Raw genomic sequence first — 53,504 nt, 5'->3', positions numbered from 1 at the left:
GGGTCCCGCCACATCGCCATCAACCTAAGAAAAGCAAATACCCCAAAACGAGAAAATTGACATCTCCAGATGAAAATGTACAATTTTTTTGTTTTGGGGATGCTTCAAAATATTAGCTTGATAGCAATGTGTCTCTACCCATATAGGTTCGTGGGTTCCGGTGCAAGAAATTCAAGATACATGCAAGTAATCTCCTAACCTTGGACATACTGATAGTATTACTCTAGAAAAAGGTGTGTGATCGATATGGAAAAGGAAAATTTGTTCAAATGGAAGCATTATCAGCCGGAACTAATCTTATTAACAGTAAGATGGTACCTACGGTACAATTTGAGCTTCCGTAACCTGGTGGAAATGATGGAGGAACGAGGCTTATCCATGGCTCACACAACGATTATGCGATGGGTTCATCAATATGGACCTCAATTAGAAGAGAAAGTACGACATCATCTTAAAACAACAAATGATTCATGGAGAGTCGATGAAACTTATATTAAAGTGAAAGGGCAATGGATGTATGTATATCGTGCCGTTGATTCAGAAGGGAATACCATTGATTTTTATCTAAGTAAATCAAGAGATAAACAAGCAGCCAAGCGCTTTTTCAAGAAAGCCTTGGCTGCTTCTCATATTTGTAAACCTCGTGTTATAACAGTAGACAAGAACCCTGCCTATCCCGTAGCGATTCAAGAGTTAAAAGAAGAGAAACATATGCCTGAAGGCATACAAATAAGGCAAGTTAAATATCTCAATAATATAGTGGAACAGGATCACCGTTTCATTAAGAAACGTGTACGTTCTATGTTAGGATTCAAATCGTATGAAACAGCCACTTCTATATTGAGCGGCGTTGAAGCCATGCATATGATGAAAAAAGGACAACTTAACCTACAGGTGAAGTCTGCTCAAAATGAAGTTGGGTTCATACATAAGTTATTTGGAATTGCATCATAATCTGTCATTGAATAGGCCATGTAGGTTCTATATCTCTATCAAATGTTTTTTGCACCAGAACCCCAGTCAATATGTCTTATGCTGCTGGTTATGCCTGTGGATACTATTTAATTAAATACTATTTAGAAAAAACAGGTAAAAATATTTTTGAAGCCACAATAACTCCTGCCAATCTAATATTAGATGAAATAAAAGGATTCTGGGATGAAGAAACAATTATTAACGGTTAAAGATATTGTCCAAATTACAGGTATAACAAAAAGAACCTTACAATATTATGATAAAATAAATTTATTAAAGCCAATTTACTTAACAGAAAATGGTTATCGACTTTATGATAGGAACAGTTTAGCAAAACTTCAAACGATTCTATTTTTTAAGGAAATGAACTTTTCTCTAAAGGAAATTGCGGATGTTTTGAAACTTACGAGAGAAGAACAGCAACAATTATTAAAGAAGCATAACCAAACTTTATTGTTAAAAAAACAACGTTTAGAAACAGTTATTACTGCGGTGGATGAGTATGTATCAGGAAAGGATATCTACAATTTAAATATTTTTAATAATTCATCCATTTTACCATTACAAGAACAATATGCTCATGAAGCGAAATTCATCTATGGAGAAACAGAAAAATACAAAGAATTTGAGGGGAAACTGAAAAAACTTTCTCCTAGTGAAAAAGCGAACTTATTTTATGAATTCGAACAAAAAATGGAAAGAGTATTTAGAAAAATTGCTTCCTATATTAATCAATCACCTACTTCCGATGAAGTACAACAATTAATTGTAGAGTGGAAAAGTTATCTCGAACAATCTATTGTATGTGACTCTGAAATGTTGACATGTATTGCAAATACGTATAAATTTGATAATCGATTCAAAAATTATATAAATCAATTTAGTAATGAAGACTTAGCTGAATTTTTATATAACGCTATTATACATTATACCAATAAACAGAATCGCTAATTTCATATTTTTATTGTCACTGCACACCTTCATGGAGTTGCCTAAAGTTATTCTATTTTCGACTCCATCTTAACTTTTTTCAAAGCGTGTCGACTTTATTTCAAATCCACAATATCAAATTTATAAAAAAGTAGGGAAGCTTGTAAAAACATACAAGCTTCCCTACTTTTTTACGCATTATTTAAGTTATTTTTTAAATAATTTAGCGAACCATGATTTTTCTTGTTGAGTAGATGCAACTAATTTCTTAGTTTCTTGTATTTCACGAATTACTTCTAATAGCTGTTGATCTCTGTTATTTATTTTCCCATCAATATTCTTTTGTTGTTCATCAACCTTATTCAGTAACGTTTGATTAGTTTGTTCTAAATGGTCTATACGCTTTAAAAGTTCCATATTCATAGCTTTTTGCTCTTGAAAATATATAGAAACCTCTTTCATACTTTCATACATCGTCTGAATAATTGGCTTCGTTATTTCGTCGTCTTCATCACTCTCTTCTACTACAATATAATCTACATTTTGTTTTAACATCTGTTCTATTATTTCCGGTGGCTCTTGTGCATCTTTCATATTAGCAATTAATTTAAAAAGCTCTAATGCTTCTTGTTCATATCTCAGTGTTCGTCCCTTCGTCCCAGCGACAGTTGGTAAATATGGTTTGAATTGATCCCGCCAGGCTTGAAGAGTTGTCCGTGGCCTTCCAAGCATCCTTGCCATATCTGCAAGGGAATATGTTTTCTTGTAAGGTTCTTCCCTATCCATTTCATCGTCCTCCCCTCATCGTCATTTGTTATTATCGATGTCCGACATGTTGTCATTGCATTGTTATTGATTATCATCCATGTCGGTCATGTTGTCATTACGTTGTTATTGATCATCATTTATGTCGGTCATGTTGTTGTTTTACTGTTATTCATCATCATTTATGTCGGTCATGTTGTTGTTTTACTGTTATTCATCATCATTTATGTCGGTCATGTTGTTGTTTTACTGTTATTCATCATCATTTATGTCGGTCATGTTGTTGTTTTACTGTTATTCATCATCATTTATGTCCGACATGTCGGCGTCTAACTGTTATGTGTCTAATTCGTTTGAAAGAAGGTATTTCCTTGTTTATTTTGAATTTTTTAAGTGTATAGGTTAATTAAATAATAAGTACGATTTAAGTCTTACTTATTATAAAAAGTGTTCTTATTTTTGGTTAAATGTGCTAAAATATAATCAAAAGTATCACTTAAGTCGTACTTAATGTATGAAGGAGGAATTGCAAATGAAAATTGGAAGAAAAGTAGCGGATTTCGGAAATAGTTTTAATAATTTCATGGTGGATGGTTATTATATTGAACTTGCAACGAATGTAGTTAAAATTCCAAAGAAAAAAGCTGAGGATTTACTTGTTGATCGTATTTCTAGACCGGAAGATTTACTAGATAGATTATTAATTTCTACTGAAATTGATGGTGAAGAATCTTTCTATTTAGTTGGACAATTAGCTGAAGATAATCAATTAGCAAACTCTCATGTAAATAAGATGCACGATAAAATTAATAGTCCTATCCCTTACATAAGCTTTTTAGGAGCAATTGCATATTATCATGCCCTTAACGCCGAGCAAGAAGATAATGAAGTTGAAATTGAAAACATGAGTATGATGCTTCCAATCTGGCTTTTAAAACGCGAAGAGAAATTTAGCATTGCTCATAAAAAAATGGAAGAAAGATTTATCGGTGAACATAAAGTTAAAGTGTTAACACCAGGAATGGAAAGAGAACTAACTATTACAGTTAATTCAGCAAAATGTAGAAATGAATCAGAAGTTGCTAGACATTCTTTAAAATATAAAATGGTTTCAAGAGATCAGAATACAAATGTAATTAGTATTGAAAAGCGATATGAATCCGAGAGATTCGATGACTATGAAGTGGTTTTAACTGATATTGGTGGCGGTTCTACAGATGCTGTGCAATTAGGTAAAGGACTCACTACACCTAAGCACAGAGATTCTTTCCAAGTTATCGATATTGAACCATTCTTAGGATACCTAGAACGCTTTAGAAAAGAAAAATTGATTCAATACTTTAAAGATCTAAGAACATTAGAGAAATTTATTGTTAATAATTATAAAGCACAAAAGTATGTACTATCGAATGAAAATACTGGTGAAGAATATGATTTCACATCTGAAATTGTAGAAGCACTAAAAGAGTATGCAAGAATTGTAGTTGCTAAAATTCTTGATGTATTCATTCCCTCTAGTACGAATACAGTATTGAAATTTATCTATATCGGAGGCGAAGCACCAGTTTTAGAACCATATATCCGTCTTGCTTTATTGAATCATATGTCTGAAACGGCTGCTAAAAACAATCACTTCTTCTTGAATGATATTATTCAAAATAGCGAGAAAGAGGTATTTGCTCCAACTTCACGTACAATTAACCTAGCTGCATTAGAATTAAAAGCAATTGATGAAATGAAGGGGCAGTTAGCTTAGAATAAAGGGACGTGCAGATAATGGCTAAAAATAGAAAAATGGCATTACGTGCTGATAATATGCCTGAAGATGTATATAAGATTCTTAATGAAAAAGCTAATAGTAGGCAATTAACAGCATTTGTTGTTGAATTAGTACAAAATGAAAAACGTTATGAGCAACTGCTACAGAAATTAGATAATGTAGAACAGAGATTAAATCTTTTGGATACAGTTGAAAATAAATTGAATCTTCTTCTTACTAATGGACTTGTTCCCGTACCGAAACAGGAAGATCTAAAAACGGAAGAGCCCGTACTTCAAGAAGGTAAAATTATTGACGCTAGGGAAGTACTTGGTGGGATTTCTGAAGAAGATAATGAGGAAATGGATTTTTGATTAATACGAGTATGGAGTGACAATAATGTGATTCATTCTATACCTTGTAACCTGCATTACTACGTTATAAAATTGAATTATAACAAGAATAAAGCCGTTTAAAAGTAACGAAGCAAAAACAACTAGACGCATAATAACATGATGGAGTGCTTACTAATTAGAGAAAGCACTCCATTTTTGCATTTTACATATGAACAAATGTTTGAAAAGTCTTGCAATTATAAACTAAAAAAATTATTGTTGGTATTACTTTTTCAAAACAGTTAATCTTTTTTCAAAACGGTTAAACTTTCTTTTGAACTACTCACAGGATAGGTTAATCCTTTTCCTGTTTCTTTATAGGTATCATTCCAAAGAGCAAGAAAATGGTTAAATACAAAGCGGGTGCACCCCATGGTTTTAGCAATTAATATTTCTTGTTCTTTATTTGGATAGATACGAAATTTATATGCTTTATTTACTAACATGGGTTGCACCTCACTTTCTTGTATGATGCCTACAGTATACTAAAAAACGTCGGCTTACGCCTACCGACATTCATCTCCCACCTAAAATTGGTGTTTCACACCTTCACATTTTTGAGGAAGGAGTCTTCTGTCGGAAAACGATAAATAATCTCTTTTGAAATCAATGATTTAGGCATTATCTGTTAATTCTATGACTCTATTGTATGCACCACATTTTACTGCTGTAATCTTTTTACAATATAAAAAATATCCCTATTTCTATAAATAGATATCTCCCTATATCCCTATTTTCGATAGCGAAAATAGGGATATAGGGGATTTTTTGAATAATAACTGGAGTAGTATAAATGGCAGATTCTATTGCATGTAATAACTATCACTACTAGAATCCTTCTTTATAATATAGAAATAGGGATATAGGGATTTTTTTAGAAAATAACTAGAGTGATATATGTAAAATGACAATAAAGCTATTTAATTTTAAAAGCTCAAATAAGCATAACCCCATCCTAAATCTAGAACGGGGTTAAAAATAAAGTTGTTTAATTTTTGATGTAAGATACTTCACTACACTAAAAAATATAACAATAAAGTCGTTTAAAAATCTAAGTTTTCTTCAACAATAGCGCCCTTTAATTGAATAAGGATTTTTTGTTTATTTGTATATTGCTAGGAAATTATCATTTCATTTGTGAATAAGACTATGTGCTGATTTATGCTAAAAACCAGAATTCGATCCTATAACGACAGTAGCGTCTAGTTCCTCGTCTCTAGCCACTTTCGTGGTAAGCCCAGCACCAGCAAAGATTTCAAAGGTCTGAGTTGCCTGCATTTCGCTCGTCTCTATTAAAAGATGTCCTCCCGGTGCTAGCCAGAGAAATGCTTCTTTTGCTACTCTTCGCTGAATGTCAAGTCCATCCTCTCCTCCGTCAAGCGCCACCTTCGGTTCATGTAGGCGAGCCTCCTGTGGGAGCAGCTTTATTGCCTCGGTAGGAACATAAGGTACGTTCGCAACTAGGGTGTTCACATGGCCTTTAAGTGAGTGAGGCAGAGCTTTATACAAGTCACCTTCAAAAACATGGCCACCGAAATCTGTTACGTTGCGGCTTGCACATCGTACTGCGACAGGGTCAATGTCAACAGAATACAGTTCAACTCGTCCTAAAGCTGCCGCCAGTGCTACACCCACAGCACCTGACCCGCAACATAGATCAACGACGATATCACCAAAACATGACAGAGCTTTTGCCTGGTGAACAAGAAACTCAGTACGTTGACGAGGCACGAAAACGCCTCGGTCCACTTCTATCCGCAACCCACAGAATTCTGCGTATCCAACAACATATTCAAGTGGTAAACCATCGGCTCGCATTTCCACCATTTTCTTGAGGTCCTCTGGAGTTCGTGCCTCTGAAATAAGTAACCGGGTCTCATCTTCTGCGAAAACACAACCCGCGCTCTGAAGCCTGTTAATTATACATTTTTCCGTTTTATTGTCCAAAAAGAAATTAAATTCTTTTCCTATTTATCTCACCACTTTTGCTTATTTATAACCCTGTATTCGTTAAAAATTGGAGATATCCTTTTTCAACAAAATGGTCCAATTCAAAAAAATACGCCCTTATCCAATTAAATGGCCCTTTAACGGAATAACTTATTGCCACTCAACAGTTCCTTAATCTATCTTGCAATTCAGATGTTATTTTCCTTTTCACTATAAAAACATCCCTTTAGATAACCATCTAAAGGGATGTTTTTATAAACCTCGCGACTTTCTTTTAAATTCACAGTAGAAAATCAATTAACTCCCGAACAGAAAAGTAAATTTAAATTATTAAAAGAGATTTAGAAATATCCCTACATAGAAATAGGGATATTTCTATATTTCTGTGATTTAAAAAAATATCGTCACCAGAACTTCCTCCACGACTTCTTCTTTTCTCTCGCCGCTGCAACCTCCTCATGATATTCCTTCATCAATCGTTTTATCTCTAAAGCTAACTGTTTAATATTTTCCTTGTACTTCGTTAGCTACAATAACACTGGACCACTAATCAGTATTAACCCCTCCATTGTTTATAAGCCAGTAGCGCCATTCTTTTTATCTCTTCAAAATCTGGAATATCCTTTATTTTCATTGTAGTTAATCGCCTTTGACATCAATGGTTTAGGCATTATTCGTTAATTCTATTATATGTACCACATATCATCGCCGTTCTCTTTTCCTGCAATATAGAAATATCCCTATTTCCATAAGTAGACATTTCTATATATCCCTACTTTTTGTTATCAAAAATAGCGAAGATACTGTTGGTTTGTAATAAAGTTTGATCAAAATGCTTAGGTTGTTTGTTGCTAGTGAATAATTTTTTATAAAAAAGTTTAATCATTTTCTATCTGTGTTTGCTCCACAATCGCGCCCGATTGTGGAAGATCTTATTGAAGATAAGCATCCCCTTAGCTTAATAATGAAAAGGTTACTGCGAGAACAATTTCTTTAATATTGATGTCTTCTCCTACAATTAAAAATCTATTATGTTTATTTTTTTGAAATTACAGTAAACATCCCCGTCATGTTTGGTGAGTAATCTTTAAAATCATATTTTTCATAGAACGATTCTTTACCTTGTGATGCAAACAAACCGACAAACGCCTTATCAGGGGCATTCCGATTTAAGTATTCAACCAAAATATTCATTATTTCTTTCCCAATACCATTTTTCTGATAATCTGGATGAACCACTATATCTTGAATATAGAAATAGATAGCCCCATCACCAACAATTCTCCCCATGCCCACAATTTGTTCATTATCATTGACTGTGATGCAGTGAATAGAATTCTTCAGTGATGTTTCCACCACTTCAAAATTCATATAATTAGTCCATCCCACAGACTCGCACAAATATTTGTATTCTTCCAATGTTGGAATGTTATTTTTAAACTCATATTTCTTCAAAATGTATCCTCCAAGTCCTCAATTTCAACAAGTATATAAATTCGACATCTTTTTATCTATTCCTCTTACTCAACTAAACTCCCTTTAGCTAAAGTACAAACCTTCATATTCTCTAAGATGTTCTTCAACAATCTGGCCCGATTATTGAATAGAATGACCCGCATTTTTTTAAACACCTTTATTATTTGTTAAGCGACTTTTTTGTCGCTTAACAGCATAAATGGCAGATTCTATTGCATGTACCACATATCACTGCTATAATTTTATTTACAATATAGAAATATCCCTATTTCTATAAATGGATATTTCCCTATACCTTGATTTCGGTACCAAAAATACAGAAATAGGGATATAGGGAATTTTTTAAATAGATAACTGGAGTGGTATAAATGGCTATTACAATTACTGTTGGGAACTACAAAGGGGGCGTTGGTAAAACCACTAATGCTGTATTAAACTCTTATGAATTCGCAAAAAAGGGGAAACGAACTTTACTCGTTGACCTTGATCCACAGAGTAATGCAACAAAATCTCTAATGTTAACAAAATCTACCCTTAATCCTGACGAAAATGTAACTGTAAAAAAAACATTAATGAAAGGAATTCAAGAGGGGAATTTAGATGGATTAGAAGTTAAAATAATGGAAAATTTATATTTAATTCCTTCTTACGTTGATTTTCAAGATTTCGCAAAATTTCTATATAAATCGTGTTCTTCTGAAGTAGAAGAAGATTACTACTTTAAGGGATTACTTGAGAAAATAAAACATAAATACGATTACATATTTATCGATGTTCCACCTATGTCAATTGAAGTCACAAAAAATGCAGTTGTAGCTTCTGATTATGTTCTTATAGCTCTACAAACACAAGAACGTTCTCTTACTGGTGCGGAAAACTACATTAACCAACTAATAAAATTAAAAGAGCAATATGATCTTGATATTGAGGTTGTAGGTATTCTTCCAGTGCTATTAAAAAATAATGGTAAAGTGGATGAATACATTATGGAAAATGCTCGTGAAATTTTTGGTGAAGAAAACCTATTTAAAAATATCGTTCCACAGATGGAACGTATTAAAAGGTTTGATGTTAACGGTATTACTGAAAATGATAGACATGATTTAAATGTAATAGAACTATACGAAAAAATTAGTGATGAATTATTATCTCGTATCAATATTTTTGAAAGTCTGAAGGTTGGTGTATAACATGGCAAGAACTCCTGGATTATTAGGCAGAAAAAAGAGCAATTTTGACCCAACAGATCCTTATATCCCAAACGAGGATTCAGTTGTAACACAAAGTAGCGAAGATACTCCTGCTTCTCCACCTATAAATGAACAAAAACAAGTGAATCAGCAGGCGAAAAAGAAGGAGCAAACACCGGAGAAAAAGCAATTTAAAAACCAACAGGGAAGTATTAAAATTTCTAGTCAATCTAAGGAAGAACTCGAAGCACTAATGAAACTCACTAATACAAAATATGCTCATGAAATAATTGATTTACTTATAAATCGTTATGTAGAAAATGAATTAACTCCTGAACAGAAAATGAAATTTAAAATATTAACAGAGATTTAGAAATTTAGAAATATCCCTATTTCTAAATAGGGATATTTCTAAATTTTCGTAGTTTAAAAAAATACCGTCACCAGAGCTTCCTCCACGACTTTTTCTTCTCGTTTGCCGCTGCAACTTCCTCATGATATTCCTTATGTAAAGTGATAATAAGGTTATTTAATTTCGATATAAAAATATAAGAGCCTTGCTACATTTTTTTGTAGTAAAGTTGTTTAATTCTTATGGAACTAAAGCACTCGTTACTCTATTTAGTTAGATAAGTTATTTATTAGGAAAATTGTCAATCACTTGGATAGCTAGTTTCAACGCTTTTATTCTCCTTTCTAAAAGCGTTCTTTGGGGACTACCAGCCTTTGACTTATCATAAATGTTCTCAATTGATGGAAGCAAACCAGTAAGAACATTGCGAGCTTCTGCTAAATCTTCCTGGGTGTAATGATAGGGCCTTTGATTCCAAACGTTTTCTAGCATTGCTAAGCCGATGCAAACAGCTTTGAGTCGTTTCTTTACTAAGGTAGTATTTGCGCCTTTCTGAGTCATCTGTGACAAGGCATTTTCGAGTTTACTGATTGTCGATTGTAAAGATTTTATTGATTCCAATTTATCTACATTTGATACGTTTTCCATGTTAGTACTGTCCCTTCTTCGTTTCTGAATTATTTTGCTTGATATTTGATAAAATCGTTAAGAACCTGATTTCACTCGCAATATTTTAACATAAATAACTAACTCTCTTTGAGAAGGATTCTCAAAAATCCGGCCCAATTGTTGAACACAAGTTAACTAACACTCTTCAACTAACCTGCCTGTTAGTCCAATAAGAATTAAACAACTTTTTTGTCACTTAACACCTTAATCAATCGTTTTGTCTCTAAAGCTAACTGTTTAATATTTTCCTTGTACTTAGCTACAATAACACTACGCCACTAATCAGTAGTAACATCCCATTATTTTTGTGCTAGTAGCGCTATTCTTTTTATCTCTTCAAGATCAGGAGTATCCTTTTAGTTTCATTTTCATTGTAGTCAATCTCTTTTGACATCGATGGTTTAGGCATTATCCGTTAATTCTATAATTCTATTACATGTACCACATATCATCGCTGTGTTCTTCTCCCGCAGCATAGGAATATCCCTATTTCTATATATCCCTACTTTTGTTATCAAAAATAGCGAAGATACTCCTGTTTCTTCACCTAAAAATGAGTAAGAGAAAAAGGAATTTAAAAACCAACAGAGCAGTATTAAAATCTCTAGCCAATCTCATGAAGAGCTTGGAGCACTAATGAAGCTCACTAATAAGAAATATGATCATGAAATAATAGATTTACTTATACATCATTATGTAGAAAATCAATTAACTCCCGAACAGAAAAGTAAATTTAAATTATTAAAAGAAATATAGAAATATCCCTACATAGAAATAGGGATATTTCTATATTTTTGTGATTTAAAAAAATATCGTCACCAGAACTTCCTCCACGGCTTTTTCTTTTCTCTCGCCGCTGCAACTTCCTCATGATATTCCTTCATCAATCGTTTTATCTCTAAAGCTAACTGTTTAATATTTTCCTTGTACTTCGTTAGCTACAATAACACTGGGCCACTAATCAGTATTAACCCCTCCATTGTTTATAAGCCAGTAGCGCCATTCTTTTTATCTCTTCAAAATCTGGAATATCCTTTATTTTCATTGTAGTTAATCGCCTTTGACATCAATGGTTTAGGCATTATTCGTTAATTCTATTATATGTACCACATATCATCGCCTTGCTCTCTTCCTGTAATATGGAAATATCCCTATTTCCATAAGTCGATATTTCTATATATCCCTACTTTTTGTTATCAAAAAATAGCGAAGATACTGTTGGTTTGTAATAAAGTTTGATCAAAAGCATGCTACAAAAATTGATTTTTCAACAGAAAAAACCCAAACATTTTGAAAAAAGTTTGATCAAAATGCTTAGGTTGTTTGTTGCTAGTGAATAATTTTTTATAAAAAAGTTTAATCATTTTCCATTATTCCACAATCGCGCCCTATAATGGAATAACGAAAATAGAAACACGAATGCAAATTAGCTTATTTTTTTCAACTAACGCCATCCGCCCGTGGAACAAGAGGGCAACAGTAAAGTTAACTCTTTTTCCCATAAGGAATAATGACTTCGTTTAGTAATTAGTATCATTTCGCTAGTGTAATGAAATTACTTTATTAATTTTCAACGGAAACCCTCTTCATTAATCGCTTTAATTTATTTTCTGTATCTGTTTCCTCTACTGGTGTATAGATACTGCACCGTAAATCCATATCACCTTGAACCTGAAGAGAAGTTAAATTAAACAACATTTTGCCTGCTTTAGCATGTCTGAATTCAATTATCATTTCTGGAGCCTTACTTACTTGACTTTCTTGCCATAAATCCTGGAATTCTGAATGTGAATGACTCATTTCTTTAATAAATTGGTTGTACCATTCATCGCCTAAATAGTGTCCATAATAGGTACGGAAAATAGCAAGAAAACCTTTAGCAAAATGTTCCCAATTGACGGCCAATGTTTTAAATTCTTTTCTTGTGAACACTAAACGAATCAAATTTCTTTGATCATTCGGTATTTGTTCAAAATCTAAAAAAACATGAGCAGCTGCAGGATTCCAGCCCACAATATGGCAATGTCGATTCGTAATGATAGTCGGACAATATTTTAATTCAGCAAGTATTCGTTTTAAAGAAGGATTCAGCTCTGATTGATCATTTTTTGGATTTGTAATTTCCGGCTTTGCCTCTAATGCCAGGTTATATAAGTAGTCTCTTTCATCATTATTTAATTGTAAAGCTGTAGAAATACAATCAAGTACGATCGAAGAAACTTTTATATCCCTTCCTTGCTCTAGCCATGTATACCAAGTGGTACTTACACCTGCTAATTGTGCAACCTCTTCTCTTCGTAATCCAGGTGTCCTTCTCCGGGTTCCGGCAGGTAAACCAATAGACTCAGGCTTAATTTGGGCACGCTTAGCTTTTAAGAATGTCGACAAAGCTTCAATCCTAGTTTTATCATTCACTTTTAAAACTCCTTATCATATCAATTTAACCTAGTAGTAATTATACCAGGATAAACTATCCCTTGTAATAGGATAAAAAAGATGTAAAATACTAGTAAATTATTGATTTGGAGGGATGAAAAGTGGAACGAGTTGTGATTACTGGTATGGGGGTAGTTTCCCCTATAGGAAACAATATCCAAACATTTTGGAACAATTTGATTAACGGGGAATCTGGTATATCCACTATTGATACATTTGATGTTACTAATCATAAGACAAAAATTGCAGGTATCGTCCAAGATTTTGATGCAGATGAAGTTTTAGGAAAGAAAGAAGCAAGACGTTTAGATCGTTTTTCTCAATTTGCTTTGGCTGCAGCTGAACAAGCTTGGGCAGATTCTAAGTTAGACCTCGATCGTATAGATGTAGAAAGGTTAGGCGTATACGTAGGTTCAGGTATAGGAGGAATTGAAACCTTGATTAAAAATATTGATGCGCTTAGGCAGAAGGGGCCAAGAAAAGTCAGCCCAACTCTAGTACCTGCCATGATTTCTAATGCTGCTGCAGCACAAATTAGTATCAAGTGGAACGCGATGGGACCTTCTATGTCGCCTGTTTCTGCTTGTGCAATTGGAAATACTGCTATCGGAGAAGCCTTTAGACTAATTCGCTCTGGAGAAGTTGACGTTGTGTTTGCGGGTGGAACAGAGGCAGCTATAACAGACTTATCAATAGCAAGCTTTGGTAATGCTACAGCATTATCAACAAGAAACGATGATCCCACTAAAGCTAGTCGTCCATTTGATGAAAGTCGAGATGGATTTGTCATGTCAGAAGGAGCTGGAATTCTAATCTTAGAATCTTTATCTCATGCTTTGCGTAGAGAGGCAAAGATTTATGCAGAAGTCATTGGATATGGTGCAAGTTCAGACGCACACCATATCGTAGCTACACATCCGAAAGGTAAAGGTGCCTATCTTGCAATGAGTTCAGCTTTAAAAAATGCCAATATATCGCCTGAAGAAATTGATGTTATTAGTGCCCATGCAACAAGTACAAAAGTGGGAGACATATCTGAAACGATGGCTATTAAGCAGCTGTTTGGAAAACAAGCTTATCAGATTCCAGTAACAGCTAATAAATCTATGCTTGGTCATATGTTAGGGGCAGCTGGTGGAGTTGAAGCAATTGCTTTAGCAATGAGCATAAAGGAAGAGATAGTTCCTCCAACAATTAACTTAGAAGATCCTGATCCATTATGTGATCTAGATTATGTACCGTCTGTTGCTCGCCAAGTGAAAATAAATACGGGTCTATCTAACTCATTTGGCTTCGGAGGTCATAATGCAGCTATTATTTTAAAGAAATACGAGTGAATAAACTTTCTCTCGTCAATCTAACCGTTTCTTCTAGAAATGGTTAGATTTATTCAATTAAATGGCCCGATTATTGAATAGAATGAAAAGTAAATAATCTCTTTTGACATCAATTGTTTAGGCATTATCCGTTAATTCTATAACTCTATTACATGTACCACATATCATCGCTGTGCTCTTCTCTACAATATAGAAATATCCCTTTTTCTATAAGTAGATATTTCTATATATCCCTTCTTTTGTTACCAAAAATAGCGAAGATACTCCTATTTCTCCACCCAAAAATGTGTAGCTTTGAAATTAGGTTTGATTAAAGACCATTAGTCCTCTTCCATCCTTAAAAAATAACAAAAAATTATTTTATTTCATCTAACTTGTCCATTTTTCTAAGTAACCTAGTTTTTGTTTTATCTCTAGAAATAAAAAAGGCCTAATCCTTGTCGATTATAGAAATATCCCTATTTCTATAATTAGATATTTCCCTATATCCCTTCTTATGCTATCAGAAATGGAGGTATAGGGGGAGCCTTTGAAAAATTACTGGAGTAATATAAATTGCTGATTCTATTGTATGTACCACATTTCACTAATATAAGCTTCTTTATAATATAGAAATATCCCTATTTCCAAAAAGGGATATTTCTATATTTCCGTAGTGTATTTCAAAATCGGCAAATTCAATAACTACATTAAAAAGAGTCCTATTTCTAGGACTCTTTTTAATACTAATTTTTAGCTTTAATTTACATTTTATCGATGATCATTTGTCTTTTATACCATCGGTTTAATTTGTCTCTCGCAGTTCCAGAGAGACGCTTTGTTTTTTTATTATAGAATCTTGAAAGAGTGGGTTGTGATATGCCTATCTCTGCTGAGAGCTCTCGCATAGTTATGTTCTTTCTCCGATGCATAAATTCTATTCTATCCCGAATTAACTGTTCATTTCTATTCATATCTAAGGGCTTTTCTTCAGTTTTTACTGACTGATTCTCCCTATGAATTACATCAATAGTCTGCCTCGCTAAGCTTTCCGTTGAATGAATTACATCAGTAGCCTTCTTCTTTGCTAAGTTTTCCATTGAATGAATTAATTCTTTAGGTGGTAATATTACTATTCCTAACTGCGAATAATATTTTTTAAACCAATTCTTCTTCGTCAATTGATCCTCATCTAATCCCTTATCATATCCCCAATGAGAAATTACACCTTCTTTTTCTAAATCACTTAAAACATTTTCTAATTGCTCACGAATACGGTTAGGCTTTTGCTTTTGGTTTATACCCATTACTGCTAATAACCCTTTATCTCCCCCTATAGAATAGGGCCTTTTTAAGTTAGAAAACATTTGACGAATTCTCCACTGCCATGTCAAATAACGAATTAACCTTTTATGATATTTGTGTCTATAGCTATTATATTCAAGGGCCTTTTTTGATAATAGTGCCGTAGTGCTATTAGATCCATATAGGTAACTGGATAAGAAACTGCCCGGTTTAATTCGGCACGATTCTATACCCATGTATTCATTGGTATTTTTATCTCTCCAAAGCACTACAGAATCTAATACAAATAACCTTTTAATTACTTCACGCTTTACTTCATAATGTTTCCCGGTTTCAGCGCGATCATTTAGTACGACTACTTCATTCTCATCATTTAAGTATATAAAAATACTTGCTAGGGCCGCTATACGTTTAGCTACCTTAATCTTATCTTCCACTCTATAATATTCAACACCATTTGCTTTTGCTTTTGAAATACTGCACATTTCTAAAACTTGTTCATATGAAAAATCAATAAATTCATCAGGTGTGTTTGCTTCATTTAGCCATTGAATGGTGATGGTATCTAGTACGTCTGCTGTTAAATCATCCATATTACTCATTACACCATCTACTAATGTATTCCATCTTGCGGCTTCTTCAATATTCGTTAACCTTAGGTCTTCATCTTTATGAGATGAAAGCTGTGCTACTCCATTACTATCTTTCGTTTCAATGGGATATGATTTTAATTTTGTATTTTCATCTTCCTCAAATTGATTCTTTGCTATCCCATCTCTTAACTTATAATAAACGGCGGAATTATTTACTTCTAAATAATTTTCATGCGCTATATTCGCATCAGGTTCAATCACTTGTGTATGTGTCTTAGTATTAACTGTTTCATCATTACGAAACTCTTGGGCTATAAAGACATCAATTGTCTCATGAATTGTTACTTTGTGAGTATCTATATTTTTAAATATATCTAAAGCTGAAATACCTTTTCCTTGTTGCTGCTTCACCCACTGTACAAGCATTGAAAATGATGGAGAAAGGTATTCTGAAGTTACAATTTTACTATTATCTGCTTCAACGTCTACATAGTAAGAATTCCATTTACGCCACAATGGCTCGTTCTGTTTATAAATTGGTTCTGTTATTGATAATGCATCTCTAAACAATTGTAGAACGTCTTCCATATATATTTTTCTCCTTACACAAATTTAATAAGTGTTATTTAAACGTGAAAATACTTAGCTATATGATGTTCCTTTCTAAATAACAAGAAAGATAATTAGAATATTTTATTTGAAATTTTCTACATTACACCTTTACGGGATCCTAGTATTTATACCTATAATCATCTCTTTTAATGATTATACAAGACCAAATTAATTTGTAAAATCCAAATACGAGTTAATTCAAGGGCTTACATAGTATCCTAACTTTTTTCATTGATCCCTCTTCTATTAGTCTTATTTTTCATAACATGAAAATCTGTAGCTATATCATTACCCATTCAGCTGCAAAAAAATTTTAAAAAAGAGGGCTAAAGTTTGATATAAAAGATTTTCTTTTGTAATTACAATTTGGAACATGAAAATTTATAGCCATATGATGTCTCTTTGGAATGATGTAAAAGTTCTATTAATCCTTTTATATCATACACCCACTACCTTTTGTTCGTATTTTTAACTATTTATATAATATGAAAATCTGTAGCGGTATGATGTCCTTCTTTCATACAAAGATGAAAAGGTCTTAGTTATATGATGTCCCTTTTAAAATTTAAAATTTCGAGATTGAATCCTTTAATATCAACGCTTAAAGACTATTCTATGAATAATTCCATATCTAAAAACATGAAAACTCATAGCTATATGATGTCCCTTTTGAATGACGTGAATGTTCTGTAAACCCTTTGACATCATACATTCACTGCCTTTTGTTCGTATTTTCGGCTATTTATATAATATGAAAACCTGTAGCGGTATGATGTCCCTTTTTTTATAAAAAGATGAAAAGGATTTAGCTATATGATGTCCCTTTTAAAAATTGAAATTTCGGGTTTAAATCCTTTAATATCAATGTTTAAAGGCTATCGTATGAGTAATTTCATATCTAAAAATATGAAAACTTATAGCTATATGATGTCCCTTTCATTTTTTTAAAAAAACCTCATAAACGTTGTTATATTAATGTTTATGAGGTTATTTCTAATGATTTTTTGATTTTCTACAAAGATGAAAATCTGTAGCGGTATGATGTCCATAAAAAAAAATCGATAAATCTTCAAATCCCTTGATACATAAGGGATTAACGTGCATTTCATCTTTTCATTTTCTCTCTTAAAGGGGCACATTTCATCAAATTTCAATTTGATATAATCATAATTGGTATATTTTATATTGTTTTGGCATATATTTCTGGATTTATGTGTAGGAGGTGAAAAAGATGGGACAATCATTTATTATTCGTAATCAACGTAGTCTAAATGGACAAGATACAAATGCAGTTCTAGTAACATTAAAATCTTGGCAGAAACTTGTTGAAGCTTTTGAAGAGAAATACTACAGCTATAAAGATACATACCTTGAGGATATTCTCGATCATATGACATATGAAGAACGCATTGCTGATGTAGACGGCTTTGTGGCCCAGGCGAAACCATCTTTTTCACGTCGTACACTATCTGCTATTTCAGAAACAATGGGACGAAAACATAAATTATATGGCATTACAAATGCAGATTTAGAAGTCTTCTTATATCTACACAAGAAATGTTACACGAATGGGATTATTCCAAATGTAACAGTACATATGATGTGGGAAGATTACAAGCAGTATAAAGAGGAATTTGCTTATATACAGCATTCTCAATTCTATATTGCATTAAAGAAATTAAGTTTACATAACATTATTACACTAGAAAATGAATTAGATGGCCGCTATACCATTAAGCTAACTCATTTTATGAACGAAGAAACTGAAAAGGTAAATTCCTATGTGTATATTAGCCCAGTCGTATTTACAAAAGCTTTCTTTGCGCTTTCAGTTGCGGCTAAGAAACTATTCTTGGACATTGCTATGCAACAACACAGTGAAACGACTCTTAAACGTTCCTTAGACAAGCAGGATGAAAGAGGAAATACAACTCATTTTGGCGGAATGTACCGCTTTTTACATAAGAAATACCCACATCAAATCCGTGCGGTTATGACAGAATTAACAACTGCATTACCATGTACAGGGACTCCCCTATTCAAAATTTGCAAGTTACAAAAAGGGGTTAAAAATACAAAAAGATATACGACATTATATCTATCCTTACATACAGATTTCTTATGTACAAAAGAAGCTGGAGAAGTACAGTATCGCGATCCATTCACCCCTAAGGTTACGTATGCTCGGAAAGCTCGTTTTATTGAATCTGTGCTACAAGAACTGAATATAGGTGAGTTTGCACAAGACATGAATAAATTTATTCATGTACTTAAGTATACTTGTCATCGACAAATTCGAAGTGTCATTCGCAGCTTACGTGACATGATAGATCGTAATGAAGAATATCCAAATAAGTTAGTGTATACACTGAAAAAACTATTGAATCAAACATCACAATATCAAATTCTTGATACAGCAGCAAAAGAAGGTATTTACCCCCTTATTACACAACATGTTCCAAAAGAACAAAAGGAGCAAGCTGTATTTGATTTCGGATTACATTTCTCTATGTATTCTCTTCGAAACATCAAAAAGTTGTTCCGTAATACATATGAGTTACTAAAATCCAAATTTGCTGTACCTGTTACAGAGGAATCGTATCACCGTAACTATCTAAAGTATCAAGAAGAAACATTATTTAGAAAGTACGCCTATGAACAAGGTGCAAATCTAAATGCTTATATGGCCTTAGAAATAGAAATACGTGAACTTCTAAAAACAAGAGGATATAAAGATCGCTTTATTCCAAGTGATGTTCGCGAATTGTTCATTGAAAAGATAGATCGACTACCTAAAGAAAAGCTTCGCGTTATTGAAGTACCGGATGAGTTCAATTTGATTACATTTATGCGTGTATTTGAACAATTAGTACGCACTGGTATTCATGTAACAACAGCCGAACAAGTACTTGAGGTAATAGAAATAAATTAATGATACTTCGCTCTCTATTTTGAAAAAATTATAAATAGAGGGCTATTCGTATTGGTTCCATTTTAAAAAAGCCCTCTACTGATTTTTCCACATAGATACCTTTACTAGATTCTATTCATAATAGAGTCTTTTTTTATACATTCCTATACAAAGCTGTAATACAATTAACCAATTTTCCACATCTATATTTAAATAAACACATTATTCTTATCTAAAATACATATAAATACCTACAAAAAATCATAAGAAAAACAATAAATTTCGTGGATAAGTAGATAAATAGAACCTAATGTGAATAATATTATGTAATTATTATTGAAATAAAGGGATTTTGGCACTTCACCTATCAAAAATCATCAATATTTACGTGAGTCATGTGACAAATTCTAATTGTGTTGATTAGTTAGCCTATATTGTGAATGTTTTGTGAGTAAGTATTGTAAAATTGTGGACATACAGTGGATGAATTCGAAATTTAGCACTTGAATAAATATATTTAACACTGCATCAATTTGTTTCATTTTTTATGTAGAAATACGTGATCTTGTTTATGATTATTTGTAGGTTTTATAGCTTACTAATGCCTATTTTTCCGTCGTTAAATTCTAGCATTTATGATTTTTTACGCTATAGCATGTTCAAATCCCTTGTTACAGTAGGAATAAAATCATATTTACTAGCCCTATATAAGTTTTATCTTTATATTTTTAATATATATAAGATATATATTTATATAAGATTTTTAAATAAATCTACATATTTTATTACCTACTTATAACAAAATCTATTGAGTCTATATTTACCATACAAAAAAATCTATTTTGAAAAGGATTGATTAAAACTGATTTTAGTTAGTATACAATTTTACATATTCTATATATAAAATACCTTATTGGCGCTTAGATTATGCCCCTCAAAAAGGTGCTCATATTGATGTTGAGGATTATAGAAATGAAAAAAAAGGAAAGCAATAAAAAAGGCCAGATTGATTTACGGAATCAGCCTGGCCAAGATTTAGAGATTATTTGTATCTGTTTTGAAATTTTCGAACCAGAACCTAATTTACAGCATTATAGGTTCTTTAATTGGCGGTAAAAATCCTATTTCTATAGCGTATTTCAATAATAAGTTTATATATTCTTGATTTGGTTTTAAGCAATATATATTTATACTGTTTAGAAACCTTTGAGTATATTCACAAGAAGGGATAGACACGGATCCCTCCTCTACAGATTCTAATAAAGGCATTATCAATTCTAATGCTTGTTGGTTTTGAGAAGTTAAATTATTATTAAAGAACTTATCTATATACTCTTGTTCATCCACCAACAATATATCGTATCCAAAATACTTTAGATTAGTAATGAATTGATCCCAGTTAAGTTGTACTGGATTACAAATATGCATAGTCCGACCTATTGTGTTTGTTCTATAAGATAATTCTGTAATAGCCATGCTGCAATAGTCTATAGGAGTTAGGTCAATATAAGTATGAACTTTTGGAGCCATTCTTGATAAAAATATACCTTTTAGTAATCGATAAAAAGCATTTTCATTTATATTATATTGAAATTTTCCTGTAATAGAATGCCCTACTAAATTTCCAACACGATAAATGGTGCCGTCTATTCCCTCTTTAATTGCTTCCCTAACCATTTTTTCAGCTTGAAACTTACTTTCGAGATATACATTATCTAGGATCTGTCCTCTATCGAAATCTGATTCAAAAAATATGAAGTTATTTGGATCATTTTCAGCATGGCCTACCACACTTAAAGTAGATACATAATGAAAACGTGCATCTGCTTTCTTGGCTAAATGTAATAAATATTTTGTAGATTGAACATTTACTTTTTGAAAATGTTCACGTTCTCCATAATGTCTTACATCTCCACCACAATGAATTATAGAGTCTAGGTCCCCTTTTAACTGATTAATAATTTGTGAAGTGAGACCGAGGTTTATCAAAGATAGATCTCCTTCTAAAAACTTAATTCTTCCCTTCATTTTTGAAAGGATTTCGGTTCCAAAGTAAAATTCCATTCTTTCTTCTAATTTTTTATGAATTTCTTGATTTTCACTTTTACGTACTAAACAATATATGAGAGTTGAAGGCAGTTTTAATAACCGTTCTAGAATATGAGCACCTAAGTATCCAGTTGCTCCTGTAAGAAGTACTGTTTTGGGATATTCTACTACGTCTTTAAAAGATTCGTGTGGTTCAGTTTTATTATAGGTCTGGATGTCAGCTATATCGTTTTTCATCCTTAAATCATTAGACGTTGTATCTTCTTTTATTTGTAAGTTATTCATATCTTCAATATGATGAGCTAGTTTCTTTATGGTTCTATACTTGAAAAAATCTTGAATCTTAAGATTCGGGTATAACGGTTTTAATTTTACTAAGACCGGCATGATTTTTAAAGAATGCCCACCTAAATTGAAAAAATCATCCTTAATGCTGATTTCTTCAATGCTTAAAACCTCAGACCAAACTTTTGCAATGTTTTTTTGTACTGTGGTTTCAGGCAGAATTATAGGTTCATTTGCATTGTTATTATCAACTTCTATTTCTAACAATTTACTAGAGTCAACCTTTCCATTCGGAGTTACTGGTATCTCTAATAAATGAATATAATCTTTAGGCAACATATACTCAGGTAATACACCGGATAAATATGAAGTTAAATGCTGATTTTTTATTTGTTCATTGTCTAATGTTTTGTAATAAGCTCGTAATAACATCCCATCTTTTGTTGGAATGACAACAGCTTGTGTTATTTCTGGAAATTGTAAAAGTGAATCTTCTATTTCTCCTAATTCAATTCGATGGCCTCTTATTTTAACCTGTTTATCTCGTCTGCCCATAAATTCTATATTACCATCTTTTAACCATTTTGCTAAATCGCCTGTTCGATACAATCTCTTATTTCTATCGAATGAAAATGGGTTTGATATGAATGCATGTTTTGTTTTACTCTCGTGATTCCAATATCCTTTTGCTAGACCAATACTATCAATATACAACTCTCCTACAACACCGATTGGACAAGGCTGCATGTGAGAATTTAATATATGAACCTTTGTATTAGAAATAGGCATTCCAATTGGAACAGTCTTAGAACTGTCACGCATACCTGTTTGTATTGGATAATACATTGCTGTAACAGTAGATTCTGTAGGACCATATTCATTTACAACTTGTACTTGATCTTGTAAAGTCTCCTGCCAGCTTCTAATAGCACTTGCTGATGCGGCTTCCCCTCCCATTATAATAAATTTTAATGATTTTATCTTTTCACTCTCTGTTTGATTCAGTGATATAGATAACTCGTTAAAAAACACTGTTGGTACATCTGATATAGTTGCTTGAATCTCTTGAATAGCCTTAGTATATGCAGCGGTTGAATACCGTTGTTCGTCATTTAACAGGTGTAATTGTGCACCATTTAATAAAGTGGAGAAAATTTCTGATACTGACGAATCAAAACTATGTGAATAGAATTGAGTCACTTTATCTAGGTGTGATACATGAAATACCTCTTTTCTCCATTGAGCTAAGTTTAGAACGCCTTTATGAGTTAATAATGTGCCTTTCGGTTTCCCTGTTGATCCGGAAGTATAGATAACATAGGCTAAATCATCTGGTTCAGTCAAAACTTTAATATCGTGATTTACATTAGTTTGCTGGATATCTTCAACTGTAGAAATTTTGTCAGCATCTAAATTTAGATGTTTTTTATATTCATGCTTTGTGATAACTCTACAAGCCTCACTATCTTGTACTATATATTCAATTCGTTCTTTAGGGTATTTCACATCAATTGGAATGTAAGCTCCACCAGCTTTTAATACTCCGATCATTGTAATAATACTATCTATACTTCTATCTAAAAATAATGCTACTTTATCTCCTTTCTTTATACCGTTTTCTAAGAGATGTTGAGCTACTTGATTCGAACGGTTATTTAATTGCTCATAAGTCAGAGAATAAACATTAGTTGATAAAGCGATTTGATTTGGATATAGGCTTACCTGCTTATAAAATTGTTCCTGGATGCTTTTAAAATATGGATATGGTTTCTCTGTATTGTTTACTTTTGAAAATAATGCTTCTTCCTTCTCTGATAAAAACACGAGTTTTTCATATGGTGCTGTTCGTTGGTTGATAAATCCTTGAAGTATATTTGAAAAGTTTTGTGTAAACCTTACAATAGATTCTTTTTTGAATAAATCAATCTTATATTCAAACGCTACTTCAATATAATCTATACCTTCTTCAACCGACACAGAAAGATCAAATTTACTAATAGTTTGATTAAAGGGTAATAATTGAAGACTATATTCGCCATCACTCTGTAACATGTCTTGTTGGTAACTAAACATTGTAGAGAAAATCGGATTATTGCTAATGCCTCTATCTGGGTTTATTGCCTCAATTACTTTATCAAATGGATAAGATTGATTCTGAAAAGCATTTAAACAGTTCTCTTTAACCACTTGTAATAACTGTTGTAAATTTTTTGCATCATGTAATTGTGTTCTTATTGCTAAAGTATTTACAAAAAATCCTTGTATATGTTCAAATGCCTCGTGATTTCTCCCCGCAATCGGCGTACCAACAATGATATCTTTTTGATCAGTTAAGTAGTGTAATAATTGGATGTAGGCTGCAAAAAATAACATGTACATGGAAACACTCTCTTGTTCACATACTACTCTTAAAGATTTGTGAATCTCATTGTCTAATTTTATTCGAAATACATCCCCGCTATTGCCCTGTTGATTAGTATGATTAAAATCAATAGGAAGACTTAATATCGGCAAAGGGGTCTTTAATTCAGAAATCCAATACTCCTTCTCTTTGTTCCATTTCCCTGTATCTAACTGATTTTGTTGCCAATTAACGTAGTCAATATAGCGATTAGACATAATAGATAACTCTGGAGTATTTCCTTTATCTAAAGCATGATAAACCCTCATTAATTCATCTAATAAGTACTTTAAGCTCCATTCATCTGTAATAATATGATGGAAATTTATATATAAATATGAACTTTCCCTATTGGTATTAAACAATTGAACACGAAATAGAGGTCCTTGTTCCAAATCAAATGGTGTATGGTCATTTGACTGTATTTTTCTATTTACATATACTTGTTGTTCTTCTTTAGCAATATGAGTGATATCCTCATAGTAAAAATCAATAGGCATTGACTTTAAAATTGTTTGTTGTGGTTCCCCGGCTTTTTCAACAAAAGTTGTCCGTAACATTTCATGGCGTTTAACAAGAAACTCAAAACTAGTTTGTAACAAATCCTTTTGTAAACTTGGCTTTATATATATTTGTACTGGTACATCATACACTCTGCCTATAGGGTTTAATTTGTTTAAAAACCACAATCGTTTCTGTGCATTAGAAAGATTATAATGCTGTTGCTCTTTTATCTTTGCAATTTTTTCATGATAAGTAGTATTGTTTTGGGTACTACTTAGTTTATCAATATAAGCCGACAAACTAGAAACCGTTCGATACTTAAAAATATCTTTAACTTCTAATTTTAAATAAAAGTTTTTTTGAATTTGATTTAATACTTGCACAGCAATTAACGAGTGTCCACCAAGTCTAAAAAAGTCATCCTCTTTACTAATTATTTCTTTTTCTATATTTAAAATATTTGACCAAATGCCAACTAAAACTTTTTCAGTATGACTTGTAGGAGGCATGTATTGATGAACTGTTTTTTCTAGTAAAGATGGTATTTCTGCTTCTAATTTCTTCTTATCAATTTTTCCGCTTGGTGATAATGGAAATAGTTCAAGGTGAAACAGATAACTAGGTACCATGAAATCGGGTAATTTTGTATTTAAAAATTCTTTTAGCTCATCCTCTTTGATAGCTACATTCCCCTGTGACAAATAAAAACAAACAATTTTATCATTTTCATATACACTTGCTACTGTATCTTTTATTTTTGGATGCTTTAATAGTACTTCCTCAATTTCATCAAGCTCAATTCTATATCCGCGCAATTTTACCTGATTATCTTTTCTTCCCCAAAATTCTAGATTTCCATTTGGTAAAAGACGTACCAAATCACCCGAACGATAAAGTCTCTTATTAGGATTATTTAATGTTGATCCAGAAAGAAAAGCCGTTCTCGTTTTTTCTTCTTGATTTATATATCCTTTTGCAACCCCCTCTCCCCCGATGTATAGTTCTCCAATCACATTTTGAGGACATAACGTGCCAAAGGGGCTTACTACAAATACCTCACTGTTATGAATTGGCTTACCAATAGGGATACTAGACAGTTCATCTAATATTTCTTGTTTAATTTCATAAATGGTTGTACATACAGTTGCTTCTGTAGGTCCATATGCATTGATAATCGGAATGTCTAATCCCATTTTTTTTTGCCATTTACGCACTGCTTCAGTAGGTAAAGTTTCTCCACCTACAAAAATACATTTTAAAGAACTCAGTTTATCTAACAGTCTCTGTGGCATACTTACTAACAACTTGAAGAATACAGTTGGTAATACGCAATAATTTATATGAATTGTTTTAATTACATTTATAAAATCTTCAGCAGAACGTTTTTCAATTTCAGAAATTATATGTATTTTCCCGCCAAATAAAAGAACTGGAAAGATTTCTATTATTGATGCATCGAAAATCATAGATGCAAATTGTAAGAATACGTCATTTTTTGTTAATGAAAAACTACTTTTTAATGAGTAGGATAAATTAATTACATTTTTGTGTGGTACTGCTACCCCCTTTGGTAAGCCTGTTGAACCAGAAGTATAAATAATATAAGCGATATCTTCGCTAGTATGCTGTTGCTCAATATATCCCTTAAAATTACAATAGGTAAATTCATCTATATTAATTGTATGGATATTATTATCTTCAATAAGTTCTTTATATTTTTTTCTTGTAATGACAATGCGACTATTACTATCTTTTAGTATGTAATGTATTCTAGATTCAGGAAAATTCGGATCGATCGGAACATAAACTCCACCTGATTTTAATACACCTATAATTGAAACAATTGTATTAATGTCTCTTTCCATCATAATGCCTACACGTTGTCCTTTTTTTAACTTATTTTGGCATAGATAGCTTGCAATCTGATTGGAACGTTGTTGTAATTCATTATAAGTAATTTGTTTATCCCCCATTGATATGGCAACTTTATCAGGTGACTCAATTGCTTGAATGTCAATGAGTTGGTCTAATGTTTTATATTCAGGATATTTTTGAATTTTTGAATTTATATTCTTATACAAACTATGATCCTTATCTAAAAGTAAATCTAATGAATAAATAGGTTCATCCGCATGTAGAATTAATTTTTGAAGTAAATTTTCAAATCTTTCAATTAAATCACTAATAGTTTCAGGTCTATATAAACTCGAATTATAGTCTATTTCAATTTTATATTCGTCATTTGTTGTATCCCTAATAATCCTCCATACCATATCAAAGATACTCACTCTTTTATTGTCTGTCAGCACCTTTGCATCAATACCTGGTAAATGTATTTCTGGCAGCTTTACCATATTAAATGCAGTTGAATATGTGAAATTTGAATTTCCAATTAATTTTAAGTTTTGGGCTAAATGCTCAAATGGATAATTTTGGTGTTTTATAGCTTCATTAACAAGATTGTTAATCTTGTTAAGTAATTTTTGAAAGGTGTCTTCTTTTGAAATTGATACTATTATCGGTAAAGTATTAATAAAGTATCCAAAAGTATCCGCTTCTTGTGATCGTGGTCTCGTGTTAATTGGCATACCAACAACCATATCTTGTGAATTTGTCATTTGGTGGAGTAAACTAAAATAAGCACTTAGCATTACTCGATACATACTTACTTTATTTTTTTTAGCGAAATCCTTTATTTTAATAAATACATTTGTATCTATAATTTTACTGATACAATCTCCAGAATGTTTCCTTTCATCGTGTCCATTTCTATTAAAATCAGAGGGGAATTCTGTGTAAGGTAATTCACGATCAAGAGCTTTTTTCCAATAAGAACATGCCTCATTATAAGAAGCACCATAAATCTGGTTGATTTCATATTGGACAAGTTCTTTATAAGATGCCTCTTGATTAATAATTTTTTGGTTAGAAATTAATTTTGAATAATTATCAGATAGTTGTCGAATCAATATACCCAGACTCCAGCCATCAAATATTATATGGTGGAAAATCATATGAAAAATATATTCATTCGAATTCAATTTAACTAACTGTACTCTAAATAATGGGGCATTTTCTAAATTGAAATTTTTATATAAAGGTTCTTCTAGATGTTTTTTTAAAACTAATTTTTTTTCTTCATCTTGGAATTCTGTTAAATCATACACTGGAATGTCGAATTCTATATTTTGTTGAATAAATTGTTTTGGCTTTGAATCTTTTTTTATAAATACTGTCCGTAAAGCTGAATGGGATTGTATAACCTTTATGAATGATTGTTTTAAAAAGTCTATATTAATATTACCTTTTAAGTGAATCATAATAGGCTCATTATAAGCACCTTCCGTTAATTTCATTTGATTCGCTAACCATAATGAACCTTGACCTACAGTCAAATCAATTTCATCAACCTTTTCACAATTTTCTCCTGTGTTCTTCATACAAAACACTCCTTTAATTGTTATATATAAAGTTAAAAATTGAATATCCCTAACAGCTAAAATATACATATATGGTAAATTTTTGTAAATGTATTTCTTTCGACTAAATTCTACATTTTTTGTTTAAATGCCTCATAAATTAGTTATGTTATTATTCACTAATTTATTTTTGTACAAATTCGAAAAAGTGAATCGCCATCATATGTATTAAATGCATCTAGAATTTTATATGGATGGTGAGACATATGAGTCAATATCAGATGTTGTATAGTACACCTTATCTTTATTCATCAAAAACGCTAAGGAAAATGTACAAAGATACTAATAAAGAGGAAAATCTTTGTGCCATACGTGACCACATGTTAAGGCATGAAGTGTATCTGGATCGACAATATCGGGCGTACTATTATCTAAGTCAACACATTGAAGAGGATCTGTACGGAGATGAACATGCTTTGTCCTGGAATGAATTATTAGATGACTACCAACTCTACAAGGATTGTAAAGGGAATTTGTCCATTAAACCGAAAGGGTGGGATTAACATGACAATCATCGGAGAATTAGGGGTTGTTTATGGTGTTACAGGTGTCTCAGTTTTAGGGATTAAATTTTTGAAAAAGAAAGGATTTCATCTGCCAGATTGGGTGCTACGTGCTGGTCTGAAATGTTTGGTTATTGGGAGTGTTTGGTACCTGCTAATGGATATGCTAGATGTATTTCTACGTTAGTATCACATATGGTAGTTGAAAAATAGGATAACAGTGCACCTATAAGATGTATTTCTTCCCTTCCATACAAGCTCAACTACCTTAAGGAGGTATGGAGGAAATGTTATCACTTTTATTAATTCCAGCAACCTTTTTAACTGTTGCTTATCTTTATAGGGGTAAAGAGATGAGTGATAAGAAAAAAATTACTGCGTTTTTTGAAATTGCAAAGATCTGTGTTCAGCATAAAGGGGAATTACAATACCCCATTTTTATAAAAGAAATAGAAGATAACATAAGTATGAATTATGTTTACAAGTTACCTTTAGGTGTACCTAGTCAACTTATTAAAAAGTTAGCTGAAGTATTAGAAGAAGGACTATATAAGCCTGTTAAAATATCGTTTCAGCAAAGAGAGCTTCATATTCGAGTATTTAAGCAAAAAATACCTAAGAAGTGGAATTGGTCTAAGGATCTGTTAAAAGAGCAAACATGGAGCGTTATGATAGGGAAATCGTTAGATAAACATGTATATCATGATTTCGAGAAAACCCCTCATATGTGCGTGTCGGGTATGACTCGTTTTGGAAAAACAGTGTTTCTAAAAAATGTGATGACGAGTTTAATTTTACAACAACCTCAACATGTGAGTTTTTTTATTATCGATTTGAAGGAAGGCTTAGAATTTAGTCCTTATAAGGATCTATCTCAAGTATTAGAAGTAGCTGAAAACCCACAACAGGCGTTAGAAATGTTGGCTAAAGTACGTGAAAAAATGCTAAGACAAATTGAGATAATGAAGAATTCTTATTTTACCAATATCATAGACACATCAATTAGAGAACGCTGTTTCATCATAGTAGATGAAGGAGCAAATCTTTGTCCGACACAAGGGCTTCCGAAAAAACAACGGGATTTATTATATATGTGTCAGGAGATGTTATCCGAAATTGCACGAGTTGGAGGAGGCTTAGGATTCCGACTCATATTTTGCACTCAATATCCCACTTCGGATACATTACCAAGGCAAATTAAACAAAATGCTGATGCGAAATTAGGCTTTCGATTACCAACAGCGATTGCTTCACAGGTTGCTTTGGATGAACCAGGGCTTGAGGATTTACCTTCCCTTCCAGGAAGAGCATTATTTAAAACTGATCGTACAGAAGAAATCCAAGTACCCTATTTGGAGGATAAAGATATGTGGAATTTACTAAAGCAATATAGGGTGGTGAAACAAAATGAGGCATCAATCACTCAAACAGAAAGCGAGACAAATCGAGATTTTATCCACTTTGAGTAAGTTAGATTTTGCAACAAGAAGACAATTACAAGCGATTCATTGTTTAGGAAGTATTCGAAATGCAAATCGTGTATTAAAGGATATGCACCCGTATTGTCACATTACAAAAATAGCTCGTGAGCATGTTTATTACCTCAATAAAAAAGGGCGTAGTTTATTGGGTGTTACAAGAGAAGTGAAAAAAAGTATCCAATTACAGCACATATTAATGAGAAATGAAGCCTGGATGTGGCTAGGATTTCCGGAGTGGAAAACAGAACAAACGATAGAATTTTCAACTGGTGGTCAGCGATATCAAATTATTCCCGATGCAACTTATTTTGATGATAAAGTCCCTCATTTCGTTGAAATAGATCGGATGCAACACATGAAAGCAAATGAACATAAAATACAGTTATATGGCCATATAACAGATATCTATAAAAGACAGAATGCTATTGTTCCAGTAATTATCTTTTTCACACTATCAGACTATCGGCAATCTAAATTAGAGCAATATGCTGTAAAACAAAATGTGTTTTTAAGAACTTTTATAATGCATGATTTATTTTAGTCACATCCAAAAATCATCATGGTGGATTTCTTTATGAGTCATTCTTTTCAATGCTTTAATAATCTTTTGTCCATTTTTAAAAGAGGGATAAAAAGTATTTGCTCGACACAATTTACTAATTGTTCCTTCACTTACACCGGATTTTTGGGCTAAATCTACTTGTTTGATATTATGATTGTCTAAAAACTTACCTAAGTTAGATCTAGGTTTCTTAAACCAAGACATGTGTTTCACCTCGATTGTTAGATTTTATTAAGAGCATGTCCAATTCTTTAGTTTTCTAAACTTTAGATAAGTGAATAATTTTGTTGGATACAGCATATAGTTTAAGAGAGAATAAGATAAAAAAATATGTAATAATTTTGAGGAATCTAGCATTCATAGTAATAGCTACAAGTTGCTTATACACTAGCCTAATGGCAACTTGTTGCAACAGATATTCCTATAAAATGAAAAGCTCAAATCTGTTGGTACATAAGGGTTTGAGCCTTTCTTAATTTATAGAGAAATGAAAACGAGTTTAATAAGTTAAGAGATACTAAATTGTTCCGTAGTCGAATTTTGAAGAACTATATATAATTTCACGTACCAAATTAGTATTAAAAATTATTTACAAAAGGATTGTATAATACAAAACAATGGGTTTATAATAAGAACAAACGTTCTGTTTTTTGGAGGGTAAAATGATGTTCGATTACTCAAAATGTATGAATCGAATGATATTCTGTATCGACCTTTGTTCATTTTTTGCCAGTTGTGCATGTGTGATGCGAGGATTAGATCCATTAAAAGTGAAATTAGCTGTTGTTGGAGACGTAAATCGAAATGGATCTATTGTGTTGGCTGCCACTCCTGAACTGAAAAAATTAGGGATTTCTACAGCAACCAGATTTTATATTGATGTCCTTTTTTGAGTTAAATTAGAATTAATAATTCTATCAATGGTTATCTTAATTCTTCTAGAAAGCGAAAAATTATTTAGAGCGAAATTAATTAAAAATCGCGGATAGTGAAATGACAAACAATCCTTGATGATACTACCAAAAAATAAAAAAGTTATTTAACAGTAAGTCAAAGTATTTAAAAATAAAATCAGTAAAGTATGATGACAAAAAAGATGTTTTCTTCTTATTAGGGGTCCCGCCCCATCGCTATCAAGCTAAGCTCATGTAACGTCAATGATAAGCAAGATTGTTTCTTTTTTCGAAAGTCTATATGTAGATGCTTTAAAGATTTGCATACGAAATAAACCCTAACGGGTTTCCTTTTTTAAATTAAGCCGCTTGATTATCAGACATGGTACAATTGTATACGACACCTAATATATCAAAGACTGTTTTCTTCTCATATCGATGAGATTTTCGCCCATTTTGCTGTAGGAGGTTGAACAGGCGAAGTAGAACCTTTGATAGCTCTTGGGTGTCTTTCTGTATAGCTTGGAAAAGAAGAAGAAAATAATCTTTAATCATATATATGGCCTTATACTCACTCAGTTCTCGTTTCTTTTTCATAAGAAGTAATTGCCGCATTTGAAACATGATAGAAGAACAGAGTAGAATGGCAATCAATTGTCCATACAAATGGCACTCCCATCTTTCTGGTTTTATCTTTTTACACTGATGAATTTGAAAGAATGACTTCCACGTTTTAAATAAAATTTGTCGGGTAAAGAACTGGCGCAGTATCGGTTATGACCCGTTTCCAGCTCCTCCCCATAAGAACTGCTCGTGAGGTTTTCCCTCAAGCAGCTCACCCCATAAACTTCATCAAAAGGGTTATGAGACCTATCAAATGGCAGACACTTTCATCGGTATCCCTCTGCACTTTTGAGGGAATGGACTTTCCAGTCCCAGTAGAGCCTCAGTACACCATAGAGATATTCATTACTCCATCTCTGCCATCCGATGCTACGCTTTCGTCGCCGTTTCCTTCTCGTCAGCAATGTGCGGATTTTCATCTCCGTATAGTCACGCACTTCACTAAATGCTCCGCTGGAGTTTCCAACCCGAAAGTAGTTCACCCATCCTGTTAGTACGGCATTGATTTGTTTTACTAAGTCTTGTGCTGGTTTGGCTCCTGCGTTTTGAATGAGTTCGCGAATTCTTGCTTTCACTGCCGTACGGGCTTTCTTCCTTGGGGTCATGCATATGAAGTGTCGGGTCTTATTTCGGTTCAGTATTCGCCTGAAATCAAATCCCAGAAAGGCAAAAGACTCTCCCTGTAAGACATCGACCATCCGAGTTTTCTCAAGATTCAGTTCAACTCCCAAAGGCTCCAGTTGTTCCTGCAGTCGTCGCAGTGCCAGTTCAGCCCACCCCCGTTTACTGGAGTGCCCACTTACGGTGATAACCATGTCATCGGCAAATCGGTGATAGTTCACCGCCTCATAGTTGCCTTCCGTCGTTTTACGCCGAATGGCATCAAATGTCCAATCTACCTCATTCAAGTAGATGTTTGCCGCTAGTGGAGAGAACGGTCCCCCTTGCGGGACTCCAATCTTTCCCGCGGCCTTCACCACCTGTTTTACTAGGCGCATAACTTGATGGTCTTGGACACGCTTTGAGATTTTCCTCAGTAAGATGTTATGTCGGATTGTATCAAAGTAACGTGACAAATCAACATCGATGACTGTGGTCATACGACGCAGCACACTGCGTCGCACTTCTGCCAGCGCTTGATGTGGGGAGCGTTTTGGTCGGAATCCGTAGGGATTTGGGCAGAAATCAGCCTCAAAGATGGCTTCCAATATGAGTTTTAGTGCTCCTTGGACCACACGGTCCCGTATACAAGGGATTTGCAGTGTCCGCATTTTTCCGTTTGCTTTTGGGATTTCTACTTTACGATTAGCTTGTGGTTGATATGTTCCAGCCTGTAGTTCTGCTTGGATGTTCTTTAAAAACGGCATAACTCCCTCTAGCTCTATATCAGCGAAACTTTGACCGTCGATACCTGGGGCACCGCCGTTTTTCCTCGCATGCTGATATGCTTCGTGGAGGGTTGTTAGTTTGGTAATGTGGGAAAATAGTCCCCAAAACCGATGCGTAGGTTCAGACTTCGCCTTTTGATAGATTCGTCGCCTTAGTTCCTGCAAAGTAATAGGTGTTTTTGTCATGGCACCCTTGCCTCCTTTGGTCGTACGAAATGTTTACAGGTTCGGACCCTTTCCTCCCCGCGCGTTTTGCTGCACGCAGATCTCTGGTACTACGATCCGTTCCGCCACCCTGACACCTACCGTTCTCACTTCCCGATCGCGGTTATAGAGACGGTCTCCTCGATGAGGTTTCTTCATCGGGTGTCCAGGGCTTCTCCAGTTTCTACATTATCTTTCTCTCCATGTCGCCGCTGATACCCCGCCGGTGAGAACTGCCGTTCCAGACTCGTTTCGGTCAGTTCTTGCTGCTTTCGCACGTTATCGACCGTCTCAGCCACCGGAATTGCGTGTAACGAGGCTACGTCTACGTTCACTGTACGTTACAACCTGGAGATTTGCCCACATGCCTTTTGCATGTGATGTTAGAAGGCTTCGCCATGTCGCTTTCACTTCATGGCGCCTCTCAGGCTACGGGAGTGGAGTCTATTCTCCCGATTGGACTTTCACCAACTAGATAATGTGTCCTTATCTGGACACGCCGATTTGCCAACGTAAAGAATACCAATCATGTACTTGTCCCATCGGGACAATATCTGTAGAGGTATTTGTCATATATACATTGATACCGCTAAGTCGTTTACTACGAGCAGAATACTTCATTCCTTTCTTTTTTTCTCTTACAGTTTGATCTTGTAATCGTTTTTGTTGTTGTTCTTTTGTTAGTCGATGAACAATCACACGAGTTGGGACTTTATCAGTCATTCCTACATAAGCGTTGGATATTTCACATGTTTGTCCTGGTTGAAGAGAGTTCATTAAAACCTCCATATCTATCTGGATATACTCTGTACCTTTCTTGATTCTGCCATCTTGAAAATAATCAGGGTTAGGATTTTTTTGATAAATACGTGTATTCGATTTGATACGTGAGATATAATAAGCCTTTTTATCTTGTATATGTTGAAGATCTTTCAAATGAAAATAACCTAAATCTCGGATACATAAATCATTCGCTGTTACAGTTGGGACACACAGGGAACTGTAGGTTCGATCATGTTGTTTACCTGGACCTGTATGAATATGAAGGAATTGTCCACTTAATAAATCATACTCAAGCTGAATCTTTACTCCCGCTGTATGGCTGCATCCTCCTGCACCCGGATAAACGAATGAAAAGGGATCTGGAAGTTGAAATGCAGTTGAATCTAAAATACGAATACGCTTGAAAACAGAAGTATATGGAGAAGAAATCGGCATAGATGAGGTCAATTTTTGGTTTAGTAGTTCAGCTAATAGGTGTTGTAAAAATTGGACAGCCGCTTGATTAAATCGTTGATTCAATCCCTCAGGGCTGATGAGCACTTCTGTTGATGCTTCCAAACAGCTAGATAATTGAGTTAAAGAAGTCGTAGCAATACTTTGACTCATCCATACACATAAAGCGACTAAATCTTTTGCTTGGTATTTACTGGTTCGTTGCACGAAACCAACATCTCTAGCTAGATCTCGTAAGATATTTGGAGATAAAAAGCTTTGAATCTCTTGAGCAAATAGTTGTAATTCATCAGATACAGAAATAGACATACAAAAATGCCATCCTTTCCTATGATTCTAGAAACAGGATAACGTTTTTTTATTTTTTAGAAAATATTTTATTTCCTCATTGACAATAGTCAGAAAAAACAGTTATATTTATGTCAATAAAAACTGACTAGTCAGATGAAAGGAACATGTTAAATGATACAAGAAGATATATTAATTCTAAATGAGTATGAACAATTAAAATCATTAAGTGATCCTTTAAGAGTTCAAATCCTTTCTTTGTTGATTGAAGAACCTCGTTCAGGGCAACAGTTGTCACAAATTATTGGTTTGTCTCGTTCGAAAATTCACTATCACTTACGTGATCTAGAAAAGAATGGTTTAGTCCAAATAGTAGAGGAAAATAAGAAAAGAAATATGACTCAAAAACTATACCAAGCGGTTGCTAAAAGTTTTATCCCCTCTAATAACTTATTACCTTTTCATTCGGAGTATGGAGAAAGTCGTAGGTTATTAACCATTGCAACCTTAGAGAGAGCAAAGAGTCGTGCTTTAGCAGCTCCTGAAAATGCTTTTTTAACACAATCTGAAAAGCCAGAAGAATGGGCTAGAATATCAAGTCAAATAGAAATTCGCACAACAAAAAAGCGATTTGAAGAATGGGTTGCTAAGTATCATAATCTTTTAAAAGAACTTCATGATATTGATGGAATTGAGAATAGTGACGCGGAATGGTTTTATTTAGCCACAGTTGGATTCCAAGTAGATGAGCCTTATTTTAAGGAAGGGGATAAAGATGAGTGAACCTGTTTTACAAAAAACTGCAGTCACGACAAAAGTAAAATCTTTATTCAAACAAAAATCTTTTATATTACTTTGGATTAGTACTATCTTCTCTGGGTTGAGTTTCAGTATGTTTTATTTTGCTGAAGCATGGTACGTTGTTCAGGAGTTAAATTTAGAAGCTTCCTTAGGGATAATTTATATTATTGGAGCAATTCCTCGGATTTTATTTATGTTGTTAGGCGGCGTGTTAGCTGATAGACTAAGTCAATCGAAAATAATGTTTTTTTCAGACTTAACAAAAGCCATATTAATTGGAGGATTAGTTTTATTGTTATTATTTACAGGTGAGATACATCTCTGGACATTAATTATTTTTGCGTTATTTTTTGGTGTTTTGGATGCGTTTTTCTGGCCTGCATCTAGTTCTATTACTCCCGTTATTGTTCCGAAAGAATTTCTAACAAGAGCGAATTCAATTATTCAGACTACAAGTCAATCTACTTCAATTTTGGGTCCAATGATAAGTGGGTTTATAATTGTTGGATTTGATTATACAGGGATTTTTAGTTTGATTACGATCCTGCTAATTTTAGGTAGTTGCTTTATATTGTTTATTAAAGTTAATAAACAAGTTGTTAATACTCAAGAAAATAAGCATCATTTGCTTTTAAGTTTAAAAGAGGGAATTAACTATGTTAAGAAGGCACCAATATTAATGGCTTTCATTTTAAAAACATTATTTTTGAATCTTTTTTTCGTAGGTCCATTAACTATAGGATTACCGATTTTTGTTAAAAATATATTGGAAGGAGAAACAATAGACTATAGTTTTATAATGTCGTTTTTAGCTATCGGGATGGTACTGGGTTCTATTATCCTTGGTATTATAAATCTCAAAAGAAAGAGAGGAATTCTTAGCCTAACATCACAAATGTTTGTAGGACTTTGTTTCTTGATATTAAGTTTTAGTAATGAACTATGGCAAAGTGTTGTTATTGTTGTTTTTTTGGGGATATCAATGACAATTTCTAATATATGTGCTGTTTCTGTTGTGCAAAATGAAGCTGAACCAGAAATGATTGGGAGAGTAATGAGTATTCAAACGGTTTCTTCCATGGGATTAACACCCATTTCCTATGGATTGACTTCATTAAGTCTTTCGCTTGGGATAAATATAAAATTTATTATTATGGTTGGTGCCTTATCTTTAATAGCATTTACCTTATATATATACTTTAAAATTCCAGCTTTACGAACCGTCGACTAAATCATCAATTATAAAATATCTTTAGGAAATGAATATACTACTGAATATCTAAATCACTAGGGTGTAATTGACTATAGAGATACAAAATTTCGTTTAGGGGGCATTATAAAATTTTAACTTGATAGCGATGTGGTGCTACCCCTTATGGAGAAATGCTAGTATTTGGCGCTTGTGCATTGCTTTGTCTTGCTCTTGTACAAAAATGGGGGCGTATTTTTCCTAAGTGGGTACCGTTTGTTGCTGGGAAAAAAGTTCCTCGATTCATTCTAATCACCGGAGGTTGGGTTGCTGCATCTATGACAGTTTCAATGGGGTTTTTGGCGATATTTGGATCTCTTTTGGAGGTATTAGGTTTTTCGAATGGACCAATGTCTTTCGATGACCAAGGTTTGTTGGTATCTATAGTATATGGAGGATGGTTGTTGCTGGGTATCACAATCACTGGAGCTACCTGGAATTATCAGAAGCAAACTAGAGGTAAATGTGTAAAATGTGGGAAACTTTAAATAATGATTTATAGATATTATAAAAGGATCTTCAAATGAAGATCCTTTTTCATTGCTGATAACATCGCTTATGTTGACTACATCCCCATTTGAGGCCTTCTTTAACTAAACCAGCTAATAGAAACAAGTCGTTATTTAATTAAAGGGCTGTTAAGTGACAATAAAGTCCTTTAAAAAATAATAAAGTTGTTTAATTCTTATTGGACTAACGCGGCAGTTTAGTGCAAAAATCAAAGGTAAAGGAGGACCTCTACCTTTACCTTATTTTAACTTTAGCTGTAGTATAGGGTATGGACGTCCAGAAGAATCTGTTTCCGTTTCACTTACTATAAAAAAGCCATTATTTATATAGAATTTAGTTGCACTCTTATTGTCTTTATTTACATCAACTGTCGTAATATCAAAGTCTTTAATTAAAGAATAAATAATAGCTTTACCGTATCCTTTACCTGTTTTATTTGGTTTTAAGAATAACATTTCTAAGTGTTGTTTATTTACAGCAGAAAAGCCAATTAAATCATCTTTTTCATACCATAACTGGATATTAAGATGTTGGAAATACGAGGGTATTTCTTTTTTAATCTCTTCTCTATCGGTATCTGTTAAAAAGTGATGAGTAGCTAAAACCGACTCTTCCCAAATGTTCAAAATTGTAACATAATCTTTCTGATTTGCTTTTCTATATATCATGAATATCTCTCCTTTAGTTTTAAATTATCAACTCCTTCCCAATAAGTAATTTATGATTTTCATGTTATATAGCCATGAACTTATATTGTTCATTAATAAAACCTCCAATAAACATTTAATTAATTATTCTATAAGATCTTTATTATTTATTCAACAAACGGGGGCTTTAGTTGAAGAAGAATTAAACAACTTTATTATTGATTTTTGAGTGCAAACACCTTTAAATGGGTTCTGTTGCAAAGTTGCTTAACAGATAAAAAATCAGGCTGATTACAGATGGACTTTATACGGTTCTGGTGCGAAAACTTCAAGATAATTGCAAGTAATCTCTAAATCTTGAACATACTGATACTATTACTCTAAAAAAGGTGCGTGATCAGTATGGAAAAGCGAAATTTATTCAAGTGGAAGCATTATCATCATGATATTATTTTGCAAACAGTAAGATGGTACCTACGGTACAACTTGAGCTTTCGTGATTTGGTGGAAATGATGGCGGAACGGGGCATAATCGTTGCTCATACAACGATTATGCGTTGGGTTCATCAGTATGGTCCTGAATTAGACAAAAGAATCCGTCGTCATCTCAAGCAAACCAATGATTCTTGGAGAGTCGATGAAACATATATCAAAGTAAAAAGTCAATGGATGTACCTGTATCGTGCTGTCGATTCGAAAGGAAGTACCATCGATTTTTATCTAAGCAAAGCAAGAAACCACAAGGCTGCAAAGCGATTCTTCAAGAAAGCTTTGCAGTCTTTTCATATTTCTGAGCCTCGTGTCGTGACAGTCGATAAGAATCCAGCTTACCCTATAGCAGTTGAAGAATTGAGAAAAGAAAAAAAGATGCCATTAGGCATCCAACTAAGGCAAGTGAAATATCTCAATAACATAGTGGAACAAGATCATCGGTTTATTAAAAAGCGAGTTCGTTCGATGTTAGGATTGAAATCCTTTCGCACAGCTACATCCATTATTTCTGGAATAGAAGCTATGCATATGGTGAAAAAAGGGCAACTTGTTTTACTGGACAAGTCTGTCCAAAATCAAGTGGAGTTCATCCATCAACTATTTGGAATTGCTGCTTAAGACTAGATTCCACTAGGAAACTTTTCGCCTCTTTATATCTTTCCTAAGTATTTGCACCAGAACCAACAAAGATGACTAATCTACAGAAAAAATTAGAACTAGAGACATCTAGAAGTCGGGTGTTTATAAACGAATATGAGGAACAAAAGAAGGAGAATGAAAAACTTTTGTACAAATATTTGAAATTATTAAGAGCGCTTCATGTTCGGGGGATAAAGGTTAATGAATTACTAGATGACCAAGTTAATAATGGGATCAGTACTTTAGAAGAAAATAAAAAGTAGTACTATAAATCCAATAAGAAGGCCTGCCGACAAAATTCGGATATTGTATACTTAATCTATAAAGCAACGCGAGCGTGACTTTCATCTTTGTGATTGTCACGCTCCGTTTTTCTTTTTGCTTAAAGCTATTAGTTTAATGAACTATTTTTAATAATTAGGCTGAATATATCCTAATTTTATTCCTTTGGTTACTGCTTCTAATGAGGATGAAACATCCAACTTATCAAATATGTGTTGAATATGATTGGAAATTGTACGTTCACTAGCATATAACATAGAAGCAATTTCTTTACGCTTATAGCCATCGCATAGTAATTGTAAAATTTGTTTTTCGCTATTGGTCAATTCCTCTACATTGTCCGTAGATATTGGAAAATGGCACGCGCCCCTATTAATTTCATTTAATATTTGTAATAATGCTCCTGGTAAAATATTTTTATTAATAAAACCACTTACACCTAGTTTTTGAGCTTCATACTGGTAAACAGGTAAATCATAGCCTGTTAATATAACTATTTTCGTATCACACTTACTATTTAAAATAATTTTTGCTACCTCTAAGCCATCTTCACTACTGATGTTACTTAAATTAATATCTAATAAAGTAATGTCTGGTTTAAACTCATTGATAATTGTAATGACATTTTCAACATTTTGTAATGAATGGAATTGGTCTATTTCAGGATAATCCTCCAAGGCTATCTCCAAGCTTTTTGCAAACAAAGCATGATCATCTATTAATAAAATATTCATAGGAATCATCTCCTTTCATGGGAATAAGAATAGTAACGCATAAACCAGAAGGATTGCACTCTGAAATTGTCATTTTACCGTTTAATAAAAATAGCTGTTCTTTAATCGAATTCAATCCCCTATGGCCATTAAGAACGCCTGTTTCAGTAGCCATCAGGCCTTTACCATTATCTTTTACTATAAGTTCTATTTCGCCATTTTCTTGTGTCAAACTCAAAACTAGCTTTGAGCATTTCGAATGTTTGAATGCATTCGTTACCAATTCTTTTAAAATTCGATATATAACAAGATGATAGGGTTCAACTAAAAATAAATTTTCTTTACACTCAAAAGATATATCAATATTTTTCATTCCATATTTTTGCTGTATCATCTCAAGCAAATTGCTATAATTTTCTTTTAATGTGAGTGTTTTTAATAGGGTTGGATGGTACTCTTGCATTTGTACGCGTATTGACTGGTTTAAATTGCCCAGTGTTTCTACTATCATTTCATGAATTTCTTCTTTGTTAGATTTATTCATCATATTTTTAACAGCTAATATATCTTGTAATACTTCATCGTGTAAATAATCAGAAAAATCTCTTTTTATTTTTTCCTCTTTGGCTATCTGTACGAGATTATGAACGTAAGAGCTCTCTGGCAAGGTCTTTAGTTCTTCTGTATCCAAATTTAAGATAGTATTTTTTGTGTCTTGAAATAATAACGTGAAATAAAGCTGAACAAACCAAAAAACTGTATGTATAATGATGAAATAGGTAATCATATTAAATCTAAACAATACCCCAAGCGAACTAAGAAAAATAAGAAAACATAAAAACATTAAGCCCATTTTACCTTCTTTTAAGAGAAAATATTGCCTCATAGATATATGGTTTTTAAAAGCTATTGCATGAATACTAAATAGGGGTAACAGGATCACGATATACCACCCTAAATTACTTAAATATTCTGGGCTCTCCGCAAATAACATAGCATATACAATAAAGGGAAAAATAAGAATAGTAACAGATTTGAATAAATGCTTTTTTTCACTTTTAAAGACAAATTTAATTCGTTTTCGATGCTGCAGGAACAGAAAAATAATACAACTAAAACTAAAAATCCATTGACATGAAAATAGAATGGCAAATATTCTATCGTTTATCAAGTTCGCAACCAATGTTAATAAACATGTAATCTGTAAAATCCAATCTTTTTCTTTTTTATAAGTATAGATAGAATCTTGGAAAAAGAACAGGAGCAAAAATTGTACTATCTTATATAGAATCACTACACTAAGTAGCATACTTAGTGTATGAAAAATTTTCCCCTCATTAAGTGTAAGTAAAAACTGCCATGAAGCAAAAAGTAGCAAATTAGAAAATTGTGATAGCGTGTTATTGTTTTTTATGTTTACAAAACTGATGTATGCCCCATAAATGGACATTATCGTTATAAGCATTAATGGGAGTAACTTTGCTGTTCCTATAATATTGTTCTGCAAAAATTCGTAACATAAAAAAATAATCATACAAAGTTGATTAATTAAAATAAAAATTTGTTTTTGCTCATAGTACTTTTTCATAAACTCACTTACCTTTACTAGATTAAATACAGATAAAGCTGATGTTTGTTGACTATCATCAGCTTTATCTGTAGATTTTCACTTTTTATCGTTAAATATGATTTTATAACATGCTCTTTTTGTTAACAAATAATAAATGATATACACCACAGTAAAAATAATTACTGCAAAAAGAATAGGTAATATAAAGGCACTGCTTTTTCCTAATAAGTCATCCATTAAAGCCGTTTTGTAGGCTATCAGTGCAAAAATACTATGTGCTAACCCTAATACGTAAGGAATGCTAAATAACGTAAAAACTTCTTTACTTATTATTCTTTTTATCTTTTTCTTGTTATACCCCATTCTTTTTAAAATTATAAATTCGTTTTTGTTTGACATCATGCTCGAAAGGTTATCGAAATAGAGAATACTACCTGTTGCAATAAAGAAGATGATAGTAACAAAACTAATGAGCAAGAATGTTGAGCTATTCTGCTGAATAATGTAATCATTTTTTTGGTAACTACTTGTAAAATAAATATTATTTTTAAATAGTGGAGCTAAGTTTTCATAAACTTGCTTGTTATCCCTCATATCTGCTCCATTAAAGCTCATCATAGGCTTTTCTGTAAGCCCTAAGTTTTTTATTTCTTTGTAAAGTTGATCTGAAATAATAAGGGTTCCTACACTATTTGCAAATCCAATTGGATTAAGTAATGTGGTGTCTTTTACTTTTATATCCACGTTATTTGTAGGTGTTAAGTTCAAAGTATGTATTTTCCCTTTATCTAGCTTTTCTTTTTCAGGTCGATATTTTACTAAGATACTTTCATTTTTAGCTAAATTCTCAAAGTCTACATTTTTGCCCTGAATATTTATTAATTCCCTGTAATCCGACTCGGAGATAAGATCAAATCCGTGTTCTTTCTTTATACTATATTCTTTAGGCAAATTGTCAGAAGAGGATGTTCCGTGAATAATAGTCGTTTCTTTGTATTTCATATTTTCTTTACCAACAGTATCTTGTGCAGTTTTAATTGCTTTAGTAGCCAATTCTTTATCTTCCAACGGGAACTCAATAGCTGACGGTACGATACGTTCTGTAGCAGCAACTGGATAGTAAAGCGTCAATATAGTGGAACCGAATATAGCCAAAGTTCCTGCAGCTAATAAAGTTAACAAAATTAAAGTTTTTGCCTTCGAACGGATTTTAAATATAAAGTTTGGAACGATAATAATATTCGATTCCTTATAAAACCATGTTTTCTTTTTCTTCAATTTTTGAATGGCATATGGTAAAAAAGAGTGAATAAAGAAAATTGTCCCTAGTATTACACTTAACATTGTTAAAAGCGCGATTGGTGAAAATCCTATCGTTTTCCACAATGATTTAGTTCCTCTTGTAATATCAATAGCTAAGAAATAACCAATTAAAATCAAGAATAATCCCAGTAACGAGAAAGCTGTATTGATTTTTACCTTCTTTTCTTCCTTTTTTTCCATACGTACCAAAGTCAGTAAGGAACTTTTTCGAAGAATTATCCAGTTTGATAAAAATAAAACAGTCAAAACAGCAAATATAAAAACAAAGGTAAATAGTACCGCATCGGGATTAATAAGTGGCACTTCAGAAGTATCGATTTGTAATTTTAGTACTCTGACTATCACTTCGACAATTCCTTTATGAGTAATAGCACCAAAAGCGATTCCTACAATTAGAGCAGCAAAACAAATTATAATATTTTCAAAGGTTAATAGTTTTAGCATTGTTGACTTTCGATACCCTAAGAGCGAATAAATTCCAAGTTCTTTCATTCTTTTTTTCATAAAGAAAGTATTGGAGTATGACATATAGAATAGTACAAATGTCATAACAAAGATTGCCACCGTTCTCGACATTGTTTCTACTCTACCATCAGACGAAATCTTTTCCATGATAATATCATTCATGGAAAAAGAAATAAAGGAGAAAAACACCATCAGCACAAAAGCTACTGAAACGAAATAGAACGAATAGAAGGAAAAGTTATTCTTCAGATTTTTTTTTGCTATTGTTAATAATCCCACAGTCATGCCTTCCTTTCATACTCTTAGTTATATCGATTTTCATCAATTTTAGAGATTTCCTTTAATATCTCTTCAAAAAATTCTTTTCTATCCTGTTTATTTTTTCTTAATTCTTTTATAATATTCCCATCTTTGAATATTAGGATTCTACTTGAAAAACTTGCTGCATAAGCGTCATGGGTCACCATTAAAATTGTAGTGTGAAGTTCCTCATTTACCTCTCTTAGTTTTTGAAGTAGTTCTGTTGCAGAGTTTGAATCTAGCGCACCTGTCGGTTCATCTGCAAATAAAATACTTGGCTGTTTCGCAATCGCTCTTGCTGCTGCAACCCTTTGTTTTTGCCCTCCAGAAAGTTGACTAGGGTACTTGGATAATTGTTCGAATATCCCAAAACGCTTTGCTAAATTTTCTATTGCCGATTCAATTTCTTTTGGGGATTTTTTTAACAGAGTAAGTGGCACAGCAATATTTTCCTTCACTGTTAAACTATCAAGTAAAAAATACTCTTGAAAAATAAAGCCTAAATGATCTTTCCTAAAATCTGCAGATTTATTATCATTAAGTGTTTTAATATCAACATTATTTATAAAAACATCTCCATCTGTAGGCGTATCAATGGTTGATAGGATATTTAATAAAGTTGTCTTCCCAGATCCAGATGCCCCCATAATGCCAATAAATTCACCCGATTCAATATCAAAAGATACTTTATTCAGTCCAGGTAATTGATTCTTGTTGTAAATCTTTGTTACATTTTTTGCAGATACTAATGCATTCATCATATTTGCTCCTTTCAATCTATCAATATACTAAGTTTATCCTTTGATATATAAAGAAGCATGAGTAAAAAGCGCAACCTTCTACTCATACCCCTGTACTTTGCACCACAAACCTGTCCAGTTTATAAAAATGTCTCCATAAATGACCGTTTTTGTGATAAAAAACAGCTTTAAAACGAAATTTTTCTTTCTACAGTTAATGAATTACGAGAATCTGGCTCACTTTTTTCAGTTTAGGAAGCCACAAATTTATTAACTTGATGGTGATGAGATAGCGCCCCTATTACTAAGAATTTAAATAGTGTATTAAATAAGAAAAAATATTGACAACTGAATAGATGAATTTTTCATGGATATTACGGATAGTATTCATCTGTATGCTAATAATCCTTATGAATTTGCATTGAAATTCAAACGTGAGATTTATGAGCATACACGTATTGAATGTACGATAGGAATTGGTCCTAATCCTTTGATGAGCAAAATTGCTTTAGATGTAGAAGCTAAGAAAACGAAAGACTGCATTGCATACTGGAAGTACGAAGATGTACCCATAAAATTATGGCCCATACGACCATTAAGTAAATTCTAGGGGATTTCACACAAGACAGAACTTAAATTAAACAGAAAAGGTATTCATTCGATAGGAGACTTAGCTGATTATCCTCTTAAATATCTAAAACAAAGTTTTGGTGTCATTGGCGACGAGATGCACTTGCATAGCAACGGAATTGATTTTAGCCGTATTTCAGAAAAATATATGACGGCAACAACTTCTATCGGAAAAAGCCAAATACTCATGCGTGATTACACGATAGAAGAATTTCCGATTATCCTACTGGAACATATCGAGGAAGTTTGTTATCGATTAAGAAGACAAAACAAACTCGCTCAAACAATTCATTTTTCCATTGGTTACAGCAAAAGTTACGCTGGTGGTTTTAGAAAAACACACACTTTAAACCGCCCAACCAATCTAACAATGGATATTTATCATAGTTGTACATACTTTTTACATGAGTTATATACTGGTGAACCAATCAGATCAATTAATGTTTCTTTAACAAACTTAATTAATGAGGGTGAAGAACAAATTTCCCTTTTTGATAACGTAATACAACGTGAAAAAGAAATGAAATTAACGAAGGTAATGGATGAGATACGCACTAAGTTTGGGAAAAACAGCATCTTAAGAGGGATTTCGTATACAAATAGTGCTACAGCAAGATACAGAAACACATTGTTAGGAGGACATAAATGTGAATAACGCTAATATGCCAAAAGGGAGAGGAATGGTCAAGTGGCAAGGATTCGCTGCGATTCCGGAGCAATTCGCTGGTATCAGTCAAATTATTAAAGAAAAGACAAAAGTGGAACGACCGATTTTAACTCAGGAAGAAAAAGAACGTATAGAGAATATATTACTATGTTCCTTGCTTTCTGAAGAAGAAATATTGATTACATATTATGAGGACGGCCATTTGCTTACTAGTTATATGACCGTAACGGATATCGATCCGCTAAATAGTGCTGTAATATGTACAGATGCTTTTTATAGAAAGAATATCCTTAAATTTATTAATATTATTGATGTTAAGTAAGTAAAAGGGGTTCGCTACATCGCTATCCATAAAGCAAAAAAGACATTATCCTTTCTAATCTAGCTTATTTAGAAAGGATAACGTTTTTTGTATTTAAGGGTATTATAAAATCCTTAAGGTGACCTCAAACAGGCGATCTCTACACTTGCTACGTAATACATACTGGATTTATGGAAACATTTCTCAATATTATATTATCGTTATATGCACTATAATATAAGTAATCCTTTTTTTATTTATATTTTGTTATTTCCTGTTGCAAGAATCCTTATGATAAGGATTCTATTTTTTTGCATTAAATTTCTAGAAAGAAAAGAGATAAGATCAGAGAATATAATCTTATCTTCAGCATAAGGAGTAAAACAAAGGGTAATAACCATCTTATTTTTATTATATTATATTTTTTAATATCAAAACCATAGATAACAGTTACATCTATATTGAGAAATTTATTACAAAATTAGTTGTAAATGTTTTTAAAAATGAAAGTAAACTTTTACATATTTGTTTACTTTCACTTCAGAGCGTAACATCACACATCCATCAACTTAATATTTTGAAGTACCCCAAAACAAAAATTTTATCTCACCACAGTTATCTATAAGAATTCAGTTCATTTTTTGTTTTAGGGAACAATTAATTTCCAATACATGTCTTAATGCGAAAATGTGATATTTCGTGACCTTACCCTCCATATGCAATATTACATATAAAAATATATTGATGTAAATGTAAGCGCTTACTATAATAAAAGCATAAAGATAAATCACATCTTAGCAACAACAAAAGAGGAGGAAATAATATGACAATCGCAATGACAGTTTTAAAATTTGTAGGTGGAGCACTTCCATTCGTTCAAGAACTTTTAAAAGCATTCATGTAAGCTCACTATTTAGCAACTACTTATAAAAATTATCATACCTTATTACGAAAAAAGAGGAGGAAATAACATGGCAATCGCAATGACAGTTTTAAAATTTGTGGGTGGAGCACTTCCATTCGTTCAAGAACTTTTAAAAGCATTCATGTAAGCTCACTATTTAGCAACTACTTATAAAAATTATCATACCTTATTACGAAAAAAGAGGAGGAAATAACATGGCAATCGCAATGACAGTTTTAAAATTTGTGGGTGGAGCACTTCCATTCGTTCAAGAACTTTTAAAAGCATTCATGTAAGCTCACTATTTAGCAACTACTTATAAAAATTATCATACCTTATTACGAAAAAAGAGGAGGAAATAATATGGCAATCGCAATGGCAGTTTTATCATTCTTAGGTGGAATCATCCCATTAGTAGGAGAGCTTTTAAAAGCAGTAATGTAAGTTCATTATTCCGCAATTATTTATAAAAATTATCATACAAATGATCTGTATTTCAAAGATGAATTGATGTGCAGATCATTTGTGTGAGCAAAGTCCCTTTGGCATTTTTAAGGGACTTTTTTAAATTTCTACATACTTGAAGTTCCGTCACATCAACATCAAGTTAAAGCACTTTTAAAACATTAAAAAGTGCTTTTTATTTATTATAAATATGAATGTAAACTTTTAAATATTAGTTTACATTCATTTTGTTGATTTCATTGGGTTTATTTCACTTCATCTATTTTCTTCAAAAACACTAGCAAAAGTATACATTCAAAACATGATGAATAAAGATATTAGAACACCCGTGATCAAAAAAGAAAAAGCTAGATTCATGCTAGCTTTTTTACATAATTTCCGTTATCTGAAGTTTACTTAGGATACGCTACAGTCTCTTCCTTAAGAATGTTTCCATGATATCTCTCTTAAAACTTTCGTAATTGAACTGAAAAGCGACATTATGTGTTTTATAACCCGGATTTGTCACAAAACGAAAATCTGCAATACTTTGACCAAATCCTTCTCCTTGATCGGGAATTACTTTGATGGGTACTTTTGAAAGGAGAACTGCATCTGGGTTCAACAAATACCAGATTGTTACAAAATCATGCATAGGACTTCCCCTTATACCAGGGTTCGATTTAGAGTAGAAATTATAGTAGTAGTCTAACATGGGCTTGATGATAAGCCCTGCAAGGTCCTGTGTATTACGGTGAAACGCGTCGATTTGTTGGACCATTTCGGGTGTAACAATCGCGTGTTGGGTGACGTTTAACGGAATAATTGTCAAATTCTTTGCATGCTGCAGAATTAAGTTTGCTGCATAAGGGTCTGTATAAAAGTTAGCTTCAGCCACAGCAGTCACGTTTCCAGGATAAAAAAAAGCTCCGCCCATACAAATGTATTCATTCACGTTCCGCATTGTTTCTAAATTTAGGACAAATGCCGTCGCCAACGAAGAGAGCCTTCCCAAATTAATAATTATGAGGTCATCTAAATTAGAATCTATAATCCGATAAATATCATTGATAGGGTAAGTCGGATAAGAAATCTCAGGCGGGATGATAGGTCCTAATCCCACTTTCCCATGTACTTCAGGAAAATACTGGACCAATATGCCTGTTAAAGGTACAGAAGCACCCAAAAATACAGGTATCTCTTCCTTTCCCCCAATATACTTTAAATAGTTGATATTTCTTATAGCATTCTCTCTTGATACATTTCCATAATCAGCTACAATCCCTACAAGTTGGATATCTTTACGGAAAAAGGTATACAGAACAGCAAAGGCATCATCAATTCCTAAATCTGTAAACAGAAGAACTTTTTTTGGCATATATCTTCCCCCAAAAGCAATAGAATCATAATTTCATTGAGCCTGTACTATATATATTTCATGTGTTCCTGAATAGTACGTTCTGGTTATCAGTCACTGCATATATCCTATATGTTTTTACGCCTAAAAAATATTTTTGTTTTGTATATCCTCTACATGTGAAGTTAACATAACACCACTTATCAGTAGTCACTGTATCTAGAAAAAACCCCTTCAATTTACTTGCTGAAGGGGTTTCGTATTTACATAATTATCGTTATCAGAAGTTGATAAACATCAATTTATTCGTCTTATGAAATAGAAAACTAAGGAAGACAAAGTAATTGGAATAGATTTAATAAAATACATTATAGAATAAGATACATATCCTCCAGATAATCCGATGCCCATTAAATATGCATAGGAAAAACCTAATAATATAAACACGGGAATCCCAATACTTAATTTATAACATCTTTTTATTTTTCTATAAGAGAACTCTCCTAGTAGACAGCCTATAAGTACAGGTATACTCCCATACATAATGTAAAGAATAGCCATCGACCAGGGTGAACCCCAATCTGATTCCATACCCTCAGAGTTAATTATAAATTGCAAACTAGGTGTAAATATAGAAAAAAATATGAGACATACTAAATAACTAACTATAAACTTTTTCATTTCTATCCCCCATATAATTCATAATGATATCTTCATTGTATGACAATTACCCTTACCTAATATGAATAAAATGTAATATGTATATTGTATTCATGTGAGGTTAACATAACGTCTTATTATCGGGATTCAAGGTGTTTAGAAGACTATTAAAAGCCCTCCAGATTGTTTAACTGGAGGACTTTCGTGTTCACATAATTCTTGTTATCCGTAGTTAGGTTTCTTTAGTTGAATGGGAATGTTTTGATCCAGTAGAAGAATGCAAAACCTCCAGCTACAAATAAAGCAGCTAAAATGAATGCTATTAGAGGTATTTTATTTTTCATACTTTTTCCTCCAATGATTTAATCTTAAGCTAATTTAGTTAATATAACATGAGTTATCGGGAGTCAATGTATTTAGGAACCTACTAAAAACTGTTCCTAGTTAATCGTTTCTGAAATCGTATATCTCTTCAGGAACATTTAATGTATGTCCGTTAATGATTACTGTATCATTGTCCTGCCAGACAATCTTTGCCGTATTCTCTCGGTAATTCCAATACACATTCTTCGTTTTGAAAAATTTGCGATGATTAAATACTAGCTCTCCTCTAACAGCAAAACTCGTTGTCGCTCCGCCGCTTGTTACGTAAGCTTTAAATGTATATGTTCCGTCAGGAGATTGTTTTTCAGCAATCTTTTCACCTGTCGGTAATCGATCCATACTGAAAAACGCCCAATATACTCCGTATACGAACAAACCAACTATACAAAATAATATAATTAACACTTTTCGTTTGGTTTTCTTAATTTCTTTCTCTGCAAAATTCATGTATTAGCTCCTATTAATGACTTTCATTGCAAACCCTTCCTGTTTGGAGGGAGGGTCAATCTTTGTTTTGTTTTTCTAACAGTTGAATAACCCTATCTAACTTTTGCTCAACTGGATCTTGCTTTTTGCGATTGCTGGTATGCCGAATTATACGTATAATCCCCCCAAACAGTGCACCGATGATCACTAAAATAATAGCAACTCCTATGTAATAAATAGAATTTTCTAAAGGCATTATTTAGAACCTCCTTTTTCCCTATTTTCCCATTTAAAAGAAGTGATATGTTGTTTGATTTTGGTTGTATATTCTATACATGTTAGGTTAACATAACGTCTCATTATTGGTAGTATCCAAAAAATCCCTCAGGCAAGCCAAGAGACCACTTATTTACACAAAAATATTGACGATACAGATTTAATTTTTGATAACTATATATATTATTATTATGGTTATAATTATTCCTATAAAAAACATATTAGTTGGGAGGAATTTTAATAACCAAAAAGCAGTCATAATTGTTGCTACTAAAAGAAATGGTAACCATTCTTCATGTGTGAATTCTTTTTTGTTAGATAAAACAATTATATACCCTATTAATGGTAGTATTAAACATATTGTATATAAAAATTTATCTTGTAAATACCACGGTCTATTTTCCATATCTTTCTCCAATATACTTTTAATTACATTTTATGTTTATAATAAATTTTAATCAAGGGGTACCGCCCATTGTCATCAAGCTAAAGCGAAATTGTATCTATAAAACGAAAAAAACGTTATTCCTTCTAAAAATGCTAGATTAGAAAGGATGGCGTTTTCTTGTATTTGAAGGTATTAAAATTTCTTAAGTTAAGGCATGTATGGTGATCCTATATGGATGAGATAATAAAAAAGCTAGCATTTTGCTAGCTTTCACATTATTTTGAAGTAAGTGCAACTAAAACATCTACTGGATAATCAACTGAGTTTTTCACTTTATATTCTGTCGGACTTGTAAAATCCTTACCAAGCTGACCAAAAAGATTATCCCAAATACCATTTTGGTCAGACATCCATTTTTGTAATTTTCCCCCTGGAATAACTGAATATGTTGCTACCTGTTGATATAATGCAGTTCTATATTGATCATATGCATAATCAGTAGGCTTTGGATTAAAATCAAATGTTTTTGTAACGGTACTTTCTGAATTTAGAGTAACACCATAACCAAAACTTGCAGTTAATGATTGATTTACTTTTGCAATCCCCTCAAGACCCACTTCCATCCCAATTGTATAAGATAACCCTACAGTTACATTATGTGAAACACCACTTGTAACCGCTTTGCTCCAATGATAACCTGAATTTTTATCTACTACATTTGAATCAATCAATTTCCAATTTACTTCTTTTTTTAATTTAGTATCTTCTAAAATTGGATCATTTTTAGGAATTGCTATTGTATATAATACGTCGCCTTTATTTCCAGTTTTTTCATAACTCTCTCCATCTTTAAGCCAATTACCATCAGCTTTTATAATCTTATATTTATCATTAGCATTACCTGTTATTCCATAAACTCTTGCCCCATTAGACTTAGCAACTTTATCTACATATACATAATCAATTAATTTTCCATCTTCTGTAGACACATGCCATTCATTAGGAAATTCTTCATAAGGACCTGTAGGAATGTAAGGAAGTTGCGTACCATTTTTAGCAACCTGAGCTGCTGTCATAGGTGCTTTTCCTTCTTGAGAACTGATTACCACTGGAAGATTTCCTACTTTCGTAGAAGTGTCAGTAGCCGCAGAAGAAAATCCTGGTGCTACAAATAAAGCTGTACTTAACACAAATGCTGCTGGAATTATTTTTTTTATACGATTCATGATATATCTCCTATTCTTTTAGTGTTTCTATAAGATTACAAAAATGAAATTATACTGTACATTGCTTATAATTTTACTGTGAAATAAAATTAAATTACCTTTGATATGTTCATCTTATTATAACTATCTTTCAAATTACTTTCATAAATGTTACAAAAGTCTTTCATTGATTTTAAAGGCTTTGAAATTTCTAAAATACACTTATTAAACTCAAATTATAGTATTTACTCCCAGAATGATTCTTGAATCCAAAAGTCGTTTTCGTGATACTTTATGACAAAAGTAACTTTTGCCATGTGTAAATGTATTTGTTGTTGGTGATTCACATATGCATCAAACCATAAGTGAATATATCCAGCTGGAATACGTTGTTCTAACAAGCTTTTCTAAAAATGAAGGAGTAAGATATTTATGTAATTCTTCAGCAAATAATTGTAGTTCACTTTGAATCGAAAGATTCATAAAAAACGTCATCTTTTCTAAACAAGATAGGTAATTAGAAAAGATAACGTTTTTTGTATTTTTGGGTATTAAAATCTCTTAAGTTGATGGGCATGGGGTCTTTTCACGTAATATTTT

At 32.7% G+C, this 53,504-nt stretch carries 38 protein-coding genes and 7 pseudogenes; 23 read left to right on the top strand and 22 right to left on the bottom strand.

Annotation, left to right across the window (positions count from 1 at the left end):
- Positions 1–246 precede the first annotated feature (246 nt).
- The 3 genes and pseudogenes from ACM6HU_RS16865 (at position 247) to ACM6HU_RS16855 (ending at position 1,926) form a co-directional block, all read left to right on the top strand.
- The gene (locus tag ACM6HU_RS16865; protein ID WP_040118712.1) at positions 247–954 is read left to right on the top strand and encodes an IS6 family transposase; all 708 of its coding nucleotides are present in this window, start codon (positions 247–249) and stop codon (positions 952–954) included.
- Positions 955–1,016: 62 nt separating this feature from the next.
- Positions 1,017–1,184, top strand: a pseudogene (locus ACM6HU_RS16860) (DUF2268 domain-containing putative Zn-dependent protease); the annotation flags it as partial.
- Positions 1,159–1,926 (top strand): MerR family transcriptional regulator, encoded by a 768-nt coding sequence (locus tag ACM6HU_RS16855; protein ID WP_414848326.1) that lies wholly within the window; start codon positions 1,159–1,161, stop codon positions 1,924–1,926. The pseudogene ACM6HU_RS16860 and the gene ACM6HU_RS16855, both read left to right, overlap by 26 nt.
- 186 nt (positions 1,927–2,112) lie before the next feature.
- Here ACM6HU_RS16855 and ACM6HU_RS16850 read toward each other — a convergent pair whose 3' ends face one another.
- Positions 2,113–2,691 (bottom strand): DUF3967 domain-containing protein, encoded by a 579-nt coding sequence (locus ACM6HU_RS16850; protein WP_016113549.1) that lies wholly within the window; start codon positions 2,689–2,691, stop codon positions 2,113–2,115.
- Between the two features lie 60 nt (positions 2,692–2,751).
- On the opposite strand from ACM6HU_RS16850, the gene ACM6HU_RS16845 reads away from it, so the two are divergent.
- From ACM6HU_RS16845 to ACM6HU_RS16835, 3 genes are all read left to right on the top strand, one after another.
- Positions 2,752–3,003, top strand: coding sequence for a hypothetical protein (locus ACM6HU_RS16845; protein WP_414848325.1), 252 nt, complete (start codon positions 2,752–2,754; stop codon positions 3,001–3,003).
- 199 nt (positions 3,004–3,202) lie between these two features.
- Entirely contained in the window at positions 3,203–4,426 is a 1,224-nt protein-coding gene (locus tag ACM6HU_RS16840) for a ParM/StbA family protein (protein ID WP_016113548.1), read from the top strand.
- 20 nt (positions 4,427–4,446) lie between these two features.
- Entirely contained in the window at positions 4,447–4,803 is a 357-nt protein-coding gene (locus ACM6HU_RS16835) for a hypothetical protein (RefSeq protein ID WP_016113547.1), read from the top strand.
- Between the two features lie 269 nt (positions 4,804–5,072).
- Here the strand turns inward: ACM6HU_RS16835 and ACM6HU_RS16830 are convergent.
- From ACM6HU_RS16830 to ACM6HU_RS16820, 3 genes and pseudogenes are all read right to left on the bottom strand, one after another.
- Positions 5,073–5,270 (bottom strand): annotated as a pseudogene (locus ACM6HU_RS16830) (helix-turn-helix domain-containing protein); the annotation flags it as partial.
- A 718-nt stretch (positions 5,271–5,988) separates the two neighbouring features.
- Complete coding sequence (locus ACM6HU_RS16825; protein ID WP_033671301.1) at positions 5,989–6,771, bottom strand: putative protein N(5)-glutamine methyltransferase; 783 nt, start codon at positions 6,769–6,771, stop codon at positions 5,989–5,991.
- Between the two features lie 1,038 nt (positions 6,772–7,809).
- Complete coding sequence (locus ACM6HU_RS16820; protein WP_016113544.1) at positions 7,810–8,229, bottom strand: GNAT family N-acetyltransferase; 420 nt, start codon at positions 8,227–8,229, stop codon at positions 7,810–7,812.
- A 389-nt stretch (positions 8,230–8,618) separates the two neighbouring features.
- On the opposite strand from ACM6HU_RS16820, the gene ACM6HU_RS16815 reads away from it, so the two are divergent.
- The gene (locus tag ACM6HU_RS16815) at positions 8,619–9,440 is read left to right on the top strand and encodes a ParA family protein (protein WP_016113543.1); all 822 of its coding nucleotides are present in this window, start codon (positions 8,619–8,621) and stop codon (positions 9,438–9,440) included.
- A 1-nt stretch (position 9,441) separates the two neighbouring features.
- Positions 9,442–9,813 (top strand): hypothetical protein, encoded by a 372-nt coding sequence (locus ACM6HU_RS16810; RefSeq protein ID WP_016113542.1) that lies wholly within the window; start codon positions 9,442–9,444, stop codon positions 9,811–9,813.
- Between the two features lie 261 nt (positions 9,814–10,074).
- Here the strand turns inward: ACM6HU_RS16810 and ACM6HU_RS16805 are convergent, their stop codons facing one another.
- Positions 10,075–10,440, bottom strand: coding sequence for a hypothetical protein (locus tag ACM6HU_RS16805; protein WP_016113541.1), 366 nt, complete (start codon positions 10,438–10,440; stop codon positions 10,075–10,077).
- Positions 10,441–10,974: 534 nt separating this feature from the next.
- Between ACM6HU_RS16805 and ACM6HU_RS16800 the strand changes: the two are divergent.
- Positions 10,975–11,217, top strand: a pseudogene (locus ACM6HU_RS16800) (hypothetical protein).
- An 807-nt stretch (positions 11,218–12,024) separates the two neighbouring features.
- Here ACM6HU_RS16800 and ACM6HU_RS16795 read toward each other — a convergent pair.
- The gene (locus tag ACM6HU_RS16795) at positions 12,025–12,876 is read right to left on the bottom strand and encodes a helix-turn-helix transcriptional regulator (protein WP_016113539.1); all 852 of its coding nucleotides are present in this window, start codon (positions 12,874–12,876) and stop codon (positions 12,025–12,027) included.
- Between the two features lie 122 nt (positions 12,877–12,998).
- Here ACM6HU_RS16795 and fabF point away from each other — a divergent pair, with 122 nt between their 5' ends.
- Positions 12,999–14,234 carry a beta-ketoacyl-ACP synthase II gene (fabF, locus tag ACM6HU_RS16790; RefSeq protein ID WP_016113538.1) on the top strand — a complete coding sequence of 412 codons (1,236 nt, stop codon included), beginning with the start codon at positions 12,999–13,001 and terminating at the stop codon, positions 14,232–14,234.
- A 743-nt stretch (positions 14,235–14,977) separates the two neighbouring features.
- On the opposite strand, the gene ACM6HU_RS16785 is transcribed toward fabF, so the two are convergent.
- Positions 14,978–16,699, bottom strand: coding sequence for a helix-turn-helix domain-containing protein (locus tag ACM6HU_RS16785; protein WP_016113537.1), 1,722 nt, complete (start codon positions 16,697–16,699; stop codon positions 14,978–14,980).
- A gap of 1,255 nt (positions 16,700–17,954) precedes the next feature.
- Between ACM6HU_RS16785 and ACM6HU_RS16780 the strand changes: the two genes are divergently transcribed.
- Complete coding sequence (locus ACM6HU_RS16780; RefSeq protein WP_016113535.1) at positions 17,955–19,655, top strand: hypothetical protein; 1,701 nt, start codon at positions 17,955–17,957, stop codon at positions 19,653–19,655.
- A gap of 1,062 nt (positions 19,656–20,717) precedes the next feature.
- Here the strand turns inward: ACM6HU_RS16780 and ACM6HU_RS16775 are convergent.
- Positions 20,718–28,313, bottom strand: a complete 7,596-nt coding sequence (locus ACM6HU_RS16775; protein WP_016113534.1) for a non-ribosomal peptide synthetase — start codon at positions 28,311–28,313, stop codon at positions 20,718–20,720.
- A 245-nt stretch (positions 28,314–28,558) separates the two neighbouring features.
- Between ACM6HU_RS16775 and ACM6HU_RS16770 the strand changes: the two genes are divergently transcribed.
- From ACM6HU_RS16770 to ACM6HU_RS16755, 4 genes are all read left to right on the top strand, one after another.
- Positions 28,559–28,855, top strand: coding sequence for a phage protein (locus tag ACM6HU_RS16770; RefSeq protein WP_033671300.1), 297 nt, complete (start codon positions 28,559–28,561; stop codon positions 28,853–28,855).
- Position 28,856: 1 nt separating this feature from the next.
- Positions 28,857–29,042, top strand: a complete 186-nt coding sequence (locus tag ACM6HU_RS16765; RefSeq protein ID WP_016113532.1) for a hypothetical protein — start codon at positions 28,857–28,859, stop codon at positions 29,040–29,042.
- A gap of 100 nt (positions 29,043–29,142) precedes the next feature.
- Positions 29,143–30,324, top strand: a complete 1,182-nt coding sequence (locus ACM6HU_RS16760; RefSeq protein WP_016113531.1) for an FtsK/SpoIIIE domain-containing protein — start codon at positions 29,143–29,145, stop codon at positions 30,322–30,324.
- The gene (locus tag ACM6HU_RS16755) at positions 30,263–30,877 is read left to right on the top strand and encodes a replication-relaxation family protein (protein ID WP_016113530.1); all 615 of its coding nucleotides are present in this window, start codon (positions 30,263–30,265) and stop codon (positions 30,875–30,877) included. The genes ACM6HU_RS16760 and ACM6HU_RS16755 overlap by 62 nt, the downstream gene beginning before the upstream one ends.
- On the opposite strand, the gene ACM6HU_RS16750 is transcribed toward ACM6HU_RS16755, so the two are convergent.
- Positions 30,878–31,102, bottom strand: a complete 225-nt coding sequence (locus ACM6HU_RS16750; RefSeq protein ID WP_016113529.1) for a helix-turn-helix domain-containing protein — start codon at positions 31,100–31,102, stop codon at positions 30,878–30,880.
- 461 nt (positions 31,103–31,563) lie between these two features.
- Here ACM6HU_RS16750 and ACM6HU_RS16745 point away from each other — a divergent pair.
- Positions 31,564–31,773 (top strand): annotated as a pseudogene (locus ACM6HU_RS16745) (damage repair protein); the annotation flags it as partial.
- 378 nt (positions 31,774–32,151) lie between these two features.
- Here ACM6HU_RS16745 and ACM6HU_RS16740 read toward each other — a convergent pair.
- From ACM6HU_RS16740 to ACM6HU_RS16730, 3 genes and pseudogenes are all read right to left on the bottom strand, one after another.
- Positions 32,152–32,538: pseudogene (locus ACM6HU_RS16740) on the bottom strand (IS4 family transposase); the annotation flags it as partial.
- A gap of 143 nt (positions 32,539–32,681) precedes the next feature.
- Positions 32,682–33,989 carry a group II intron reverse transcriptase/maturase gene (gene ltrA / locus ACM6HU_RS16735; RefSeq protein WP_016133002.1) on the bottom strand — a complete coding sequence of 436 codons (1,308 nt, stop codon included), beginning with the start codon at positions 33,987–33,989 and terminating at the stop codon, positions 32,682–32,684.
- 513 nt (positions 33,990–34,502) lie between these two features.
- A pseudogene (locus ACM6HU_RS16730) lies at positions 34,503–35,552 on the bottom strand (IS4 family transposase); the annotation flags it as partial.
- Between the two features lie 153 nt (positions 35,553–35,705).
- On the opposite strand from ACM6HU_RS16730, the gene ACM6HU_RS16725 reads away from it, so the two are divergent.
- From ACM6HU_RS16725 to ACM6HU_RS16715, 3 genes are all read left to right on the top strand, one after another.
- Positions 35,706–36,314, top strand: coding sequence for an ArsR/SmtB family transcription factor (locus tag ACM6HU_RS16725; protein ID WP_016113523.1), 609 nt, complete (start codon positions 35,706–35,708; stop codon positions 36,312–36,314).
- The gene (locus ACM6HU_RS16720) at positions 36,307–37,563 is read left to right on the top strand and encodes an MFS transporter (RefSeq protein ID WP_414848324.1); all 1,257 of its coding nucleotides are present in this window, start codon (positions 36,307–36,309) and stop codon (positions 37,561–37,563) included. Before ACM6HU_RS16725 ends, ACM6HU_RS16720 begins: the two co-directional genes overlap by 8 nt.
- Before the next feature lie 152 nt (positions 37,564–37,715).
- The gene (locus ACM6HU_RS16715) at positions 37,716–38,069 is read left to right on the top strand and encodes a hypothetical protein (protein WP_016113521.1); all 354 of its coding nucleotides are present in this window, start codon (positions 37,716–37,718) and stop codon (positions 38,067–38,069) included.
- Between the two features lie 261 nt (positions 38,070–38,330).
- Here ACM6HU_RS16715 and ACM6HU_RS16710 read toward each other — a convergent pair whose 3' ends face one another.
- The gene (locus ACM6HU_RS16710; RefSeq protein WP_016113520.1) at positions 38,331–38,759 is read right to left on the bottom strand and encodes a GNAT family N-acetyltransferase; all 429 of its coding nucleotides are present in this window, start codon (positions 38,757–38,759) and stop codon (positions 38,331–38,333) included.
- Between the two features lie 381 nt (positions 38,760–39,140).
- Here ACM6HU_RS16710 and ACM6HU_RS16705 point away from each other — a divergent pair, with 381 nt between their 5' ends.
- Positions 39,141–39,848: an IS6 family transposase gene (locus tag ACM6HU_RS16705; RefSeq protein WP_016113519.1), complete on the top strand. Its 708-nt coding sequence runs from the start codon at positions 39,141–39,143 to the stop codon at positions 39,846–39,848.
- 71 nt (positions 39,849–39,919) lie between these two features.
- Entirely contained in the window at positions 39,920–40,132 is a 213-nt protein-coding gene (locus ACM6HU_RS16700) for a hypothetical protein (RefSeq protein ID WP_229161752.1), read from the top strand.
- A 147-nt stretch (positions 40,133–40,279) separates the two neighbouring features.
- Here ACM6HU_RS16700 and ACM6HU_RS16695 read toward each other — a convergent pair whose 3' ends face one another.
- The 4 genes from ACM6HU_RS16695 to ACM6HU_RS16680 form a co-directional block, all read right to left on the bottom strand.
- A complete protein-coding gene (locus ACM6HU_RS16695; RefSeq protein ID WP_044880852.1) occupies positions 40,280–40,894 on the bottom strand; it encodes a response regulator transcription factor in 615 nt (204 codons plus the stop codon).
- A complete protein-coding gene (locus tag ACM6HU_RS16690; RefSeq protein WP_016113517.1) occupies positions 40,863–42,452 on the bottom strand; it encodes an ATP-binding protein in 1,590 nt (529 codons plus the stop codon). The genes ACM6HU_RS16695 and ACM6HU_RS16690 overlap by 32 nt, the downstream gene beginning before the upstream one ends.
- A 78-nt stretch (positions 42,453–42,530) precedes the next feature.
- Complete coding sequence (locus ACM6HU_RS16685; RefSeq protein ID WP_033671299.1) at positions 42,531–44,501, bottom strand: ABC transporter permease; 1,971 nt, start codon at positions 44,499–44,501, stop codon at positions 42,531–42,533.
- 23 nt (positions 44,502–44,524) lie between these two features.
- Positions 44,525–45,280 carry an ABC transporter ATP-binding protein gene (locus ACM6HU_RS16680; RefSeq protein ID WP_033671298.1) on the bottom strand — a complete coding sequence of 252 codons (756 nt, stop codon included), beginning with the start codon at positions 45,278–45,280 and terminating at the stop codon, positions 44,525–44,527.
- Between the two features lie 334 nt (positions 45,281–45,614).
- On the opposite strand from ACM6HU_RS16680, the pseudogene ACM6HU_RS16675 reads away from it, so the two are divergent.
- Positions 45,615–46,547: pseudogene (locus ACM6HU_RS16675) on the top strand (DNA repair protein); the annotation flags it as partial.
- Positions 46,540–46,881 carry a YolD-like family protein gene (locus ACM6HU_RS16670; protein WP_016113512.1) on the top strand — a complete coding sequence of 114 codons (342 nt, stop codon included), beginning with the start codon at positions 46,540–46,542 and terminating at the stop codon, positions 46,879–46,881. The pseudogene ACM6HU_RS16675 and the gene ACM6HU_RS16670, both read left to right, overlap by 8 nt.
- Positions 46,882–48,635: 1,754 nt before the next feature.
- Here ACM6HU_RS16670 and ACM6HU_RS16665 read toward each other — a convergent pair.
- The 5 genes from ACM6HU_RS16665 to ACM6HU_RS16645 form a co-directional block, all read right to left on the bottom strand.
- Positions 48,636–49,586 carry a nucleoside hydrolase gene (locus ACM6HU_RS16665; protein ID WP_414848323.1) on the bottom strand — a complete coding sequence of 317 codons (951 nt, stop codon included), beginning with the start codon at positions 49,584–49,586 and terminating at the stop codon, positions 48,636–48,638.
- Between the two features lie 276 nt (positions 49,587–49,862).
- Positions 49,863–50,246 carry a hypothetical protein gene (locus tag ACM6HU_RS16660; protein ID WP_016113510.1) on the bottom strand — a complete coding sequence of 128 codons (384 nt, stop codon included), beginning with the start codon at positions 50,244–50,246 and terminating at the stop codon, positions 49,863–49,865.
- A 423-nt stretch (positions 50,247–50,669) separates the two neighbouring features.
- The gene (locus ACM6HU_RS16655; RefSeq protein WP_016113508.1) at positions 50,670–51,056 is read right to left on the bottom strand and encodes a DUF5412 domain-containing protein; all 387 of its coding nucleotides are present in this window, start codon (positions 51,054–51,056) and stop codon (positions 50,670–50,672) included.
- 55 nt (positions 51,057–51,111) lie between these two features.
- Entirely contained in the window at positions 51,112–51,291 is a 180-nt protein-coding gene (locus ACM6HU_RS16650; RefSeq protein ID WP_016113507.1) for a DUF4083 family protein, read from the bottom strand.
- Positions 51,292–51,974: 683 nt separating this feature from the next.
- Positions 51,975–52,925, bottom strand: coding sequence for a hypothetical protein (locus tag ACM6HU_RS16645; RefSeq protein ID WP_016113505.1), 951 nt, complete (start codon positions 52,923–52,925; stop codon positions 51,975–51,977).
- Between the last annotated feature and the right edge of the window lie 579 nt (positions 52,926–53,504).

The sequence above is a fragment of the Bacillus sp. IT-79MI2 genome, from assembly GCF_949768135.1.
GTDB classification, from domain to species: Bacteria; Bacillota; Bacilli; order Bacillales; family Bacillaceae_G; genus Bacillus_A; species Bacillus_A pseudomycoides.
This window is presented reverse-complemented; position numbering and strand designations above follow the sequence as displayed.

What these genes read in the sequence shown, in the direction of transcription:
- ACM6HU_RS16665 (WP_414848323.1), bottom strand. Translation starts at nt 49,586, where the DNA reads ATGCCAAAAAAAGTTCTTCTGTTTACAGATTTAGGAATTGATGATGCC.
- ACM6HU_RS16715 (WP_016113521.1), top strand. Translation starts at nt 37,716, where the DNA reads ATGCTAGTATTTGGCGCTTGTGCATTGCTTTGTCTTGCTCTTGTACAA.
- ACM6HU_RS16755 (WP_016113530.1), top strand. Translation starts at nt 30,263, where the DNA reads ATGAGGCATCAATCACTCAAACAGAAAGCGAGACAAATCGAGATTTTA.
- ACM6HU_RS16725 (WP_016113523.1), top strand. Translation starts at nt 35,706, where the DNA reads ATGATACAAGAAGATATATTAATTCTAAATGAGTATGAACAATTAAAA.
- ACM6HU_RS16840 (WP_016113548.1), top strand. Translation starts at nt 3,203, where the DNA reads ATGAAAATTGGAAGAAAAGTAGCGGATTTCGGAAATAGTTTTAATAAT.
- ACM6HU_RS16705 (WP_016113519.1), top strand. Translation starts at nt 39,141, where the DNA reads ATGGAAAAGCGAAATTTATTCAAGTGGAAGCATTATCATCATGATATT.
- ACM6HU_RS16695 (WP_044880852.1), bottom strand. Translation starts at nt 40,894, where the DNA reads ATGATTCCTATGAATATTTTATTAATAGATGATCATGCTTTGTTTGCA.
- ACM6HU_RS16680 (WP_033671298.1), bottom strand. Translation starts at nt 45,280, where the DNA reads ATGAATGCATTAGTATCTGCAAAAAATGTAACAAAGATTTACAACAAG.
- ACM6HU_RS16760 (WP_016113531.1), top strand. Translation starts at nt 29,143, where the DNA reads ATGTTATCACTTTTATTAATTCCAGCAACCTTTTTAACTGTTGCTTAT.
- ACM6HU_RS16815 (WP_016113543.1), top strand. Translation starts at nt 8,619, where the DNA reads ATGGCTATTACAATTACTGTTGGGAACTACAAAGGGGGCGTTGGTAAA.
- ACM6HU_RS16660 (WP_016113510.1), bottom strand. Translation starts at nt 50,246, where the DNA reads ATGAAAAAGTTTATAGTTAGTTATTTAGTATGTCTCATATTTTTTTCT.
- ACM6HU_RS16765 (WP_016113532.1), top strand. Translation starts at nt 28,857, where the DNA reads ATGACAATCATCGGAGAATTAGGGGTTGTTTATGGTGTTACAGGTGTC.
- ACM6HU_RS16780 (WP_016113535.1), top strand. Translation starts at nt 17,955, where the DNA reads ATGGGACAATCATTTATTATTCGTAATCAACGTAGTCTAAATGGACAA.
- ACM6HU_RS16750 (WP_016113529.1), bottom strand. Translation starts at nt 31,102, where the DNA reads ATGTCTTGGTTTAAGAAACCTAGATCTAACTTAGGTAAGTTTTTAGAC.
- ltrA (WP_016133002.1), bottom strand. Translation starts at nt 33,989, where the DNA reads ATGACAAAAACACCTATTACTTTGCAGGAACTAAGGCGACGAATCTAT.
- ACM6HU_RS16700 (WP_229161752.1), top strand. Translation starts at nt 39,920, where the DNA reads ATGACTAATCTACAGAAAAAATTAGAACTAGAGACATCTAGAAGTCGG.
- ACM6HU_RS16655 (WP_016113508.1), bottom strand. Translation starts at nt 51,056, where the DNA reads ATGAATTTTGCAGAGAAAGAAATTAAGAAAACCAAACGAAAAGTGTTA.
- ACM6HU_RS16855 (WP_414848326.1), top strand. Translation starts at nt 1,159, where the DNA reads ATGAAGAAACAATTATTAACGGTTAAAGATATTGTCCAAATTACAGGT.
- ACM6HU_RS16645 (WP_016113505.1), bottom strand. Translation starts at nt 52,925, where the DNA reads ATGAATCGTATAAAAAAAATAATTCCAGCAGCATTTGTGTTAAGTACA.
- ACM6HU_RS16770 (WP_033671300.1), top strand. Translation starts at nt 28,559, where the DNA reads ATGAGTCAATATCAGATGTTGTATAGTACACCTTATCTTTATTCATCA.
- ACM6HU_RS16865 (WP_040118712.1), top strand. Translation starts at nt 247, where the DNA reads ATGGAAAAGGAAAATTTGTTCAAATGGAAGCATTATCAGCCGGAACTA.
- ACM6HU_RS16810 (WP_016113542.1), top strand. Translation starts at nt 9,442, where the DNA reads ATGGCAAGAACTCCTGGATTATTAGGCAGAAAAAAGAGCAATTTTGAC.
- ACM6HU_RS16650 (WP_016113507.1), bottom strand. Translation starts at nt 51,291, where the DNA reads ATGCCTTTAGAAAATTCTATTTATTACATAGGAGTTGCTATTATTTTA.
- ACM6HU_RS16785 (WP_016113537.1), bottom strand. Translation starts at nt 16,699, where the DNA reads ATGGAAGACGTTCTACAATTGTTTAGAGATGCATTATCAATAACAGAA.
- ACM6HU_RS16775 (WP_016113534.1), bottom strand. Translation starts at nt 28,313, where the DNA reads ATGAAGAACACAGGAGAAAATTGTGAAAAGGTTGATGAAATTGATTTG.
- ACM6HU_RS16850 (WP_016113549.1), bottom strand. Translation starts at nt 2,691, where the DNA reads ATGGATAGGGAAGAACCTTACAAGAAAACATATTCCCTTGCAGATATG.
- ACM6HU_RS16835 (WP_016113547.1), top strand. Translation starts at nt 4,447, where the DNA reads ATGGCTAAAAATAGAAAAATGGCATTACGTGCTGATAATATGCCTGAA.
- ACM6HU_RS16710 (WP_016113520.1), bottom strand. Translation starts at nt 38,759, where the DNA reads ATGATATATAGAAAAGCAAATCAGAAAGATTATGTTACAATTTTGAAC.
- ACM6HU_RS16690 (WP_016113517.1), bottom strand. Translation starts at nt 42,452, where the DNA reads ATGAAAAAGTACTATGAGCAAAAACAAATTTTTATTTTAATTAATCAA.
- ACM6HU_RS16805 (WP_016113541.1), bottom strand. Translation starts at nt 10,440, where the DNA reads ATGGAAAACGTATCAAATGTAGATAAATTGGAATCAATAAAATCTTTA.
- ACM6HU_RS16720 (WP_414848324.1), top strand. Translation starts at nt 36,307, where the DNA reads ATGAGTGAACCTGTTTTACAAAAAACTGCAGTCACGACAAAAGTAAAA.